Source organism: Delftia sp. SD018 (assembly GCF_017355445.1).
Classification (GTDB): Bacteria; Pseudomonadota; Gammaproteobacteria; order Burkholderiales; family Burkholderiaceae_C; genus Comamonas; species Comamonas acidovorans.
Genome location: NZ_JADDRN010000005.1, coordinates 110,457 through 165,326 on the forward strand (window position 1 = coordinate 110,457; position 54,870 = coordinate 165,326).

Genomic DNA, 54,870 nt, shown 5'->3' on the forward strand with positions numbered 1-54,870 from the left:
GGAAAAAGCGGGAGGAAAAACCGGGGAAGAAAAAGCCGGGAAAGGAGGGCAGGCCGGCCGTGGCCCTAGAAGCGCGCGCGCAGCGACACCGTGACGTTGCGCGGATCGCCGTAGTAGTTGTTGAAGTAGGTGCTGTTGGGCGAGAACTTGGCGTAGTAGCGCTTGTCCAGCAGGTTGCTCACGTTCAGCTGCAGCGAGTAGGTGTCGTCCAGGCGGTAGGCCAGCAGCGCGTCAAAAAGCGCATAGCCACCCTGGCGGGTGGTGACATCGCCCACGCTGGCGTAGGCATCGCTTTGCAGCCGCACGCCGGCGCCTGCGGTCCATCCCTGCAAGGGCCCCTTGAAGCGGTGGCTGGCAAACAGGCGCAGCGCATGGCGCGGGTCCACGGGCCGCAGCGGCTGGCCCACGTTGGCCTCGGAGGTGTCGCGCAGGTACCTGGCCTGGGTGTAGGTGTAGCCGGCCAGCACCTGCCAGCCCGGCGCGGGCTCGCCGGACAGCTCCAGCTCCCAGCCCTGGCTGAGGCTCTTGCCGCCGGCCATGAAGCAGTGGCTGGTCGGGTAGTACGGCAGGCAGGGCATGGCCGATGCCGTGTCCTGCATGGCGCTGCCCACGCGCTGGATGCGGAACACCGACACGCTGGCCTGCAGCCGGCCGTCCATGAAACTGCCCTTGAGCCCGGCCTCCAGGTCCTCGCCCCGGGCGGGCGCCAGGATGCTGCCGTCGGCGGCCTTCTTGTCCTGGGGGCTGAAGATCTCGCTGTAGCTGGCATAGGCGTCCAGCGTGTCCGACAGCGCATGCACCAGGCCCGCATAGGGCGTCAGCTCGCGGCGCACGCTGTAGCCGCTTTGGGCATTGCCGGGTTCGAGATAGCTCCACCAGCTCAGGCGCGCGCCGGCAATGGCGGTGAGCGAGTCGGTCAGCGACAGCCGGGCCCGCGCGAATCCGCCGTACTGGTGGATGTGGGACACGGGCGATGAATAGGCGTTGCCGTTGCCCTCGCTGTAGAAGGGCTCGGGGTAGCTGGTGTACGGATTCCAGCCGCGGATGTCCACATTGCGCAGCGGGCTCACGCCCCAGTAGCCCGTGGCGCCCGTGCTGCGGATGCGCTGCAGGTCGGCGCCCAGCGACAGCTCGTGCCTGCGGCCCAGGGCCTCGAAGGGGCCGCTGGCCAGCAGGCTCAGCGCGTTCTGCGTGCTGCCGTCGCCGCCATAGATGGAGGTGCTCACGTCGAACAGGTAGGGATTGCTGTCGCTGGCCTTGGAAAACGAGGTCTGCTTGAACCCGTCCGACCGAAACCGCGTGTGCGCCGCCTGGGCCTTCAGTTGCCAGCCGCTGTCCAGCCGGTGCTCCAGCTCGGCAAAGGCCTGCTGGTTGTGGCGGTCCCAGGTGTTCCAGGGCGTGCCCAGGTAGGTGCTGCGCGGCAGGCCGAGCTGGCTGCCGTCGGCGGCGGCGGGCAGGCCGCCCCAGGAGCCCGTGGCCTGCAGGTCCGTGTGCTGCAGGCCGGCCGTGAGCGTGGTGCGCGGCCCCAGGTCCGCCTCCAGCACGCCGTACAGGCCCAGGCGCTTTTCCTTGCGCGCGGTCTGGAACGATGCCTTGTCGTCCGCCAGCGCCACCAGCCGGCCGCGCAGCGTGCCGGCTGCGTTCAGAGTACCGGACAGGTCGGCCTCCATGCGCTGGCGTTCCCAGGAGCCCAGCGTCAGCGCGGCCGAGCCCTGCCATTGCGCCGTGGGCCGCTTGCGCACCATGTTCACCATGGCCGAGGGCGAGCCCGCGCCACGCAGCAGGCCCGTGGCGCCGCGCAGCACCTCCACGCGGTCCAGCATGGCCGTATCGGGCTGGATGAAGGTGGAGGCCGAGGCCACCTGGTTCACATTGAGCCCGTCCACCTGCAGCGAATCGATCTGGTAGCCGCGCGAGTAATAGGCGATGCGCTCGCTGTCGATGTACTCCACCGTCACGCCCGGCGTGTGCTGCAGCACGGAATGCAGGTCGGGCAGGGCCTGCTCGTCCAGCCACTGGCGCGTGAGCACGGTCACGGGCTGCGGGATATCGCGCACCGACTGAAGCCCCTTGTAGCCCGTGACCAGGCTGGCCGCGTAGCTGTCCGATGCCTCGGTCGTGGCACTGGCCGGCGCCGTGGCCCGGACCGTGACCGTGCCCAGCGTCTGCCCGCCCGTGCCCAAGGCCGCCGCTGGCAGCGGCCGCAGCGTATAGACGCCGCTGGACTCGCGCACGGCCTGCAGCGCCGTGCCCTGCAGCAGCCTGGCAAAACCGTCTTCCACGCCATAGCTGCCCTGCAGCCCAGGGGACTGCAGCCGGCCCAGCTGCGCGGCATCAAACGACAGCGCAACGCCAGCCTGGTTGGCGTACTGCGCGATCACATGCGTGAGAGGGCCGGCCGCAATCGAAAAGCTGCGCTGGCCGGCTTGGGCGGCCTGGGCGGACGGCGCCGCATGGGCGCAGTCCGCTGCCGTGGCAACCAGCATCGCCACCCCCAGCACCGCTGTCACCCCAGCCATCCCCATGGACGCAGGCCAGCCCCGTTCGGCTGCAAGGCCGTCCTGGGGCTGGTGGAGGTGGGTGCGGGGCATGGGGCTGGGAAAAGTGGTGTGACTCCCCGTATGCCGAACAAGCCCTGCCGATCCTGCAAGTTCGGCTGGACTTTTTTTGCGCCGCCGCTGAGATTTTCTCCGTTACTTCCCGTTGATCACCAGGTGGAGTAAGGCTGGATTGCTATGGTTTTATTTTTAAATCAATGCCTCAGGACACCACCACCGGCCTGGGCTGGCGCGTCCCCGCCAGCGCCAGGCCCGCGAACAGCATCAGCATCAGGCCGTAGGCATAGGTGACCGGCAACAGGCCGAAGCGCGCGGCGGCCATGCCCGCCGCGATGGCCGGCACGCTGAACGCCAGGTAGCTGGCGATGTAGATGGCCGAGATCAGGGCGCCGCGCTCGTGCGGCTCGGCCAGCGGGATCACGCTGCGCAGCGCGCCCTGGAAGCCCACGCCGAAGCCCGCGCCCGCCACCACCGAGGCACCCAGCACCAGGGGCAGGCTTTGCAGATGGGCGCCGACCAGCAGCAGGGCCACCCCGGCCAGCAGGCCGCTGCCGCCGAACTGCAGCATGGCGCGCGGCGCGCGGCTGCGCAGCGTCCAGATGGCGGCGGCGGCGCTCAGCGTGTTGATGCACACGGCAAAGCTGGCGGCGATCTCCGAGCCCGTGACCGAGCGGATCATCGACGGGCCCAGCGACAGGTAAAAGCCCCCCAGTGCCCACACCGTGATGCTCATGGGCAGCACGCGCATGAAGTCGGCCCGGGCCTGGCCCGGAATGCGCACGCGCGGGCGCATGGCGGCCACCGCGCCGGGGCGGCGCGCGCCCGTCTCGGGCAGCACGGCCATGGCGGCGGCCACGGCCACGAAGATCAGCGCCATGAGCCAGAACACCAGGCCCAGCTGCTGGCGCCACAGCTGCGCGAACTCGCCCGCCACGACAATGCCCGCCGCCATGCCGACCATGGGCGCCATGGTGCTCACCAGCGTGCCGCGCTCGCGGTGCAGGTCCAGCAGCGCCGCGCCCATGGCCGCACTGGCCATGCCGGTGGCAAAGCCCTGCAGCACGCGCGCCAGCACCAGGGCCTGCACGTCGCCCGCGCGGGCGAACACCGCCAGCGAGACGATCTCCAGCACCAGCGCCGCCAGGATCACGGGCTTGCGGCCCAGGTGGTCCGACAGCGCGCCCGTGGTGAGCAGGGCCAGCAGCAGGCTCAGCGCATAGACCGCGAAGACCAGGGTCAGCATGCCGGAGGAAAAGCCCCAGTCCTGCTGGTAGAGCCGGTACAGCGGCGTGGGCGCGCTGGAGGCCGCGAAGAAGCTGCCCAGGCCGAAGGCCAGGACGGCCAGGCTGCGGCCAGGCCGGGCAGCGGGAGTGGAGTTGGATGGTTGCAGTACCGACATGGTTAAGAGCCCTGCTGCACAATTAATGCAAAGTTTTTGCGTTAGCGAATTCTGCGCTTGTGCGCTGTTAACGCAAATTTTTAGCTTTAATAACCATGAGCACGCAAGTCCCATCCCTTTCCAAAACAGGCGGTCCCGCCCGTCCCGGCGGACGCAGCGCGCGCATCCAGGCCACGGTCTACCAGACCGTCAAGGGCCTGCTGGAAACCATGCCGCGCGAGGAACTGAGCTTTCCGCTCATCGCCGCCCAGGCGGGCGTGACGCCGTCCACCCTCTACCGGCGCTGGGGCGACATACAGCAGCTGCTGGCCGATGTGGCCGTGGAAATCATCCGGCCCACGGCGCCGCCGCTGGACACGGGCACGCTGGAGGGCGACCTGCTGGCCTGGGCCGAGCAGTTCCTGGAGGAATCGGCCTCGCCGCTGGGCCGCACCATGCTGCGCGACATGGCCGCCGCAGCGGGCAACGAGCACACGCCCTGCGCCTGCGTGGAAATCCTGCGCGGGCAACTGGCGCAGATCGGCGAGCGCGCAGCGCGGCGTGGCGAGGCGATGCCCGCTGCGGACACCCTGGTCGACGCGCTGGCCGCGCCCATCGTCTACCGCGTGCTGTTCGACCTGCCGCCGTCCCTGGAACACGTGCAGGCACGGGTGCGCGGCCTGCTGCAGGCTGAAACGGCCTAGCCCTTCAGCGCCCGCGCCAGCACCTCGAAGATCCGCGCATCCGAGCACTGCGCCACATTGAAGCGCAGGAAATCGCCTGCGCTCTGCGACTGGCTGAAGGCATTGCCGGGCGCCAGCACCACGCCATCTTCCAGGCAGGTGCGCGCAAGCGCCGTGGCATCCATGCCCCCGGGCAACTGGCACCACAGGAACATGCCGGCCTGCGGCACCAGCCAGGGCTTCATGCCCAGGGCCTGCAGCCGCGCGGCCGTGCGTTCCATCTCCTGGGCCAGCCGCAGCCGCACGGACTCCATGTGCCTGCGGTAGCCGCTGTCGGTCAGCGTGCGCAGCACGATGTCGGCGGCCATGCGCCCGCCGCCGAAGTTGGTGGCGATCTTCAGGTCCGCCAGGTCCTGCGTCCAGTTGGGCCGCGCCGCGATGAAGCCGCAGCGCAGCGAGGCCGACACGGTCTTGGAGAAGCTGCCGATCTGGATCACGCGCGACAGGCCGTCGAAGGCCGCCAGCCGGGGCGCCGCATGGGTCTCCAGGTCGCAGAAGATGTCGTCCTCCACGATCACCAGGTCCGAGCTGTCGGCCAGCTTCAGGATGCGGTGCGCCACCAGTGGCGACAGCGTGGCGCCCGTCGGGTTGTGGATGGCCGAATTGGTGATGTACAGGCGTGGCGAATGGGCCTGCAGCGCGTCGGCGAACCGGGCCACGTCGGGCCCCTGCGGCGTGTAGGGCACGCTCACGGCCTGCACGCGGTGCGCCTTGAGCAGCGCATGGAAATTGAAATAGCAGGGGTCGTCGATCAGTACCGTATCGCCGGGCTCCAGCAGGAAACGGCAGACCAGGTCGATGGAGTGCGTGCCAGACTCCGTCAGCAGGATCTGCTCGGGCGAAGTCTCCAGCCCCATGGCGGCCATGCGCCGCGCCAGCAGGCGGCGCAGTGCCGGGTGGCCCAGCGGCGTTGCGTACTCCGTCAGCTCCAGCGTGCCCGAGCGCGCCAGGGAGCGCAGCGCGCGGCGCACGCCTTCCTCGTACAGCCATGAAGGCGGCAGCCAGCCGCAGCCCGGCTTGAGCGCGTGGGCATCTGCCTGCAGCGACTGGCGGGCCAGCCACAGGGGGTCGACCTGCCTGTCCACGCGCGGTCCGATACCGCCCAGCGCCAGCGGCGCCACCGGCCCCGCCACATAAAAGCCCGAGCCCGGGCGCGAGGCGATCACCCCCTCGGCCGCCAGCCGCTCATAGGCCTCCACCACCGTGGACACCGACACCTGCATGGCCTGCGCCTGCGCGCGCACCGAGGGCAGGCGCGTGCCGGGCAGATAGGTGCGCGCGGCGATGCGCGACTGGATCTCTTCCATCACCGCCTGGATGCGTGTGCCGCTGCGCATGGCTGTTCTCTCTTCTGTAGTGGATTTTTGTGCATAACAGTTCTTTTGAATTGTATTGGACTGTCTATGGAAGATCCGGCCGTGCAATGGCCCACTGCCTGCTGCAAACCAAGGAGCTTTTTGATGGACAAGACAAGCAGCGGGTGGATCAACGGATTCATCGGCGTGGCGATCTTTGCGGGATCGCTGCCGGCCACCCGCGTGGCGGTCGCCGACCTGGACCCCACCTTTCTGACCTGTGCGCGCGCCAGCATCGCGGCATTGCTGGCCCTGGCCATGCTGCTGGCGCTGCGCCAGCCCCGGCCCGCGCGTGCCGACATGCCTTCGCTGGCGCTGAGCGCGCTGGGCGGCGTGGTGGGCTTTCCGCTGCTGACCGCGCTGGCGCTGCAGTACGTCACCTCGGCGCATTCCATCGTCTTCGTGGGCCTGCTGCCCCTGTCCACGGCCGTGTTCGCCGTGCTGCGCGGCGGCGAGCGCCCGCGCCCGGCCTTCTGGCTGTTCTCGCTGGCGGGCGCGGCCTTCGTGGCCGGCTATGCGGCCGTGGGCGGGGCCGGGGGCTCGCTGCGCGGCGACCTGCTCATGCTGGCCGCCATCATCGTCTGCGGCCTGGGCTATGCCGAGGGCGCGCGCCTGTCGCGCACGCTGGGCGGCTGGCAGGTCATCAGCTGGTCGCTGGTGCTGGCCCTGCCCGTCATGCTGCCGGCCGCCCTGATCAGCATGCCGGCATCGCTGGCCGATGTGGGCCGGCCCGCATGGCTGGGCCTGGCCTATGTCTCGCTGTTCAGCATGCTCATCGGCTTCGTGTTCTGGTACCGGGGCCTGGCCCAGGGCGGCATTGCGGCCGTGGGCCAGATCCAGCTGCTGCAGCCCTTCATGGGCCTGGGCCTGGCCGCCCTGCTGCTGCACGAGCAGGTGAGCTGGGGCATGGTGCTGGTCACCATGGCCGCCGTGGTCTGCGTGGCCGGGGCGAAGAAGTACGCGCGCTGAGCCCGTCCGGCGTGGTGCAGGGCGTGGTGCGGGGCGTGGTGCGGGGGGAGCGATGCAGGGCGGTCAGCGCCCGGCCTCGCGCATCACCTGCTGCGCGAACTCTGCGGCCGAACCCTCGAACGGCTGGTTGCTGGCCGCCTCCAGCCGGCTGCGGATGGCCGGCGCGCGCAGCGCCTGGGCCACCGCGGCATTGATGCGCTGGGCCAGCGCTGGCGCCATCTGCGGCGGCGCGAACAGGCCGAACAGCGAATCCAGGTTGGCCTGCGCATGGCCCAGCTGCGCCAGCGTGGGCACATCGGGCAGGGCTGCCAGCCGCTGCGGCGCGCCCACGGCCAGGGCCTTGAGGCGACCCGCGCGCAGCGCCTGCAGCTGCAGCGGCGCCACATTGGTGGACAGCAGCTCGAAATGCCCGGCCAGCGCATCGTTGAGCTGCTGGCCCCCTCCCTTGTAGGGCACATGCACGATGGGAATGCGCGTGGCCTGCTCTATGCGCTGCAGCACGGCGTGGCCCGTCGTGCCCTCGCCCGTGGTGGCCCAGCGTATGCCGCCGGGCATGCCGCGTGCCTCGGCCAGCATGCCCTCGAAATCTGCAGCCTTCAGCGCCGGTGTTCCCACCAGCAGCATGGGCGTGCGCATCACGCCGGCCACGGGCGTCACGGAGGCTGCGGCCAGGCCCACGGCGGTGGCGGCGGCAAAGACCAGGGTGCGGCCGTCGGGCGCGCTGCGCGCCAGCAGCTCCAGCGCCACGGTGCCGCTGGCGCCGGGGCGGTTGTCCACGATCACGGCCGTGCCCCATTGCTGCGCCAGTTGCTCGGCCAGGGCGCGGGCCACCATGTCGCTGACACCGCCTGCGGGGTAGGCCACCACGATCCGCACGCTGGCGCCCGGCCAGGCGGGCCGGGCCGGCAGCGCCTGGGCGGGCCAGGCCAGCGCGCAGGCGCCCGCCGCCAGCAGGGCGCGCCGGCCGGTATCGGTGTCTTGCGGTGCCTGCATGCCTCAGCCACCCGGCGCCTGGTGGCGCTGCGCCAGCTCGCGCGCCAGGGCGATGAAGGTGGCCGCGGGTCCTGCGCCGCCGGTTTGCGTGCCGGCCTCGCGGTGCACCAGGGTGAGCGGGGCGCTCAGCCGCACGGCGGGCTCGAAGGCGCGGTAGACCACGGCCTCGGGATGGGCGCCGCGCACCGAGGCCGGCACGATGGACAGGCCCACGCCCGCCGCCACCAGGTTCACATTGGTCATCATGCGTTCCACCTCGGCGGCCACCTCCACCTGTACCTTGTGCCGGGCGCACAGCGCCAGCAGGTTCGCATACAGCCCCGGCGCGCCCGTGCGCCGCACAAGGATCAGGCGCTCGCCATCGAGCTGCCTGAGCGCCACGGGCCGCGATGCATCGCGCGCCAGCTTATGGTCCACGGGAATGGCCAGCAGCGCGGGCTCCTGCAGCAGCGTCTCGAACACTAGGCCTTCGGGCCGGGCCACCGGCACGCGCAGAAAGCCGCAGTGCATGCGCCCGGCCTGCACGGCCTCGGTGATCTCGGCGGCATTGTTCTCGCTCACATCCAGCGCAATGTCGGGATGGCGGCCACGGCACAGGCGCAGCACCTCGGGCGTGAAGGCATGGGCCGCCGCCGAGCTGGTGAAGCCCACATGGATGCGCCCGCGCTCGCCGCGCGCAAAGGCCTGCATGCGGTCGCGCATGGTGGTGAAGTCGGCCAGCAGCCGCGTGGCCTCGCCCTGCAGCTCCAGGCCCGCGTCGGTCAGGTCCACGCCCTTGGGGTGGCGCCGGAACAGGGCAATGCCCAGCTCCTCCTCCAGCGCGCGGATCTGCTGCGACAGCGGCGGCTGCTGCATGCCCAGCAGCTCGGCCGCGCGCGTGATGTGGCCGGTATCGGCCACGGCCAGGAAGTAACGGAGATGGCGCAGTTCCATATATGTGAAAAGTATCCAGCCGATATCCTAAAAATCTTTGAAATATTGGACAAGCCTCTACAGAATCCCATCCAGTCACCGATGCGACCGCTTGCCGCGGCGCGGCAGGTGACTTCCAACAAGAAGCCAAGACAGGAGACAAGACATGCAAGCATCCGCGTATTTCCCCCTGCGTCCCGCCAGCGCCTCGCTGCTGGCCGCGCTCGCCCTGGCCGGCTGCGGCGGCGGCTCGGCCGTGCTGCACGGGCCGGTCACCTCCATCGAGACCGCTCCCAAGAGCACGGCCTGCCCTGCCGAGATTCCTGCGGGCATCAGCTGCTGGGCCGGGCAGGACTCCAAGGGCGCCTACTACCTGATCGCCAAGCCCGCGCAGTGGAACGGCACCCTGGTGCTGCACGCCCACGGCGGCCCGGACCTGGCCGCGCCCACCGCCGACCGTGCGGCCGAAGACCTGGTGCGCTGGTCCATCATGGTGCGCGCAGGCTACGCCTGGGCTGGCTCCACCTACCGCCAGGGCGGCGTGGAAGTGCGCGCCGCCGCCGAGGACACCGAGCGCCTGCGCGGCATCTTCCGCCAGCATGTGGCCAAGCCGCAGCGCACCATCCTGCACGGCCAGTCCTGGGGTGCGGGCGTGGCGGCCAAGGGCGCGGAAATGTTCAACGAGCAGACCGTGGGCGAGCGCCCCTACGATGGCGTGCTGCTCACCAGCGGCGTGCTGGGCGGCGGCACCCATGCCTATGACTTCCGCACCGACCTGCGCGTGGTCTACCAGTACCTGTGCGGCAACCACCCGCGCCCCAATGAGCCGCAGTACGCGCTCAACCTGGGCCTGCCCGCAGACGCCAAGATGCGCCAGGCCGACGTGGCCCTGCGCGTGAACGAATGCCTGGCGCTGGACAAGCCCGCCGCCCAGCGTACGGCCGCGCAGCAGGCGAAGATCGACACCATCACCAAGGTCATCAAGATCCCCGAAAGCGCCATCCAGTCGCACATGAACTGGGGCACCATGCACTTCCAGGACATCTCGGCCAAGCGCACGGGCGGCGCCAGCCCCTTCGGCAACGAGGGTGCGGTCTATGCCGGCTCGGCCGACGATGCCGCGCTCAATGCCGGCGTGCTGCGCTACCGCGCCGACCCTGCGGCCTACCGCAAGTTCGCCGATGACACCGACCCCGTGGGCAGGATTGGCGTGCCGGTCCTCTCGGCCAAGTGGATCAGCGACCCCACGGCCTTCGTGGAGCTGGATGCGCGGTTTCGTGCGGTGATGCAGCAGGGCGGCAGTGGGGACCGGCTGGTGCAGACCTTTACGCGGCAGGGGACGCACAGCTATATCAGCGATGCGACCTATCCCACGTTGATGACTGCGTTGATGCAGTGGGTGGAGGCGGGGGTGAAGCCGACTGCGGCGGGGATTGCTGCGGCCTGTTCTGCTAATGAGGCCAAGTTTGGGGTGGGGTGTAGTTTTGATGCGGCTTATGTGCCGGCTTCTTTGAGTACTCGGGTGCCTGAGAGGCAGCGGCCTTCTTTGCAGTGAGCGGGTTTTTGACCCTGCCGGGTGGTGTTTTTTCGAGGCCGGGTCTCGGCCCGGCGGCCGACCTACCTTTCTTTGATTCGTCACCGGTACGCCGGCCGAAGAAAGGTAGGCCAAAGAAAGACGACCCGGATGTCCGCGACCCCTTCGCTGCGCTGCGGGGCAACCTGCGTCGGGCCGCCTGCGGGGTTCGCCGCAGAACTCACTGCGCGCTGCGCGCTCCGTTCAGACAACTGCGGCGAGTCAGTTGACGAAGCAGTCCTGTCCTTCGGCAGGACTGCAACCCCGCAGGCGGCCCGACGCAGGCGCTGACATACGGGGAGTTTGCTCGGGCCTTTGCTTCGCTCGGCCTGGTGTTTTTTTAGCGGGGCATGTTGGTTCTTGTGGCGGGGGCCAGTTGCGCCGCGAACTCGCGTGCCGCTGCGCTGTAGCTGGCGCCTCGGCGCCAAAGCAGGCCGGCGGTGCGGATGAGCTGGGGGGCGACCAGGTGGATGGCCACCATGTCCGTGGCCTGCTGGGCGGCGCGCTCGGGGACGATGGTGGCCATGTCGCCCCAGCGGCACAGCGCGATCAGCGATTCCACCGAGCCCATTTCCGCGCGCAGCAAGGGCGTGACGCCTGCGGTGCGCAGCCCGTCCTCGATCAGGCTGCGCGTGTAGAACGTGCGCGGCAGCAGGGCCAGGGGCACGCCGGCCAGCGACTTGACGGACAGCGTGCGGCGCCCGGCCAGCGGATGCGAGGGGTTGACCAGCAGCATCATGCGTTCGTCGAACAGCGGCAGCGCGTCCAGCTCGGCGCGCTGGGGCGGGTGAAAGCTCACGCCCAGGTCCAGGCTGCCGTCCAGCAATCCCTGCTCCACGGGCGGGGCCAGCAGCTCGATCACCACCACGTTGACCTTGGGATAGGCGCGCATGAAAGCCGCCACGGCCGGGGCGACCAGGGTGTTGAGGAAGGTGGGAATCACGCCGATGGTCAGCGTGCCGGTCTGCAGCTCGCTGAGGTCGGCCAGCGCCATCCGCCCGGCCTCCACCTCATGCAGCGCACGCTCCGCATAGTTGCGGAACACCACGCCCGCCTGCGACAGCTTCAGCCCCCGGCCAATGCGCTCGAACAGCGCCATGCCCAGCTCCTCTTCCAGTTGGCGCAGCCCATGCGAGAGCGTGGACTGCGTGACATAGAGGTTCCTGGCCGATGTCGTCAGGTGCTCGGTCTTGGCGATATCGACAAAGTAGCGCAGCTGGCGCAGTTCCATGGGTGAAGGCAAGGGGGTGTTCGGCGGGCCAGTTTCTCACAGAGATACGGGCACGCCGCACAGTTCACTCGCCGTCGTCCTGGTCCACGAACTCCACCAGCTCCGGCAGCATCTCCAGTTGCTGGATGGCATCCTTGAGCCGCAGGCCGAAGCGTGATTCCGGCCGCCCGAAGGCGCCCTGCGCCAGCCGCAGCGCCGCCGTTGCCTTGATCCACTCCACCTCGAAGGCATAGCGGTCCGCGTGCTGCTGGACACTCATGCGCTTGATGTGCTCCAGCGCCAGCTCCACGGCGCAGTCCACATCGACTTCGCTGTCGTCCCTGTCGGGATCGTCGACCATCAGTTCGATCAACTGCTGCAGCGTGCTGTGAACCAGGCCCAGCGACGCATGCATGGCCTGCCGCCAGGTGGGAAGAAAAGGTGGTTGGGGAGGGGCCGCCTGAGCGGCGATGAGGGGGTGCATATCTTGGTTCCTGCGTGAATCAAGAGAACCACTCGCTACCCTACGACAGGCGACGGGTGGACGGGATGTTCGTAACACGCACGCAGACGTGCGGCCATCCTTGCGGGTAGGCCCATCCCGTCCAAAACCGATCGAAGCGAATGCGTGCTGACGCACCCGCCCCAGGTATCTGGACATGACAAAGCCCCCTTTAAGGTGGGGGCTGCACCTCTACGTGTTTGGTGTTACGACACACCAAGCCTTTCGGCTCGCCGCAAGTTTAACGGCTGCGTATCAAGAAACCGGGCCGAGCGCAGCGAAGGCCCGAGCAAGCTCCCCGTATGTCAGCGCCTGCGTCGTGGCGGTTGTGGGGTTGCAAGCCTGCCGAAGGACAGGCTTGCTTCGTGATCTGACTCGCCGTGATGTTTGAACGTAGCGCGCAGCGCGAAGTGAGTTTCACGGCGAACCCCGCAACCGCCACGACGCAGGTTGCCCCGCAGCGAAGCGAAGGGGTCGCGGACATCCGGGTCGCCTTTTCTTGGCCTACGTTCTTTTGGCGAAGCAAAAGAAGGTAGGTCGGCCGCCGGGCCGAAACCCGGCCTCGAAAAACAACCCCCCGGCAGGGACAAAAAACAGCACCTGACCAAGACCAGACCAGACCAGAACAGACCAGAACAGACCAGCTGTCACACCCCTGTAAACCCCCACCAACAAACTCCCCCCCTTCACCACCCCCACAAAAACCACATGCCGCTGAGCAACCTCCCCACATTGCAATCCCTGCTCCTGTCCCGCCGCCTGGCGCTGAGCGTCCTGGCCAGCGCCGCGCTGGTGGCCGCCTGCGGTGGCAGCGACAGCAACGACAGCACGACGCCCCCGGTGGCCAGCCAGCCCGCGACGGCCACGCTGGCCGTGCTGGAGACCACGGATCTGCACTTCAATGTGCGCAGCTATGACTATTTCAAGCTTGCCGAGGATGCCTCCTACGGCTTCGAGCGCACGGCCACGCTGGTGCGTGCGGCGCGCAAGGAGTTTGCCAATACGCTGCTGGTGGACAACGGCGACACCATCCAGGGCACGGCCCTGGCCGACTACGAGGCCGAGGTAGCCAAGATCCCCTGCACGCAGCAGCTGTCCATGTACAAGGCCATGGGCGCGCTGGGCTTTGATGCGGGCACGCTGGGCAACCACGAGTTCAACTACGGCCTGCCCTTCCTGAACCAGGTGCTGGGCGGCGGCCTGGACGTGGACGGCGTGGACAAGTCGGTCAAGTGCGCGGGCAATGGCTTTCCCATGGCGCTGTCGAATGTCTACAGCAGCAAGACCAAGCAGCCGCTGGTGCAGCCCTACGTGATTCTGGAACGCAAGATCGCGGCCAAGGACAAGGATGGCAAGGCGGTGGAGCTGCCCATCAAGATCGGCGTGATCGGCTTCACCACGCCGGGCATCATGAACTGGGACAAGCGCTATCTGGAGGGCAAGCTCTACACCGAAGGCGCCGTGGAGTCCGCCCAGAAGTACCTGCCCGAGATGCGCGCCAAGGGCGCCGACGTGGTGGTGGCCATGCTGCACGGCGGCCTGGACGGCGCGGCCTACTCGCCGACGATGGAGAACCCCGGCCTGCACCTGAGCAAGGTGGCCGGCATCGACGCCATGGTCATGGGCCACCAGCACAGCGTGTTCCCCGATGCGGCGGCCACGCCGGCCTTCACGCAGGCGGGCGTGGACAACAAGGCGGGCACCATCAACGGCGTGCAGTCGGTGATGGCCAGTTCCTGGGGCAAGGCGCTGGGCGTGATCCAGCTGGCGCTGAAGTGGGACGGCAAGCAGTGGAGCGTGGACAAGAGCGCGGGCAAGAGCGAGCTGCGCAATATCCAGACCGGCAAGGACGCCGCAGGCAAGGCCACCTACGTGGCCGTGGACCCGACGGTGGCGCCGCTGATCGAGAGCCAGCACCAGGCCGCCATCCAGTACGTGAAGACGCCCATCGGCAGCACGGACTTCCGCATGAGCACGCTGTTCGCCGATGTGGGCGACCCGGGCGCCATCCAGATCGTCAACCAGGCGCAGCGCGACTATGTGGCCGACTATGTGAAGGCCAGCCTGCCGCAGTACGCGCAGCTGCCCGTGCTGTCGGTGAGCGCGCCGTTCAAGTCGGGCTTCCAGGGCGGCGCCGACTACACCGACGTGGCCGTGGGCCCGCTGGCCATCTACAACGCGGCCGACCTGTACCTGTACCCCAACACCGTGTATGCGGTGAAGGTGAATGGCGCCGACATCAAGGACTGGCTGGAGGCCGCTGCCAAGCGCTTCAACCAGATCGATCCGGCCAAGACGGGTGAGCAGCAGCTGATCAGCACCTTCCCGGGCTACAACTTCGACATGTTCACCACGGCCGATGTGCAGTACGAGATCGACGTGACCCAGCCCGTGGGCAGCCGCATCAGGAACCTGCAGTACCTGGGCAAGGCCATCGACCCGGCGCAGGAGTTCGTGATCGCCACGAACAACTACCGCGCCACCAGCGGCAAGAGCTTCATCGCCAAGCTCGACGGCTCCAGCGCCATCTGGGCCTCGCCGGACGCCAACCGCGACGTGGTGATCGGCTACGTGCGCAAGAACGGCAGCATCACGCGTGCTGCCAATGGCGCGGCCAAGAGCTGGCGCTTCACCAAGGTGGCCACCTCGGCCAACGTGGTGTTCAGCTCCGGCGCCAACGCGCTGCCGGTGGCGCAGGCGGCGGGCCTGGCCAACATCTCGCTGGTGGCGGCCGATGACGGCTCGGGCAAGGGCACGTCCAAGTACCGCCTGGATCTGTCGAAGTAAGTTCCGGCAGGCAAGCAACAAAAAAGCCCCGTGCATCTGGCACGGGGCTTTTTTGCTTGTGCCGAACGGGCTTCAGCGCGCAGGAGGCATCTCGAACACCAGGCAGGTGGTCGTGGCGTGGGCGTAGAGCGTGCCATCGGGGCCGACCAGGCGCGCCTCGGCCGTGGCCAGCTGGCGGCCGCAGTGCAGCACGCGGCCTTCGGCGCGCACGCGCGGCACGCGCGGGGTCAGGGCCTTGACCAGGTTCACGCCCAGCTCGGCCGTGGTGTAGCCCCGGCCCGGCGGCATGCAGGTGTGGACGGCGCAGCCCAGCGCCGAGTCCAGCAAGGTGGCGAACCAGCCGCCGTGCACCGTGCCCATGGGGTTGAGGTGGTTGGCGCCGGGGCGGCCCTGGAAGACGGCGCTGCCTTCGCCCACAGAAATCAGCATGAAGTCCAGCGTGCGTGCAATGGGCGGGTAGGGCAGTTCGCCGCGCAGCATGGCCTGCATCAGCTCCAGCCCGCTGCGGCCTGCGACCTGGTCGGGGCGCGACACGCCTGCGCCGGGGCCGGCGTCCAGCCGGAGGGTGACCGCCTGTTCCTCGTCCAGCCAGGCTTGCAGGGCAGGGGAGATGGCGCCGGAGGTGGGGCTGGAGGTGGCGCCGGAGGTGAGGCTGTGGGCGGCCTGCTCCGGGGAGTGGGTGCGGGTGTCCATGGAATGTCTCTCTTTCATTGGGAAAAATGCGGGCGCCAGGCTGTCTGGGATGGCGGTGTGGATATTATTGTATCTACAACAGTTGTATATGCAATAATCTGCGCCATGCCAGTGAATCCAGACATCCTCGCCGTGCCCCAGGGCTGCACCAACCACCGCGTGCGCCAGCTCATGCGCAGCGTGGGCCAGGTGTATGACGCCCATCTGAACGAGACGGGGCTGCGCATCACGCAGTACTCGCTGCTCAGCCACGTGCTGGCCGCCGGTCCGGTGCGGCCCTCGGACCTGGCGCGGCGCATGCGCATGGACGCCTCGACGCTGACGCGCAACCTCAAGCCGCTGATCGACGCCGGCTGGGTGCGCATGGGCCAGGGCGAGGACCAGCGCAGCCGCCTGGTGCACATCACCGACGCGGGCCAGGCCAAGCGCGAAGAGGCCAAGCAAAGCTGGAAGACCGCACAGAACGAGCTCAACGCCCGCGTGGGCCTGGAGCGCGTGGCGGCCCTGCATGCGCTGATCGACGAATGCCTGGTGCTGCTCGATGGCGATGGCAACGCTGCAGACGGCCCGCAGGCGTAGGCCCTACCGAATTCCCAACCCCCGAAGAGACTCCCATGCTCTCCAACTCCACGGCGCGCTGGCTGCAGCGGCGCGGCATCCACTACGGCTGGCTGGTCGCGGCCATCACTTTCCTCACCATGCTGACCATGTCGGCGGCGCTGGGCCTGCCGGGCGCCATGCTGCAGCCGCTGTCGCGCGAGTTCGGCTGGAGTACGGAGCAGATTTCGAGCAGCCTGGCGCTGCGCTTTGCGCTGTTCGGCCTGCTGGGGCCGTTTGCGGCCGTGATGATGGAGCGCTTCGGCCTGCGTGCCGTGATGTGCATGGGCTTGGCCCTGGTGGGCGGCGCCATGGCAATGGTGACGCAGGCCACGCAGCTGTGGCATCTGTTTTTGCTGTGGAGCCTGCTGCTGGGCATGGGCACGGGCCTGACGGCGCTGGTGCTGGGCGCCGTGGTGGCCAACCGCTGGTTTGCGGCGCGGCGCGGCCTGGTCATCGGCGTGCTCACGGCCAGTGCGGCCACGGGGCAGCTGGCCTTCCTGCCGCTGGCTGCCTGGATGATCGAGCACTGGGGCTGGCGCTCGGCCACGGTGCCGGTGTTCGTGGCCAGTGCCCTGATCGCGGTGCTGGCCCTGCTGTTCGTGCGGGACCGGCCTTCGGACCTGGGCCTGGTGCCCTTTGGCGGCGATGCCTCGGCCCCGCCGCCGCCGGCCATGGCCATGAACTTCGGCACGCCCTTCAAGGTGCTGGCCGAGGCCGCGCGCAACCGCACCTTCTGGCTGCTGGCGGGCACCTTCTTCATCTGCGGCCTGTCCACCAACGGCCTGGTGCAGACGCACTTCATCTCGCTGTGCGGCGACAACGGCATGGGCGCGGTGCCCGCCGCGTCGGTGCTGGCCATGATGGGGGCCTTCGACTTCGTGGGCACCGTGCTGTCGGGCTGGCTGTCGGACCGCTACGACAACCGCAAGCTGCTGTTCTGGTACTACGGGCTGCGCGGCCTGTCGCTGTTCTGGCTGCCGCATTCGGAGTTCACCTTCTACGGCCTGGGCCTGTTCGCCATGTTCTACGGGCTGGACTGGATCGCCACGGTGCCGCCCACGGTCAAGCTCACCGCCCAGCATTTCGGGCCGCAGAAGGTGGGGCTGGTGTTCGGCTGGATCTTCGCGGCCCACCAGCTGGGCGCGGCCACCGCTGCCTGGGGCGCAGGCCTGACGCGCACGTTGCTGCTGACCTATACGCCCGCGCTGTATGCGGCCGGCCTGGCCTGCCTGGTGGCGGCGGTGATGGCGCTGGTGATAGGGCGGGCGCGCAAGGCGGCGGCGGTGGCCGCGGCCTGAACACCATCACCGTTCACGCCATCCACGCCCTCAGTACAGCTGGCGCTTGCCCGGCTGCAGCAGGACGACCAGGGCGCCCGCGCCACCTTCGGCCGGGCGGGCCTGCACAAAGGCCAGCACTTCCTTTTTCTGCACCAGCCAGCGCAGCACGCGGCCCTTGAGCACGGGGGTCTTGCCGGGCGAGCCCAGGCCCTTGCCGTGCACCACGCGCACGCAGCGTATGCCGGTGCGGTGGGACAGGCGGATGAACTGGCCCAGCGCCTCGCGCGCCTCGTCCACGCGCAGGCCGTGCAGGTCCAGCTGGCGCTGGATGCTCCACTGCCCGGCGCGCAGCTTGTGCGTCACGTCCAGGCCGATGCCGGGGCGCCGGAAGCTGAGCTGGTCGTCGGTGTCCAGCAGGGTGCTGACGTCGAACTCGTCGCTCATGGCCTCCTGCAGCACGCGCTGCTCGTCCAGCTCCAGCTGCAGGGGCAGCGGCTCGGGGGGCTCGGGGGCATGGAGGTGGCGGGCGTGCGCGGACTTGAGCGCATGCACCGGGCCCACGGTGTTTTCGAACAGCTTTTGCTCGGCCAGGAGGCGGCGCGCCGCCTCGGCGCGCTGCTGCTGGAGCAGGGCCTCTTGGGCGGCGGCTTCGGCCAGTGCGCGGCGCACTGGCGCGAGGTCCTGCAGGCTGGTGGCTTTCAAAGTCATGGTGACGCCGGTTGTACCGCAATTTCGGCACCCCGGCGGCCATGGCGCCCTCTCAATGCCTGGTGGCCCTAGAAGCGATAGCGGGCGCTGACCTGGACGTTGCGCGGCGCGCCGTACATGCCCGAGTACCACCAGCCGGACATGGCCGCGATGTACTTGCGGTCGAACAGGTTGTTGACGTTCAGCGTCAGCGACAGCTGGTCGCTCACGTCATAGCGCGCCATGAGCCCGGCCACGGCGTAGGAGGCCTGGCGCGCGCTGACCTGCTTGCTGACCTGCCAGGCTTCGCCGCTGTACTCGATGCCGCTGCTCCAGTTGACGCCACCGCCCAGGGTGAGGCGGCGCCATTCGCCGGGCATGCGGTAGGTGGTCCACAGGCGGGCCATCTGGCGCGGGAAGGTGGTGTTGATGCGCTGGCCCGTGGCGTCTTCGGAGGCGCTGAAGTTGTAGGAGGCGGCAATCGACCATTGGCGGTTGATGGCGCCGTTGACTTCCAGGTCCAGGCCCCGCGTCTTGGCGCCCTTGATGGCGCGCGAGGCGGTGGTGGTGGTGCCCGGGATGAACTGGCCGGGATCGGACTCGGCCAGGTTGTCCTGGCGGATGAGGTAGACGGCGGCGCTGGTGGCCAGGCGCCCGTCCAGGAATTCGCTCTTGATGCCGGCCTCGTAGGTGTTGCCTTCCTGCGGGTCCAGGAAGGAGCCGTTGCGGTCGCGCGAGGTCTGCGGGCTGTAGATGGTGGCAAAGCTGGCGTACAGCGTGTGCTGCGGGTTCAGCGTGTAGACCAGGCCTGCGTAGGGCGTGAACACGCGGCGTTCGGACGAGGGCGAGGTCTGGTGGTATCCGTCCGTGGTGTCGGTGCGGTAGTCGCTGTCGTAGTTGAACAGCTTGCCGCCCACGATGAGCTTGAGGTCGTCGGCCAGCGCGAAGCGGCCGGCGCCGTACAGGCTGGTCTGGCGGCGCGTGCTGTCGAAGACCACGAAGCGGTCGCCGAACACCGGGCTGCCGCTGCTGTCCCACTGGTAGATGTTGACGGGCTTGTTGCGCAGGCCCGTGATGTCGAAGCTGCCGTCGGTCAGGCTCTGGAAGTCGGTGTAGTCGAAGCCCAGCACCGCCTCGTGCTCGCGCCCGCCCAGGTTGAAGGGGCCGCGCAGGTTGATGTCCACGGATTTGTTGCGCAGCCGGTAGTCGCGCCGCTCGGCGTTGAGCGACAGGCCATCGCCGGTCTCCCGGTCGAACAGGCTGTTGTTGACGGCCAGGTAGACCGCGTCTTCGCGCTGGTTGGAGCGCAGGTAGTTGGCCGAGAGCTTGAGCTGCCACCGGTTGGCCAGCGCCTGCTCCAGCGTGACGAAGGCGCTGGTGGAGTCGGTGTTGAAGCGGTTGTCGCGGCTGGCCGGGTTGAAGGAGACGGGGAAGTCGGTCTGCCGCCCGTCGCTGCTGAACAGCGGAAAGCCCAGGTAGGCCATGGAGCCGCGCGAGCGGCCGCGTTGGTGGTCCAGCCCGGCGGTGAGCTTGAGCGTGGAGGTGAGGTCTGCCTCGATCACGCCATAGAGCACGTCTTTTTTCTTGCTGTAGAAGTCGATGTGGCTGTCGCCCTCCTGGTGCACGGCGACCAGGCGGCCGCGCACGCTGCCCGAGGCGTTGAGCGGCGAGGACAGGTCCAGCACGCCGCGCCGGTTGCCCCAGGAGCCCACGCTGGCCTCGGCCGAGCCCTGGAACTGCGCCGTGGGCTTCTTGCGCACCATGTTGACGATGCCGGACGGATCGCCCGCGCCCGTGGTCAGGCCCGAGGCGCCGCGCAGCACCTCGATGCGGTCGTACAGCGCCATGTCGGCAATGCTTTGCGTGGGCAGGGCGTCCAGGCCCAGGAATTCGGTGTGCGTGCTGACGCCGTCGAGCTGGTAGTTGGTGATGGGGTAGCCGCGCGCGTTGGCGTTGCTGCGCTCGGTGCCCAGCGCCGAGGTGGAGATGCCCGGCACGCGCGCCAGCACGTCGCTGATGCTGGTGAGGTTTTCGTCCTCCATGCGCTGCTGGGTCATCACGCTGACCGACTGCGGCGTGTCGCGCACGCTCAGCGCCAGGCCCGTGGCCAGGCCGCTGGGGCCGCGCGCGGTGTAGCTGCCCGTGCCTTCGGTCGTGCCTGCCCGGTCGGCCTGGGCGACCACCTTGACCTCGGCCAGCGCATGGTCCTGGGCGCGGCCCGGCGCTGCCGTGGCCGGTGGCGCCGCGGGCGCGGCGGCGGAGGCCAGCACCGTGAGCGTGCCCTGGGGCGTGCGTGCCAGCCGCAGCCCGCTGTCGCCCAGCGCCAGCTGGGCGGCCTGCTCCACGCTGTAGCTGCCCCGGATGGCGGGCGCGCGCTTGCCGGCCAGCAGGGCCGGGTCGGCGCTGATGCTGCGCTGGGCCTGGCGGGCGATGCGCGCCAGCGAGTCGTCCAGCGCGCCGGCGGGCAGGTCCCATTCCAGCGTGGCGGCTGCCTGCGATGTGCTGGCCGCCGCCGGCTGTGCCCAGGCCTGCGGCGGTGCGGACAGCGACCAGGCCAGCGCGGCGGCCACGGGCAGCAGCAGCGAGGGCGGGCTCGGCCTGCGGTGTGCGGGCGTGCTGCCAGGCTGCGGGGTACGGAGAGGGCGGCGTGCGGAGGCCATGGAGTCGGAGGTCCTTGTCGTTGCGGTGGAAATGAAGGGCTTTCATTCCGTATGTGCGACAAGGGCGGCAAAACCCCTCACGCGGCGCAAAAAAAGATTCAAGCGGACCGGTCTCGCACGTCGATCACCGTCAGCCAGTCCCCCCAGCGGCGCACGCTGACGGGATGGGTGTCCACCAGGTCCTGCAGCACCTGGTCGGGCCGGGCCAGCTGGAACACGCCGAAGATCCGCAGGCGCGCGGCCTCGGGGCTGATGCGGATCATGCCGGCCTGGTAGGGCCGCAGCGCGTCGATCACCTCGCCCAGCGGCTGGTCGCGCACGTCGATGACGCCGTCAGCCCAGGCGGCCGGCGCCAGGTGGGCGGTGTCCTGCGTGCGGATGCCGTCGGCGTCGATCCAGGCGCTGCGGCCCTCCTGCAGCCGGTGCTGCCGGCCGTTCAGGCTGGTGAGCAGCACGCTGTGCTCCAGCACATGCACCAGGGTGCTGCCTTCTGCCTGGCGCACCATGAAGCGCGTGCCCAGCGCCTGGGCCGTGCCCTGGGCGCTTTGCACGACAAACGGGCGCAGGGGCTGGCCCGGCGCGCTGGCAGCCACCTGCGCCAGCAGCGCGCCTTCGCGCAGGCGCACCAGGCGGCGGGTGTCGCTGTAGGCAATGTCGGCGGCCGAGCGGGCATCCAGTTCGATCTCGCTGCCGTCCGGCAGCCGGTGGTGGCTGCGCTGGCCGGTGCCCGTGCGCAGGTCGGCGGCCAGCGTGGTCAGCGGTGTTTGCCGGTGCACCAGCCAGGCCGTGGCGGTGCTGGCCAGCAGGGCGGCCAACCCACCGCGCAACAGGCCGCGCCTGCGCGCGGCCTTCGGGATGGGCGCCACCAGCGCCTGCAGGCCCAGGGCCGCCGTGCCCCCGCCCTGCCGGCGCAACTGCACGAGGGCGGGCTCCACCCCGGCGGACAGGCGTTGCTGCACCATGGCCCAGGCCTGGGCATGGCAGGGCGACTGGCGCAGCCAGTGGGCGAAGGCGCGGCGGTCGTCATCGCTGGCGTGGCCCGAGTCCAGGCGCACCAGCCAGTCGATGGCCTGATCGGTGGCGGCATCCATGTAGGCGATCAGCCGGGGAAAGCCTGCGGCGACAGGTACAGGTGCACCAGGGCCTGCTTCATGTAGCGCTCCACCGTGGCAATGGACACGCCCATGGCCTCGGCGATCTCGGCATGCCTGAGGCCGTCGAGCCGGCGCAGCAAGAAGGCCTGCCGCACCTTCGGGGGCAGGCCGTCCAGCCATTGGTCCAGGGCCTCGATGGCTTCGCGCACCAGGGCGTAGTCCTCGGGGGAGGGCGCCACTTCCTCGGGCAGCGTGGCCAGCGCATCGAGCCAGGCCTGCTCCAGTTCGCGCCTGCGCCAGAAGTTGTAGAGCACCCGCTGGGCCAGCGTGGTCAGGTAGGCACGCGGCTCCTGGATGGCATGGGCCTGCCGGGACGCCACCACGCGCTCGAAGGTGTCGTGCGCCAGGTCCTCGGCCTGGTGGGAATTGCCCAGCTTGCGCCGCAGCCAGCCGTGCAGCCAGTCATGGTGGGCGACGTAGAGCGTGTGCACCGGGTCGGCGGTGGACGGGGAGGGCATGGTGCAGCGGTTTTGCAAATGAGAATTTTTCTCATTTTACAGAGTCTGCCTACATCAGCCCCTCGCTGGCCATGGACAGCGAGGCACCGGGCGCCACGATCACATGGTCCAGCACCTGGATGTCCACCAGGCCCAGGGCGGCCTGAAGTCCCTGTGTGACGGCCTTGTCGGCGGCGCTGGCCTGGACCTGTCCGCTGGGATGGTTGTGGGCCAGGATGACGGCGCCCGCATGGTGGTGCAGGGCGCGCAGCACCACCTCCCGGGGGTAGACGCTGGTGCGCGTGAGCGTGCCCCGGAACATTTCTTCCAGCGCGATCAGCCGGTTCTGCCCGTCCAGGAACAGCACGGCGAACACCTCATGCTGGCGCGCCGCCAGGTGCAGCTGCAGGTAGCGCGCCACGGCCTCGGGCGAGGCCAGGGCCGGGCGCTCGCGCAGTTGCTCGGCCATGGCGCGGCGCGCCAGTTCGAGCACGGCCAGGAGTTGTGCGCACTTGGAAGGCCCCAGCCCCTTGATGGCCTTCAGGTCCGCGTGCCCGGCCTGCAGCAGCCCGGACAGGCCGGCCCGGCCGGGCAACTGCAGCAGTTCCTGGGCCAGCTGCAGCACGCCCTTGCCGGCCATGCCGGTGCGCAGCACGATGGCCAGCAGTTCGATATCGGAAAGCGCCGAGGGGCCGCGCGCCGCGAGCTTTTCGCGCGGCTGGGCCTGGGCGGGCAGGTCTTTGAGAGCCATGGTTCAGCCAGGTGGGGGCGCCGCAGGGACACCGTTGCACGGGGCGTGGGGGCATGGATGTTTTTCTACAATACGGGCCAGTTTATCGGGACTTCCATGACCTCTAGCGCTTCTTCCTCGGCCCTCCCCACGGTCCAGACCGGCTCGTTCCTCACGCTGCACTACCGCCTGTCCGGGCCTGCAGGCGATGTGATCAACACCTTCAACGACAAGCCCGCCACGCTGTCCCTGGGCGCGGGCGAGCTGTCGCCCGCCGTCGAGCAGCGCCTGCTGGGCCTGGCCGAAGGCACGCGCACAACGTTCGAGATGCCGGCCGGCGAAGCCTTTGGCGAGCGCAACGGCGACATGATGCAGTGGGTGGCGCGCAAGCTGATGAACGAGCTGGGCGACCCGCACGAGCAGTACGCGCCCGGCGACGTGGTGCAGTTCCCCACGCCCGACGGCCTGGGCAGCTACGCGGGCGCCGTGGTGCAGGTGCGCGAGGACGGCGCCGTGCTGTTCGACTTCAACCACCCGCTGGCGGGCCAGCCGGTGACGTTCGAAGTGCAGATCATCGGGGTGCTCTGAGGTGCTGGACTCGACCTCGCCCCAGGAAATCCTGCTGGCCGAGCCCCGGGGCTTCTGTGCCGGCGTGGACCGCGCCATCGAGATCGTGGAGCGTGCGCTGGCCAAGTTCGGTGCGCCCATCTACGTGCGCCACGAGATCGTGCACAACACCTTCGTGGTCAACGATCTCAAGGCCAAGGGAGCGATCTTCATCGAGGAGCTGGACGACGTGCCGCCCGGCTCCACCCTGGTGTTCAGCGCCCACGGCGTGAGCCGGGCGGTGCAGGAAGAGGCGCGGCGGCGCGGTTTCTCCATCTTCGACGCCACCTGCCCGCTGGTGACCAAGGTGCATGTGGAAGTGGCCAAGCTCGCCAAGGAAGGCTACGAGTTCCTGATGATCGGGCACAAGGGGCACCCCGAGGTCGAGGGCACCATGGGCCAGCTGTCCGAGGGCATCCACCTGGTCGAGGACGAGGCCGATGTGGCCCGTGTCACCCCCCGCCAGACCGAGAAGCTGGCCGTGGTCACGCAGACCACGCTGTCGGTGGACGATGCCGCCGGCATCACGGCGGCCATCCGAGCCCGCTTTCCGCAGGTGCGCGAGCCCAAGCAGCAGGACATCTGCTACGCCACGCAAAACCGCCAGGACGCCGTCAAGGTGCTGGCGCCGCAGGTGGATGTGCTCATCGTGGTGGGCAGCCCCACCAGCTCCAACAGCAACCGCCTGCGCGAGCTGGCCGCGCGCCTGGGAACGCCCGCCTACATGGTGGACAACGCGGGCGAGCTGTGCGAGGAATGGTTTGCCAATGCCGGGCGCGTGGGCCTGACGGCTGGGGCCTCCGCCCCCGAGGTGCTGGTGGACGAGGTCATCCAGCGCCTGCGCCAGCTGGGCGCTCTGTCGGTGCGCAAGATGGATGGCATCGAGGAGACCGTGAAGTTCCCGCTGCCCAAGGGCCTGAAGATCGACGCGGCCACGGGGCTGGAGATCTCCGTGGGCAAGCAGCCCGAGACGGGCGGCTGAGCCGCAGGCGCAGCGGGCATTGGCCAAAAAGCAAACGGGCGCCTGGCGCCCGTTTTGCATGGTGGGGCCGAAAGCCTCAACTCCACAGATCCAGCGGAGGATCGGAGGCCACGGCGCGCAGGATGTCGGTGCGGCTGATGAAGCCGGCCAGCAGGCCCTGCTCATCGGTCACGGGCAGGCCCGGCAGGCCGGTCTCCAGCAGCACGCCGGCCACGCGGCGCAGGTCGGTGGTGGTGGCCACCGTGGGAATGGGGGAGATCATGACCTCGTTCACGGGCCGGCGCGCCAGGGCAATGGCGTCCTTGATCGCACCGGGCTCGGGCAGCAGGTCCAGCGGCGCCATGTCGGCACGCAGCAGCAGCCCGACCACGCGGCCACCGGCATCCAGCACGGGCGCCTGGGCCACGCCGTGCTCGGCCAACACGCGCCAGGCGTCGTTGACACCGGCCTCGGGCGATACCGTCACGGCCTCGTGGCTCATCACGTCGGCCACGGTCTGCAGAGGCTGGCGTGGCTGGCTGGGGCCTTTTTCCGTGGAAAGGTAGGCATCGACCGCTCCGCGCAGCCGCGGCGCGGGCTCCGGCGCGCCGGCAGGCTGGCCCGCGAGGTCGGCCAGGATGGCGGGGAACGAGGCGGTGGCGTCGCCCGCCATCACATCGGCCGAGCGTGTGCGCAGGGCCTGCGGGCGTTGTACGCGGCGCACGGGCGCCACCTGGCCCAGCCGCTCGGCGGGACCGCGAAACATCTGTCCGTTGGGACCGAAGACAAAAAACATGGGTGCTCCCGGGTGCGCAAACCGCTGTGGGCGGCATATTGGAAGTATCGGCGCTGGCGCGGGATTTCTGTAGCGGCAAGACCCCCAACGCCCAGGGGCGGGCGCTGCCATGGCGATACCGCCTAAAATTGCCGGCTATGCTCGATATCCTTCTTCTTCGCAAAGACCTTGACTCGGCCGTCGCACGGCTGGAGACCCGCAAAAAGCCCCAGGCCTTCCTGAATGTGGAGGCCTTCCAGTCCCTGGAAGCAGAGCGCAAGTCCCTGCAGACGCGGACCGAGGAGCTGCAGTCCAAGCGCAACCAGCTGTCCAAGCAGATCGGCATGCTGATGGGCAAGGGCGAGAAGGACGCTGCCGAGGCCGCCAAGGCCGAAGTCGGCAGCCTCAAGACCGAGCTGGACCAGTCGGCCACGCGCCTGGAGCAGATCCAGGGCGAGCTGCAGACCATGCTGCTGGCCGTGCCCAACCTGCCGCACGACAGCGTGCCCGTCGGTGCGGACGAAAGCGGCAATGTGGAGGCGCGCCGCTGGGGCACGCCCAAGACCTTTGATTTCGAGGTCAAGGACCATGTGGACGTGGGCCAGCCGCTGGGCCTGGATTTCGACATGGGCGTCAAGCTGTCGGGCTCGCGCTTCACCGTGATGAAGGGCCCCATCGCCCGCCTGCACCGCGCCCTGGCGCAGTTCATGATCGACCTGCAGACCGACTCGCATGGCTACACCGAGTGCTATGTGCCCTACGCCGTCAATGCCGACTCGCTCAAGGGCACGGGCCAGTTGCCCAAGTTCGAGGGCGACCTGTTCGCCGCCAAGAAGGGCGGCCAGGACGGCGAACCCGTGCCCGACAACGCGGCGCTCTACCTGATTCCCACGGCCGAAGTGCCGCTGACCAACTTCGTGCGCGACGTGGTCGTGGCCGAGGACCAGCTGCCCATCAAGCTCACGGCCCACAGCCCCTGCTTCCGCTCCGAGGCCGGCAGCTACGGCCGCGACACGCGCGGCATGATCCGCCAGCACCAGTTCGACAAGGTCGAGATGGTGCAGATCGTGCATCCGGAAAAGAGCTACGAGGCGCTGGAAGAAATGACGGGCCACGCCGAGGCCGTGCTGCAGAAGCTGGGCCTGCCCTACCGCGTGATGAGCCTGTGCACGGGCGACATGGGCTTTGGCGCGGCCAAGACCTATGACCTGGAAGTCTGGCTGCCTGCGCAGAACACCTACCGCGAGATCAGCTCGGTCTCCAACTGCGAGGCCTTCCAGGCGCGCCGCCTGCAGGCACGCTTCAAGAACGCCCAGGGCAAGAACGAGCTGGTGCACACGCTCAACGGTTCCGGCCTGGCCGTGGGCCGCACGCTGGTGGCTGTGCTGGAGAACTACCAGAACGCCGACGGCTCGGTGACCATCCCCGAGGCGCTGCGTCCTTACATGGGCGGACAGACTTTGCTGAAGGCCTGAATTTTTAGGCTATAATTTCAGCTTCGACGCTGCGGAGAGGTGGCAGAGTGGTCGATTGTACCTGACTCGAAATCAGGCGTACGTGCGAACGTACCGAGGGTTCGAATCCCTCCCTCTCCGCCAGAAACATGAAACCCAGTGCTGTGAAAACGGCACTGGGTTTTTCTGTTTCTGGCGTGCCGGTGGCCGCCTGCAATGGGAAGGCCTTGCCCGGTTGCTTACTTGCAATCGCGCCTGACAAGTGCGCCATGCTCCGCTGAGGCAGCACGCCGCTTCCAAATCACCCCGTCCACCAGGTAGTGATGAAAACCAAGGGTGAAGTGCGCTATCAGCACAGTGGGCAGCCCCAGCCAGAGCAGTTGTGTGCCTGCCCAGTCGATGGCCAGGTAGAGCATTGAGCCCAGTGCCAAGCACACACCACCATACCGGGCAGCGTTCTTCCACAAGCCGGTCTCCGACGCCTTGTCGGCTTGTGTCTGTCGCTCGCGGCGGATGTTCTGCACCCAGACGAATAGCAGGTACTGCAGGTTGTGCCACAGATTGATCAGGAGCCATCCGAGCGTGATGTCGGTGATCCAGATGTAGGCCACGAAGCAGGTGAATGCATGCGAGGCCACAAAGCCATCGTGACGCCAATCGATGTTTCCCGCCAGAGCCAGGCGAGCCTGTCGCCATAGCCAGAAGGCGCTGCAAGCGATGGCCGCAACGCCCATCGCATTGGCCGCCTGGGCGGGTACGGCAGGCAGTTGGATGGGATAGCCCAGAAAGGTCTCGGGCGCCTGGGCGCAGCGGGCAAGCAACCCCCACGCGGCAACGAGGTAGATGAGGGCTTCTGCGAGCCTGTCCTGGCGAAAGGGATGCATCCCTGAGCGCCGATAGGCCCTGGCGATGCCGAAGGACTGCCTCGCCACGTGATAGCTCTGCGCGCAGAAATAGAGCGTGAACAGCCCGGCGACCTCGAATGCCAGCACGGTCGCCACCACACCGCCGAGCACGATCACGGGCAGGCCAAAGATCAGGAAGCGATGGCGTCGGATATCGGCCATGCTGGCTCCGATCCGGGTCAAGGTGGCCATGACATGAGGATTGGCGAAAAGCCAGGTATCCACCAGCACGATGGCAAGCAGCATGGCAGGCGATATCGAAGCCATGGCCGTCATGCCGAGGGCCAATGCCAGCGTGCCGGCAATGAACAGGCCGTCGAACCCTGGATGCCGTGCCAGCAGGCCGGCACGCATGGCGTTTGCGTGTGGCAGGGCAGTCATGTGACGATGGGTGGCTGGATCTGCGGCCGGGGCGACCCGAGCGGTGCGGGCTTTGGCGGGATGGTGAAAACGGTTTCCGGGCGCAAATAGTGCTCGGTGCCACTCTTGAGCTTTTCAAGCGCCTGCATGCGGGCAGCGGTAAAGCGTGACTCGAGCGTCAGCCGGCTGGACATGCCAGACAGGCCCGCTGCCGGCAGTCGCTGGTGAGGGTCATAGACCTCACTGATCTCACAGGGATAGCAGCGATTGCTTGCGTCGAGTTGGCTTGCCAGAGAAATCTTGTAGACAACGCCTTCGGTTTGATCTGGAGCGATGGGAAAAGAGAAGGTCAATTCGGAAAGGATGGAATCCTTCGTTGTATCGCCTGCAAGCTTGAAGCCGGCAACGCTGTATGCGTCGATGATCATGGTCTTCAGACTTGATGGATCAATGCCGACAAATGAGTTTTCGTATAGATTTCTTTCTCCTCGCCACTTGTTTCTATAGTTGAACCCGAAATCCGCGTCCATGGATTTTCGCCCGAGATCGTGAATGCTGGCATAGGCTTGATCGATGGCCGAAAAAACCTGGCGACTCAGATCGTACTGAAGCATCCACGAAGAAGATTGAAGGCTGGGGAGATCGGGAATCATGGTCAGCCGCAAGAAGCAGCTGGCGCATCTCTTGCTCTTGTCAAGGTTCTCGTCCACCCGCAGGACCACATCAACGCGCTGAATTTTTCCACCCGTCGCCACGGAATAGAAGAATTTGTATTGCGCCGTTCCATCCTTCGATTTTTCAATGGACGTATGGGAAAACCGGGCGCTTTCGAAAGCACTGATCACCAGTTTTCTGAAATCATCCACCTTGATGCCACGATAAATGGCGACTGGAAAAGCAGTGGGCGATGTTCTTTCATGAAGCAAGATCGGTGATTGGATGTTTTGCCCTGATGCACCATGGACCATGGTCATCCAAAAGAAAGCAATCATCACCAGTGTTTTTGATCCATCAAGCATGATGTCTTTTCGATGCAGTATGAATAGTGATCGCTGAAGCCGCGCGGTGTGGGCCGATTTGCATGAGATCGGATGTGCTGCGCAAAGGCATCTTGGCTTGCGGCGGAGACTCCTGGCAGGGGAGCGTCTTTGCCAAAGGCCCTGTGAGTTGCTCAAGGCTCTGTTGCCTTTGCAGAACAACGCAATGATGGTAGTGCAACTGCAGCCTGTGCTGACGCAGCAGGCAGTTGCAGCCATAAAAAAGGCCCGCGTTGGCGGGCCGTGCTCAGATCTCGAGGGCCTTGCGGTCCTTGCCTTCAATCCAGCGCGGCGGTTTGCCCCGGCCGGTCCAGGTGGCTCCGCTGGCGGGGTCGCGGTATTTGGCCACGCCAATGCTGGCGGACTTGGCCTTGCCGGTGCTGAAGATGTCATCCTGGGTCAGACCGAACTGCTCGACGAGTTCGCGGACCTTGGCGATGACTCCGCCTTTTTCCGCCTTCAGGGTGGCGGCGATCTTTGCCTCAAGCTCGGCCTTCTGCTGGAGGAGGGTTTTGTAATCTGCTGTCATGTATTCCTCATGGATAGTGTGCTACACAATGACGCATTCTATGGAGACAGGGCCCATGTCGCATGTGGGACATCGTTGGTGTTTGCACCTAGCCTCTGCTCCGACTGCCCACGCGCTGTGCGCGGACCGGGCCTAGGCCTCGGCAAATTCGCGCCTGGCGCTGAAGTGCAGGATTTCGGAATCCTGCGCTCCCCCCTGTCTTTGAATGACGATGGTGCCGTTGGAGTGCAGATAGATGCGGATACCCGGCAGGGTGTCCGAATCCAGATGGCAAGGGCTTTTGTCGAGGTTTTTCCAGCCATGTTCTGCGCATAGCGTGCGTTGCCGCATGCGGTTGAGCAATTCCCGGCGAGCGCCGGCGCCTTCGCAGATGCGCATCCAGAGCAGCAACAGCATGTCGTGTGCCTCCTGGCGGGATGAGCAGGGAGGCATGTGCTTCAACTGGTTCAGCAGGGTGAAGAACCGTTCCTCTGCGCTGATTTCGAGTGCCATGGTTGCCTCCTGTGTGCCTGGATATGCATCAAAGTGTAGGCAAGCCCGGTTCCGCGAAGGCGCGGCGTTTGGCGACAGCGCCGGTGGCGTTTTTTCCTGCGTGTTTGCAGGATTTCTGCCAGGGCGGCTGTCATGGCCCATGCCAGCCGTGTCAGTGCGACTGCATGCCCATGAGATTGCACGACATGGCGCATTGCTGGCAGGCTGCCGCGCAGGCCTGGCAATGGTCGTGGGAATGCTTGCTGCATTCGTCGGCGCAGGCCTGGCAGATCTGGGCGCACAGGCGGCAGATGTCCGGCGCATGCGGGCTCTGGCGCGCCATTGCGGCCACGGCCAGTTCGCAGATCTGCGCGCATTCCAGGTCCTGGGCAATGCAGGCGGCCATCATCTGGACGTCTGACTCCTTCAGGCAGGCGGCGGCGCAGGTATTGCAGGCAATGACGCAGGCCTGGCAGGCGTCCATGCAGGCCTTGTAGTCGATGGCAGGTGGGGTGGTATTCATGGCAGTTCTCCAGGAATGAGGGAGTGAAGTCGCGCAGGGCGTTCTTCCTTGGCCATTTGCTGGCAGCTATCCGCACCAAAGAAAACGCCCCGCGAACGGGGCTGTGTCAAAGACCGCAAGGGTCGGGATTTACAGGTAGGGCACGCCGTAGTAGTCGTTCACGCGGCGGCCATATTCATCGGTGTATGCCGGAGCCGTATCGCGCTCGTAGCGTGGAGCGTTGTCCAGTTGCTCACGCGTCAGCGACACCACGTAGCCATTCATGTTGGGCTCGTACTTGAGGGATTCCCAGGGCAGCGGATAGCGATCCGTGCCGATGCCCAGGAAGCCGCCGAACTCCATGACGGCGTAGCGCACCTTGCCGGACAGCTTGTCGATCATCAGCGTGTCTATGGTCCCCAGCTTGTCGCCTGCCGGGTTGTAGACATTGGTGCCGCTGACGGTTTCGGAAGAAATGACGCTCGATGCGGTGTTGGGTGTGACCATGACGTTCTCCAGTGAGTGGGTTTGTGCTGACCCGCCAGCGCGGTGCGTCTGGCGGCTGAGCGATGCGGCTTTGAATGGGGCGCGGTAGCCGGCCCGTCAAGAAAACCTGTGCATCGCCTGGCGAAGTCGAAGCCTGTGTGCTTCTGGGTTCTAGCTTAGGACGGCATCTGCGGGCACCGGGTAGTCGGGCCGCCGCGACGGGCGTAGGAGGTGCCTTGGGCGGCGGAGGCCAGTTCCTACGAGCCCCTGTAGTCAAGGTCGGCGGGGCTGCGGGCCTTGGCTGACGCGGGGCAGCAGCCTGGGCCGGCTGCGGCGCGGCAGGGCGAGGCGTACAACAAAAACGACAGGGCAATGAAGCGCAGGCAGTCCCGCATGCGTGTGGCATGCCCCGAAGGAGAGCCTCATGAATGCAAGCAACAAGCCATCCATCCAGCCCATCCAGCCGGTGTCCACGGATGCCCCCGAGGATGAAGACCTTGCCGAGCAGGCACGCCCCGGCCACGGTGTTCCTTCGCAGGACCCCGATGCGTCCGCGCAGTTCGAACTGTCGCCCGAGGATGCAGAGCGCGAGTCGCGCTCGGTATTCATCGGCGGCGGCGTGCTGGCCGGAGCCGCTGCAGGCGCTGCGGCGGGTGCTGCGATTGCCGGCCCGGTGGGCGTGGTGGTCGGCGGCACGGTAGGCAGCGTGGCCGGTGCGCTGGGCGGTGCGGCCGCTGGCGCCGTGGCACCTGCGCAGGGCGCGGAAAAACCGTCGCACCCCGGCAGCAAGTCTTCCGGGTGACAGGCAAGGGGTGGTGGCAGGCCCTGTGTAGCGCAGCGGCCATGGACGCGTGTGGGTGCATCCCGTATACAGAGGCCTGTCCACTTTCTTCTCACCCCAGATGGCCAACGTACTCATCGGCATCGTCGCCGCAATCCATGTATACATCCTCGTGCTGGAGATGTTTCTCTGGGACAAGCCGGCCGGACGCCGCGCGTTTGGCCTGACGCCCGAATTTGCCCAGCAGACCAGGACACTGGCCGCCAACCAGGGCCTGTACAACGGCTTTCTCGCCGCCGGGCTGATCTGGGGGCTGGCGCAGGGGGCCGATGGCCTGGGCTTCAAATACTTCTTCCTGATCTGCGTGCTGGTGGCCGGCGTGTATGGCGCCGCCACGGCCAGCCGCAAGATCCTCTGGGTGCAGGCCGTGCCGGCTGCTGTGTCGCTGATTGCGCTGTACCTGGGCCTTTGAGCGCGCCCGAAGCGCCCAAAGCGCCCAAAGCTCCCAAAGCTCCCAAAGCGCTCAGGGCGAGCTGGCCGTGAAGGTGACCTGCCCGGTGTAGGTGCCTGCCCTGCGGGAGGCCAGGTTGGCATAGGACAGGGTCCAGTTCGCCGTGCGCTGGGTGACCAGCCCCGCAAAGGCGGTGGCCACCACGTTGACCGCTGCGCCCGTTCCCGTATTGGGTATCAGCGGTGCGGGCAGGTTGCTGTCGCTGGTGGCGATGGTGATCTCCGACAGCGGGATGGTATTGGCCCCGCTGGCCAGCGCCGTGGTGGCGGTGGCGCGCAGCGTGACCTGGCCTGCGTTGCTGCGCACCTCCACCGGCAGCACATTGCCGCTGGGCGTGATGCTGAAGCTGGGGGCCGCGCCGCTCCAGTTCACCGAGGTGTTGCTGCCCGCCACGGGCGTGGTGGGCACGCCAGGGATGGACGGGGCGAGCACAAAGGCCACGCTGCTGGTCGTGCCGCCGGGCGTGGGCCAGGTGCCGTCGCCTATGCGAAAGAAGATGAACTTGTCGATGGCGATGGTGAAGTCCAGGTTCACCGAGGTGCTCAGCGGCACCAGCAGGCTGGGGCCTGTGGTGCTGGACGCCGCATGCACGGTGTGGCCCAGGCCGCCCAACGCCATGGACAGGACCAGCCACGCCATCATCCTGAGTGCCATCACTTCAGTTCCACATCGATCTTGAAGCTGCCTTTTTCCCAGTCCAGGCTGCCCTTTGCCTTGACCGGATACACGGGCTGCGGGGCGGGCTGGCCGTCTTCACCCTTGGGCATGAGGGCCAGCGTGCGTGTCTGGCCCGGCAGTATGGGCGTGCCTTCCGGCACCAGTTCGAAGCGGCGGCCCTTGTTGTCCACGGCGTCCAGGCTGCCTTCCAGCCGGCCATGGGCATCGCCGGTGTTGCTGACGGTGACCAGGGCGCGGCGCGTCTTGCCGTCTTCGGCCATGGAAAGCTGGCGAATGTCCAGCTGGGGCGCGGCACCTCCCAGCGTCACGTAGACGGCCACCGCGATGCGGCCCGTGACAGGCAGGCTCAGGCTGGCGCCGCCGCTGCGTATGACGGTCTGCTGCGCGGGCTCCACGCCTTCGATGGCGATCATGAAGCGGCATTCGCCGCGCGGCGCATCGGCAGGCGGCTCCACCTGGAAACGGAAGGCCTTCTTGCTGCGGCCTGCAATCGTGACGCTGCGCCGCTCCAGCAGCACCCAGGGCCGGCAACTGCCGGGCAGCAGTTCGTCGTGGTAGGTGATGTCGCCCGTGTCGGAATAGGTCCAGTCGATGGTGCGCATGGCCACCTCGGTGGGTGCCGAGGCCAGGTTGTGGATGTCCAGCGATTGGCCCGTGCGCGCACCCGGCTTGGCCGACAGCTCGAAACGCGAGGGCGCCACGGCCAGCTCGAACGGTGCGGCGGCGGCGCCGCTGCAGGCGATCAGCAGGGCCAGTGAAACGGCGATGGGAGGAGCTTTCATGGCAGGGTCTCGATCTCGAAGTAGGACTCGAAGCTCAGTGCCGAGCCCCGGGTCAGGCGCAGCTCGGCAGGGTCGATGTGCAGCGTGAGGTCGAAAACCTCGGCCATCCAGGGCGTGCGGACCACGCCGTTCCAGACCTGGACCCGGTCGCCGGGCCGGCCCGTGCCGCCTGCAAACACGCCATTGCCGCGCCACTGCACCTGCATGCCCCCAGGCGAGCGCAGGCCCGTGACCAGGGCAGGAATCACATAGAAGATGCGCGCCGTGCGGCCGACATGGGGCGCCGTGGCCAGCCGGTATTCGATGCGTCCCATGGGCAGCTCCAGCAGCCGCTCGCCGACGACCCTGGCCCGGGCGAAGTCGCTGCGCACCTGGGACCGGGGCGAAGCCGAGTCGTCCAGCCGCGCCACTTCGGCATGCGCCGCGAGGGCCGTGGCCCAGGCCAGTGCCATGCACAGGAGCGGCCACGCCAACCGCCTCATACCATCGATGCCGTGAAGCGCACGGTGCCCTTGTAGTTGCCGCCCGGGTAGACCACGTCGTTGTCGTAGGTGAACTGCAGCACGGTGCCGGTCAGTTGCCGTGACTGGACGGTCCAGCCAGCGACCGGGCACAGCGCGCCAGAACAGACGGATGCGTTCGCGTTGTAGCTGGCGATGGACTGGCCGGCGCTGGCGGTGAAGCGCCCGTTCTGTATGTCGCCGGACGCAGCATTGCCGTTGTTCGATGCCACCCAACTGATCTTGCTGAACGGAATGGTCGCGCTGCCGCAGCCACCCGACTGGCAGGAAAGTGCGGTGGATGAATCGACGACCAGGGTGACTGGCCGGGCCACGGCGGTGCCCAGCGCGGGACGTGTGGGAGACACCGAGACACTGATGCTGGGCGTGCCCGTCACGGCCACGGGCGTGAGGCCGGCGTTGGCTCCCGTCACGCTGAAGGCCACGGTGTCCACGGTTGCCCCGGTCGTGCCCACGCGCAGGGTCAGGCTGTAGTTGAGCAGGTCTGTGTCGGTCACGATGGTGAACACGGCCTGCGCGGGCGGCTGCACAACGCAGAGGGCCGCTGCGGCCAGCAGGCGAGGCAATGCCTTGTCCATCAGATGCCCTGGGCCGTATACGTGATGACGTTGGTATAGGTATTAGCAGCCCAGCTGGCCGGCGTACCTCCCAGCGCATACGCCCAGGTTCCCGTCGCAACCACGTTGGAGGGGAACGAGGTGGATGCGCAGGCACCCAGATTGGGCCCGGGGTGGGGCAGGGTGCCGGTGGTCGTGACGGTGAAGTCCGCGTTGGCGGGGCCGCCCGTGGCATTCCAGGCGCCGACCGCGCAGTTGATGGTGCCGGCGCCGGCATTGGTCCAGGCATAGACCGTGAGCGTGGCGGCAGCCGAGGCGGTGGCCACGGTGGGCGCGGCGCCGTTCCAGTCCACGTTGGTGTTGTTGACCGAGGCCAGCGGCGTGGTGGGCACGCCTGGGATGCTTAGCGTCGAGGTCCAGGTCACCGTGTCCACCGTGGTATTGGTCGAGCCCACGCGCAGCAAGATGAGCTTGGGCACGGTCACGCTGAGGTTGACCTTGGCCTGGGCCGTGATGGTTCCGGTGCCCGATCCGTACTGGCTCTCGGCCATGGCAGGCAACGTGGTCAGGGCCAGGCCGAGGCCGCCGAGCGATGCGGCCAGCAGGCGTTGGGCGATGGGTGTTCGTTTCATGGAATCTCCTTGGATGGAACGGGTTGCCTGGGAAGCCTTTGCGCCTTAATCGGTCATTCATTCACTCATTCACTCACTCGCCCACCTTGACCACGGCAATCGACGCCGAGGCCTGGCCGCGCAGCGGCACGTGCACGCTGCTGGTGTTGTCGCCGGAGGCGCCCCAGGGCAGCGGCACGCTTTCCTGGGTGAGCGACAGCCGGTGGTGGCCCGTGGGCACCACCGGGAATTCGAACTGGCCATCGCGGTCGGTCACCGTGCGGTAGCGGCCGTCAAGCACCACCTCGACGCCGGCCACGCCCACCTCGCCCGCCTGCTGTTCGCCGTCGCGGTTGGCGTCGTAGAACACGCGGCCGGACAGGCTGCCGCCGCCCACGCCTTCACCGGGTGCGCCTGCGGCCGCATAGGCCGTGCCCGCGCTGCCTTCCCAGCGCAGGTAGACATAGGCAGTCTTCTCGTCGCTGCGGTAGAGGTTGGGCAGGGAAGAGGGCGTGGGCAGCAGCGAGGACCGGGCCTGGTTGAAGTGCGCCATGAAGCCCATGCGCCAGCCCTGGCCCAGTTCCCTCTCGGCCGACAGCGAGCCCGACAGGCCCCGGCTGGTGTAGAGGCTGCCGCTTTGCGAGGTGTAGCGCAGGTTGCCGGCCAGCTGCAGCCCGCTTTCCAGCCAGTAGCGCCATTGCAGCCCGGCCGTTGGATAGTTGCGCGACATGCCGCCGCTGCGGTCGCGCGCATAGCCCAACGTGGTGGTGAGCTCGGACCGCAGCGTTGCCTGGCGTGCACCGGCCCAGTCCTGCTCCCACTGCACCTCCTGGCCCGTCGCGGAGGAGTCGCCCAGCACGATGAGCTCGTTGCGCCGGACGGTCAGCATGAAGCGGCTGCGCGGCCAGTCGAAAAAGCGGGTCTGGTAGAACGCGCTGCCATAAAGGCTGCGCGATTGGCCGCCGCCTGCGGTGCCCGCATCGTTGCGCGTCTGGTAGGCGCTGAAGCTGCCGCCCACGGCCGTGTGCCGGTCGAACTGGTATTGGGCATTGCCATTCGCTCCCAGGCGGCGGTAGCCCGACAGTTGAAAGCCTGCATCCTGCGCCGTGGTTTGCGGCGTGCGTTCGTAGTCCAGCCCCATGCCCCAGCTCAGGCGGGTGACATGGCGGTCCACGCGCCAATAGGCGCCGCGCGCCGCGCTGGACAGCGCGTAGTCGCCAAAGTGCAGCTGGGGCTGGGCTGCATGCAGGCCGAATTCATGGCGGTAGGCGCCAGCGCGCGCGCTGGCCTCGATGAACAGGCCCTGGGCGCTGCGGCCCTCCGTGCCGGCGGTGCCTGCCGCTGGAGAAAACAGGGGCGCGCTGGTACGGCTGCCCAGCAGCGTGGTGCGAAGCCTGAAGTCGCCATCGCGCAGTACGCCGCGCCCGTAGCCCAGCGAGGCGGCCCAGCTGGTCACGCGCTTGCTGCCCAGGCCCAGGGCGGAGCCGGGGTCGTATTGCGTGTCATCGCCGGGGTAGTGCCTGGGACTGTAGTAGGCAGGAATATCGTCGGCCTGGTCCAGCTGGAAGGCGGCAAACCAGGGGCCGTCCAGCCGCACGGTGGCGCCCAGCCAGCCCAGCGTGCCCTGGTTTTTCTCGAACCCGGGGTAGGGCCCTCCCGTGAGAAGGCCGCGCTGGCCGTAGCCCGCGCGCAGGTCCAGATCAGGGCGGAAGATGCGCGCCGAGGCGCCGCGCACCGTGGTCGAGCCCAGCGACAGCCGGTAGTTGCGCGCCAGGCCATCGGTCAGCTCGCTGTAGAGGTCGCCCACGGCCGTGTCGGCGAAGGTCTGCGTGGTCAGCGGAAAGCCAAGGTTGCGCAGCGTGAAGCGCTCGCTCGTGGCTTGCCGGGCATAGCCCAGGCCGCCAATACTCAGGCCGCCCATACCCAGGCCATTGCCAAAGTTGTCGCCGCTCAGGTGCCGGCCTTCGGCCTGCAGGGTGAACTCGCCGTAGTTCAGTGTCTCGCGGCGGTATTCGAGGCGCTGGCCGATTTCGGTGGCGCGCTGGCGGCCATAGCCGGTGGTGCGGGATTCGCCCAGGCCCAGGCGGCTTTCCACCACCCAGGCGCGAAAGCCCTCGGGCTGCTCGGCTTCGGGCTCGGCGGCAGCGGACTGTGCGATCTCGTCCGGATCCATGAAACGGTCCTGGTAGGCGGGGGCGGCCCCTTCGGAGAGTGCCTTGAGCCGGGCCTGCTCGGCCTGGTCGCGGTCCAGGGATTCGATGCGTGCCTCAGCCATGGAGGTACCGGCAACGGCCGCCGAAGAAGGTGTTTGCGCCTGTGCGCCGCACAGGAAGGCGGGAGCGGCTGCCAGGCTCCATCCAAGGCACGCGAGCGGCAGGCGCGACCAGACTCCAGCGGGGCCGGCAACGGTCCGCGGCAGCGTTCGAATCATCAACCAAGATCCCTGCTTTATTCATCGGATGCCAAGCCATCTGGCCAAAACAACTGATCACAAAACTGCGGAAAATGGCTGAATGCGTGCAGCCATCGATTGGGCCCTGCAAATACCGGCGCTGCACTTCAAAGACCGGCCGTTGTCAATGGTGTGCCGAATGAGAGGTATTCAGGGTGAATATCATCGTTCCCTAAATGGCATGGTTTATTCAGTAGGACGGCACGCTGCCGGATGGTAGGGGAAAGGGTGATGCCATTCGATGTTCATCTGTGGCGCTGCGGCGCCTGGCTGGCAGCGCCCAGAGGGCAGTTGGCGGGCTTTGCTTTTTGGCCATGGATGGGTTTCAGGTTTTCTATTGATAGCAATGAATCATTTGTTTTTCATGCGGCAATAGAGGCTGCTGGGCGTTATCTCCGTTTTCAGGCAATGCATCTGTTGGAAAACGAGGGTTCTCATCAGATTCCGGCTGCTGGAGAATCAAGGAATGGCGCAACTGAAGTGCGCCAGGTTCTGATTGGTTTTTGGACTGGTATCCGGCCAGGTTCATTGATGCAGGCTAAAGCACCTGCACCAATGCAGGCTGCCGCAATCATTTGCCCTGTCTTCATGAACTCTCAGGCGCATCACAGGCAAGGCCAACGCGGACCCCGGGCACCCTGGAGGGCGCTCGTGGTCATGGCGTTGGCTGTCGTTGTGACCCTGGTGGCAGGCCTGTACCCCTGGAATGCCCCGCAGCATGGCAAGGCGGCAAGCCGCATGGAAGGCTTTGCAGGCGGCGCGTCCCTCATGGCCAAGAAGCGCCAGTTCCATGTGGTCCAGCGGCTGAAGACCCACCGCCTGGCCGAAACCGAGCGGCGCCAGTTGCTGGCCCATGACACCGGCGCGCGGAATGTGCGGGAGGCGTGGCAGATAAGGGAGGTGCGAGAGTTGCGTGCGTTGTCTGAGGTGCGGGAAGTGCGGGAGGTGCGCGCGGTGGCCGGCCCGCTCTCAGTCCACCAGCGCCTGTATGGCCTGCAACTGCGCCGCCAGCCCGGGCCGCGCGGCTGGAAAAGTCTCCTCGAAGGCGGCGGTGCCTATCGTGAAACCCGCGGCACCGCTGGCAAGCACGGCCGCGATGCGTTCGCTGCGATCAATGGAGCCGGCCACGACCACGGGTTTGTCCACCGCATCGCAGACCGCCTTGATCAGGGCCGGCACGTCGCCCCGGAAACGGTAGGCCAGCAGGTCCAGGCCATGAACGCCCTCCAGCCCCGCGATGCGGCGCGCGCTGGCCACGATGTCCTCGGCCGGCCCTGAAAGCACGCTCGGATGCCCGCTGATCCTGCCGGGAAACGGATAGTAGGCAATACCGCTGCCGCGCAGCACGGGCAGCACCGCCTCGGGGCGCGTGCCGCCCATGAGAACGTCCACACCGAGCTCCACCGCCGCGCGGGCCGAAGCCACCTCGCTGGCCTCGTCCAGGCTGACGACTTCCAGATAGACCCTGGCACCGCCCGCGCGGATGTCCCGGGCCAGCTCGCGCAGCTGGGACAGGGGCAGGCCTATGTCCTTGAAGCCCACATGGCGCACGCCCTGGGCCAGCACTTCGCGCAGCCGCTCGCGCGCATCGGCAATGGTCTTGTCCTGCTGCGTGAGCATGAAGATGAAGTCCGGGCGCTGCGCCTGTCCGCTGGCGCCGGAGCGGCCCGCCTGCACCATGGCAGCCGCCTGGCGCAGCGCGCAGGCCAGGCTGGCATGGTCCGCACGGCCCGTGCCGGCGATGTCGAAGGCCGTGCCGTGGTCCACCGAGGTGCGCACGAAGGGCAGGCCCACGGTAATGTTCACACCCTGCTCGACGCCCAGGTACTTCACGGGAATCAGCCCCTGGTCATGGTATTGGGCGACCACCACGTCGAACTCGCCCCGGCGTGCCCGCATGAAGACCGTGTCGCCCGGCCAGGGGCCGTTGGCGTCTATGCCTTCGGCCCGTGCGGCCGCAATGGCGGGGATGATCACCGAGCGGTCCTCGTCCCCGAACAGCCCGTTCTCGCCGGCGTGCGGATTGAGACCCGCCACGGCCACACGGGGCCGTGCGATGCCGAACGCCCGGCAGGCCCGGTGCGCAAGGCGGATGGCACGCAATTCGTTGTCCGGCGTGACTGCGGCAATGGCCTGCTGCAGCGGCACGTGGATGGAGACCAGCAGCACCCGCAGCTCGTCATTGGCGAGCATCATGGCGAAGTCGCGCGTGCCCGAACGCTCGGCCAGCATCTCGGTATGGCCGGGGTGGGGGCAGCCCGCGGCGCGCAGCGCCTCCTTGTGGATGGGGGCGGTCACCAGGCCTGCGACTTCGCCGGCCAGGGCCAGGTCGATGCCGCGCTGTATGTAGGCATGGCAGGCGGCCCCGGCACGCGCATCGATGCGTCCCCAGGCCAGGTCCTCGGGCAGCGGGCCTCCGGTCTGGAGCACGAAGAGGGTGGCGGGTGGCACGGTGGCGGGAACCTGGGCCGGCGCATCGATGGCTTGGATGCGCGGGTGCACGCCCAGCATGTCGGCTGCCCGCTGCAGCCGCCCCGTGTCGCCGATGACGAAAAAAGGCGCACGGGGCCGGGCAGGGTCCATGGCCAGTTTGACGATGATCTCGGGGCCTATGCCCACGGGATCGCCCATGGTGATGGCCAGGGGTGCGGGGGCGATGGTAGGGGCTTCATTCATGGTCATTGCTGAAAGCTCAATCGATGGAGGTACTTTGCATGAAAATCGCACTGCAGAAAATCGATATGGATTCAGTATTCAGTTGATCAAAAGTCAATTGAAATCTCTCCCCACTCCCTTTCTTCGATGTGTCCGATGTGTCCGATGCCGCCCTCCAGTCCCATGGCCCCACCCACCCATATGCCGCCGCTGTCCGCCCTGCGTGCCTTCGAGGCCACGGTGCGCCACGGCAGCGTTTCCAAGGCCGCGCGCGAGCTGCACCTGACCGATGGCGCCGTGAGCCGCGCCGTGCGCGACATGGAAGAGGCGCTGGGCTTTGCGCTGTTCCAGCGCAGCAACCGCAGCATCATTGCCACCCCCACGGCGCGTGTGCTGGCCGAGGAGGTGGCCCTGGCGCTGGAGCGCCTGCGCGGCGCGCTGGGCCGAGCGCGGCAGGCCGCCGGGCCGGACCGGCCGCTGGTGCTGTCCTGCGAGCCGACCTTTCTGATGCGCTGGCTGATTCCCCGCCTGGGCGGTTTGCAGGAAGCGATCGGCACGCAGCGCGAGCTGCGCCTGGTGTCGGCCGGCGGCTCGGTGCCCTTTGCGCGTGAAGGCATCGATCTGGCCATACGCCGCGCGGATTTCGACATGCGCGCCGATGTGGTTGCCGAACCCTTTTTGCAGGAGCACGTGGGTCCCGTCTGCCGGCCTGCACTTGCGAAGACGCTGGCACGCTCCGGGCCGCTGGGCGGCGTGCTGCTGCACACGGCATCGCGCCCGGACGCATGGCGGCATTGGAGCGAGCTGACCGGCGTGCCGCTGCAGCCCGGGCGCGAGGCCCGCTTCGAGCATTTCTACCTGAGCCTGCAGGCCGCCGTTGCCGGGGCGGGCATTGCCATCGGGCCGCTGGCGCTGGTGGCCGACGATCTGGCCAGCGGCACCCTGTGCGCGCCGCGCGGCTTTGTGGCCGACGGCTCGCACTACGTGCTCATGTCACCCAGGCCGGCGCATGACGAGGCCCGCTTCGCCCTGGTGCTGGAGTGGCTGCGCACGCAGACATTGCCGCTGGCGCGGGCCGACGCATGACTTGCGCCTGCCCGGCTTCACTGGTCGTGCTCGGACAGCTCCCGCCAATGCGTGCGGGTGAAGGCATAGACGGTTTCCAGCGCCGGTGACAGGCTGCGCGCGCCCATGCGCGCCATGCCGTAGCGGCCGCAGCGCCGGGGATCGGCGGGCAGGGGCACTTCGGCCATGGTGCCGCTGGCGCGCTCCTGGCGCGTGATGGACAGCACGCCGAACAGCAAGGTGTCCGTGGCCAGGGTCACGCTGCGCAGCAGTTCCAGGTTGTTGCAGTGCAGGGTGAACAGCTTGTCGGGCTCCGCGCCCTCACCCCACAGCTCGGCCAGCTGCCGCGCCATGGCCGTGCTCAGCGTGGTGGTGGCCAGGGGGTAGCGGCGGATCTCGTCCATGCCGGGGTTTTGCAGCACGGGGTGGCCCGCGCGGCAGACCAGGCCGGCGGGCAACTCGCCCAGCAGCTCCATGTCCACGTCATCGGCGGCGCGCAGCACATAGGCGTCGCCGACGATGGCGTCTATCGATTCATTGCGCAGCAGCTCCAGCAGGGCGCTGGTGGCACCCATCTCGGTGCGCACCTTGATGCGCGGATGCGCCTGCGCCATGTGGATCAGAAAGGGCTTGAGCAGCAGTGCCGCCGGGGCCGGCGCCACGCCTATGGCCAGTGCGCCCTCCTGGCCGCCGCGCAGCAGCTCCAGGTCGCGCCGCAGCTGGGTTTCCTCCAGCCGCATGCGGCGTGCGCGCTCGGCCACCAGTTCGCCGAAGACCGTCAGCCGGGCACGCCGCGCGCCCCGGTCGAACAGCTGCGCCCGGAGCTCGTCTTCCAGCGCGCGGATGCTGCGGCTCAGCGCCGGCTGGGTCAGGTGCACGGCGCGCGCCGCGTCCGAAAAAGTGCCGTGCTCGACGATGGCCAGCAAGTGCCGCAGCTTCTGGGTATCCATGCGTGATCCTCATGGTTTGTTGGCAAATTTCTCATTTGAATTATAGGTAGGCACTTCCTAAGATCGCATCCATGGACATTGAAACGTCCTATAGAGCGGCCACAACCGCCAACTCTTTCATCGGAGCAAAAGGAGACAAACCATGCTCAAGCTGTTCATCGGCATAGGCATCCCGTACATCGCGGTGATCGGCCTGCTTCCCTGGGTCGCGTCCGTCGATCGCCATCTGCTCGGCGTGCCCTTCATCTACCTGTGGATCTTCATGTGGTTCGTGCTGACCTCGCTGTGCATGCTCGTGTGCTGGCTGATGTTCGACCGCCACGAAGCCGACGACGTGCAGTCGGCCTGAAGGGAGCACCGCCATGACCACCGCAGTCTTTCTGGGCTTCATCGCACTGTCCCTGTACCTGGCCATCCGCTCGCGCACGGGCAAGGGCGCGCAAAGCGTGCATGACTTCTTCGTCGCCTCGCGCCAGTTCGGCGCCTACCTGGTGTTCTTCCTCGCCGCCGGCGAGATCTACAGCATCGGCACCATGGTCGGCTTTCCGGGCGGCATCTACGCCAAGGGGCCGACCTATGGCGTCTGGTTCCTGGGCTACATCCTGCTGGCCTATCCGCTGGGCTACTTCCTCGGCCCCATGATCTGGAAGGCCGGCCTGCGCCACAACGCCATCACGCTGCCGGACCTGTTCAAGGGCCACTTCGGCAGCCGCGCGCTGGAGCTGATCGTGGCCGGCTCGGCCATCCTGTTCCTGCTGCCCTGGGGCCAGCTGCAGTTCACGGGGCTGGTGGCGGCGCTCAAGGGGCTGGGCTGGAACTTCCAGCCGCTGCACCTGCTGCTGATCTCGGCGGGCCTGGCCTTCACCTACATCGCCATCTCGGGCGTGCGTGCCTCGGCCTACATTGCCATCCTCAAGGACATCCTCATGGTGGTGGCCATCATCGCCACGGGCGTGGCCGTGGGCTGGCATGCCGGGGTGGGCGATGTGTTCGCCGCCGCCAGTGCCAAGGTCAGCAACCACATGACCGATACGCAGCTGCGCTTTTCCATGAGCACCATGCTGTTCCAGGCGCTGGGCTTCTACATGATGCCGTTCGCCGTGCAGAACTTCTTCACGGCCAAGAGTTCGCACACCATTCGCCGCACGCAGATCGCCATGCCGCTGTACATGCTGATGTACCCGTTCCTGGTGCTGGCCTCGTACTACGCCATCAGCCAGAACCTGGAACTGGCATCGCCCAACGAGGCCTTCTTCGCCGCTGCCGTGCGCCTGCTGCCCGACTGGCTGCTGGGCCTGGTCGCCGCAGGCGCCGCGCTGTCGGGCCTGCTGGTGCTGGCGGGCATCTGCCTGGCCATCGGCCCCATCGTGGCGCGCAACCTGCTGCCCGGCCTGCCCGAGGCCAAGCAAAAGCAGGGCGCCAAGGTGGTGATCGTCATCTACCTGCTGCTGTCCATCGTGATGACGCTGCTCACGCCCAACCTGATGCTGACCCTGATCAACACCACCTACTACGGCGTGACGCAGTTCTTCCCGGGAATGATGGCCATCCTGTTTGGCTGGCGCATCCGGCCCCTGGCCATTGCCCTGGGCATCGTCTGCGGGCAGGCGCTGGCCATCGTGCTGTACCTGCAGCAACCGGACTTCGGCGGCATCAACCTGGGCTTCATCAGCCTGGCGCTGAACCTGCTGGTCACGGCCATCGTCCACTGCCTGCCGCGTGCGGCACACGTCAAGACCGCCTGAGGGAAGCATCCCCATGAACCACGAAACCAGCGAGCGCGTGCGCATCTTCGCGGCGCGCACCATCCTCACCATGAACCCGGCCCAGCCACAGGCCACCCATGTGGCCGTGCGGGGCAGCACGGTGCTGGCGGTGGGCGGGGAGGCCGACATGGCCGCCTGGCCCGATGCCGAACGCATCGACCACCTGCGCGGCAAAGTGCTCATGCCCGGCCTGATCGAGGCCCACAGCCACCTGATGGAAGGCGCCATGTGGGATGCGGTCTACCTGGGCTACTTTGACCGCCGCGATCCCGACGGGCGGCTGTGGCCCGGCCTGCGCACGCTGGATGCCGTGCTGGCCCGCCTGGCCGAGGCCGAGCGTGCCCTGCCCGACGCGCAGGCCACGCTGCTGGCCTGGGGGTTCGATCCCATCCTCTTTGGCAGCAGCCGGCTGTCGGTGCGCGAGCTGGACCGTGTCTCCGCCACGCGGCCCATCGTCATCCTGCACGCCAGCGTGCACCTGATGAATGTGAACTCGGCCATGCTGGCGCTGGCCGGCATCGACGAGGACACCGATATCGACGGCATCCACAAGGACGCCGAGGGCCAGCCCACGGGCGAACTCCAGGAATTCGCCGCCATGTATCCGGTGCAGAAGGTGATCGGCAGCGCGCTGTCGCTGGCCGCTGCCGAGCAGCGCGAGGCCATCTGGAAGTTCGGCCGCGTGGCCCAGCTCGCGGGCGTGACCACGGCCACCGACCTGGTCAGCGATCTCTCGGCCCAAGGCCTGGCTGCGCTGCGCGAGGTGACGGGCGACGCAGCCTATCCGCTGCGCATCGTCCCGGCCTTTGCGCCGCAGCGCAACCCGGAAGGCGGCGCCGCGCGCGTGCACGCCGCTGCTGCATCGTCGGCCAGCGACAAGCTGCAGTTCGGCCCCATCAAGTTCATCGTGGACGGCTCCATCCAGGGCTTCACCGCGCGCCTGCGCGCTCCCGGCTACGCGGGCGGGCAGCCCAACGGCCTGTGGCTGATTCCTCCGTCGCAGCTGCCCGCGCTGTTCGAGCCCTTCCACCTGGCCGGGCTGCAACTGCATATCCACACCAACGGAGACGAGGCCACCGAGGTGGTGCTGGATGTGATCGAGGACCTGCTGGCCAGGCACCCGCGCGCCGACCATCGCCACACCCTGCAGCACTGCCAGCTGGCCAGCAGCGCCCAGCTGCAGCGCGCCGCGCGCCTGGGAATGTGCGTCAACTTCTTCTCCAACCACCTCTATTACTGGGGCGATGCGCACGCCGGGCAGACCGTGGGTATCGAGTGGGCGTCACGCATGAATGCGGCGGGCACGGCACGGCGCCTGGGCATGGACTTTTCCATGCACTCCGATGCGCCCATCACCCCCATCAACCCCTTGTTCACCGCCTGGTGCGCCGTGCAGCGCGAAACCGCTTCAGGCCGCGTGCTGGGCGAGGCCGAGCGCCTGTCGGTGGACGATGCCCTGCATGCCATCACCATGGGCGCGGCCCGTACCCTCAAGCTGGAGCAGCGCGTGGGCAGCATCGAGCCCGGCAAGCTGGCGGACTTCGCCGTGCTGGAGGAAGATCCCCGCGCGGTGGCGCCCGCCGCCCTCAAGGACGTGAAGGTCTGGGGCACCGTGCTGGGCGGGCGCATCTTCCCCGCGCCCGGCTCCCAGCCATGAGCACGCCGGCCGCAGCGGCGCAGCGGGCGCCCATTCCCATGGTCGTCGTGGGCGGCTACCTGGGCGCGGGCAAGACCACCTTGCTCAACCGGCTGCTGGAGCGCGCCGATGGCCTGCGCGTGGCCGTGCTGGTCAACGACTTCGGCGAGATCAACATCGACGCCGCCCTGATCCGCACGCGCAGCAGCGACGTACTGCAGCTGGAAAACGGCTGCATCTGCTGCTCCATCGGCGGCCGGCTGGCCGAGGCCCTGGCCGCCGTGGGCGCGCGGCCCGACCGCCCGGACCTGCTGGTCATCGAGGCCAGCGGCGTCTCCGACCCCGTGCGCATCGCCCAGGTCGGCATGCTCGACCCCGCGCTGCAGCTCAACGCCATCCTGGTGGCGGTGGATGTCCAGGACGTCGATGAGCAACTGTGCGACCCGCTGGTCGGCGACATGGTCCGCCGCCAGATCGTCGGCGCGACGGCGCTGGTGCTGACCAAGGCCGACCTGGCCAGCGCGGCGATGACCGGCAAGGCAAGGCAGCGCCTGGCCGAGATCGCCCCGCACACCATGGTGCTGACCGCACAGTGCGGCGAGATTCCCCTGGCCGTCTTCCTGGACGCTGTGCCCCTGCCACGCCAACCGCAGCACCCGCAGCGCCTGCTGGGTGCGCTTGCGGGTGAAGGTGGCGCCTGGAAGAGGGCCGTGGATGGCACGGCAGGTCTTGCCGGGATGGCAGGAATCACCAGTTTCTCGTACACCACGCACCGGCAATTCGACAAGCAGCGCCTCAGGCAGGCACTGCGCACCCTGCCGGTGCCGCTGCTGCGGGCCAAAGGCATCGTGCGGCTGCGGGGGCAGCAGCCTTTGCAAGAAATCCATGTGGTGGGAGGCCGGCTGCGCGTGGCGGATCTGGGCGCGGCGCAGGTGGCCGGGTCCGCCTTTGTCTTCATTGGCCGGTTTGACGACGGAGCTCGGCAGCTTCTGCGCACGCACTTGGACCGTGCCCTGGTTGCGCCTGAGTCACCTGAGTAGGGCCTGAGTGGTGCCTGGGCCTTTGCCGGCAGCTTTGTAAGCCCGTGACGAGTCCAGGGGCTTGTTGCAATTTCGACGCTTTTGCTGCTCCAAAAAGCATAGCTGCTGAATCAAGCCGCTGTTGGATTTTTGCGCCCAATTCAGTCAACGGACTGAAACGCAAGGCGCCAGTTGTCTCCCGATACTGGGATTGACCATGCTGGCCGGATTGCTCATCAGCGTGGTGCAGGTGGTCACGCAAATCCAGGAAATGTCGCTGACTTTCGTTCCAAAGCTGTTCGTGGCTGCCGTCGTGCTGATCGTGTGCGGCCCCTGGATGCTGAAGAAACTGGGGCAGTTCGCAACCCAGCTCTGGACGCGTATTCCCGCGGTGTTCTGAATCCCCACAAGATGGATTCCCTGTCGCATCACTGGCTGCCGGCGATCGCTGGCAATTGCTGGCCCGCCAGGATGCGGCACAGGGCCGCGCCGCCCTGCAGATCAGCCCGCGCGATGGCCGCGCCTGGTCCGCCCCTGCCATGGCCGACCTGCTGGGCGGCGACCTGCCCACGGCCCTGGCCTACTTCGACAACGCCCTGGCCACCATGCCCGGCCATATCGGCACCTGGCACGGCAAGGCCTGGGCGCAACTGCTGTCCTCCGACCTGCCGGGAGCGCAGCGCAGCTTCACCAGCGCACTGGACCTGGACCGCAACTTCGCAGAAAGCCATGGCGGCCTTGCTGTGGCCCTGGCCCTGCAGGGCCGCACGGAAGAGGCCCTGCAACACATTGAGCGCGCCCTGCGCCTGGACGCCTTCAACCTCTCTGGCCGCCATGCGCAAGCCATCTTCGGCGGAGAGATCCGGGATCTGGAATCCTTCCAGGTGCCGGCCAAGCGGCTGTTGAGGGGGACAGGATGGGTTGCTCAAGGCGGTGCTGGGCGCCTCATGGGCTGGGCGCTGAGGGCTGCCAGAACTGGCGCGGGCAGCACCGAGCGCAGGCTGCCCGTGACCCGGCTCGGGTCGTAGGGCTGGAAGGTGTCTGCGTTGTTGGCGTTCAGGGCCAGCTTGGGCATGCTCAGAGTCTGGCCGGCGTGCAGTTCGCTGCCGACCTCGGTGTAGCTGATGGCGCTGAAGTTGGACTCTTGTCTGATGGGCCCCGTGAATTGGCACATGTCCTAATTGGCCGATTGTGTTCAGTGCAGGATTTTGCTATGTGAGTAATATTTCATATGGGTTTGTAGCATTTTGGTCTTGCATGGACAGTACGCGAAGAGAGGAGTTTCCAAGCTGCTTTGGAATTTAAGCGTCATTCATCTAATTACCATAGATGGAATATTCTATTATGAAATATATCCGGCATCTCTAAGATAGTGGAAGATTAATGCGTCTATCTCCTCGTCGGGTAAATCATAGCCTCTTTCTGGATTTAACCATTTTCTTATGGCCATTGAGGCTCCAGGATCAACATTTGGATATTCCAGTGTAAGAATGTTTCCAAGTTTTCGAGAGTCAATTGTAAGGTCTGCTTGCATGATAGTTCTGAAAACTACCGAAGCAGGAACTCCATCTAGGAGATTTTTCATCATTTTGTATTCCTGGCGAAAGCTGCCAAAGATGTTTTGTCAGTTGAATTGTCGATAATGAGTGGACTCGAGCGTGTTATGAGCTTCCGGCAAAGGTAAGTGCTGGGATTGCTAAAAATGATCGATTTTTAATAGAAAACAAATAATGAAATTTAAGATTAATATATTTTATCTAAAATTTTTAACCAATAAATACAGAAATATAGCCTTTCCTGCTATTGAGTACAGATTGGAGCTCGTTTAATGCGCCGGAAATTCGGTGAGCTACAAAATTTTTCTCGCTCGCGCAAATTATCTCTTGCCTTTTTAGCCAGGCAAGTAGTTGATTAAGTTCCAAGCATACGAACGGAATATCAGCGACATCTAAATCAATGCCAATTTGAAAAAGTGGAATCCAACTGGCGTGAATTGATTCTGCACCCACCAGCCACACTCTACGAAATAGATCCTCAGTGGATAAGGGAAACGCTGAAAGCGATCCTGTTGCAGGATTTTCGTGCGGGCGAATAATTATTGATATAGACAATTTCATCCTCCAAATTTTGCGCCGAAATTCCATTTTGAATATTATTGGCGTATTTTGTTTAACTGAAAATTCACCGCAGACGAGACCTTAGAGCGTGCCGCTCTCACCATTGAACCGTAAGGCTTGTTTATCAATCATCAAATGTTGCGCGGGATCTGGAAGCCGAGAGCGGCTCGGATGATGGAGCTTAAGTCAAGGCGAGATAGTCTTGGCTTTGGCAACCGAGCGCAATAAATGATAGTAAAGGATAATTTTATTTAAGTTCCTCAATCAGTGACAAATCCCATCGATCTTTCATTATTTCGTATTGCATTAGCCAAATATATGACTGTCCGTTGATTCCATGCTCATGAAGGTTGCAATAAGAGATGGAGAACTTTTCATCTTTTATGAAGGCTTCTCTGACGTCCTCGCCGGCAGGTGGCCAGCAGCTACCTCCGAGTCCTTTGTGTATGATTGCCCAACCTTGCTGCCACCAGTTTCTTCTGAATCGAAGTGATCTCCATTTTTTACCGCCATCCGAGCTTAGAAATACATTTATCTTTGATAATTGGCAGGCTGTACCATTTCGTGGCAGTTTTTCGAAACATACCTCGTAAATATCCTGCTTCAGAAAAATGCGGATAGTTTCTCGAGAATTAAATGATCCCCTTGAAGCTTTATTGTTTGTCATTTGAATCGTTGTAATACTATTGTAGATAGCGCCTGCATCCCAAGACCCGATATTTGTTCTCGCAATTCCACCAATCACGCCACCAACGATGCCAGCCCTCAGCACTGACCATTCTATTGGGTTGCTACCTAGCGCAATTGTGGCCGCTACTCGTCCAGCCATACACCAACTGGCTCCTTGCCATCCGCCAATCCAAGAACCAGCCGCTTGTGCAATCATGCAATTTCTATTGACGTATTTGGGGATTTCCCCGGGCCGGGGCGGGTTCTCGGAGTCAGGGGCGTCGCCGTAGAGGGCAAGGACTTCGCCGTTGGCCACCAGTTGCCGTTGGTTGTGGCCGGGGTTGATGGCGTCGCCGATGAAGCCGCCGATGTAGCCACCGGGCTCGTTCTGGATGCGGCCACCCTTGTCGGCCATGGTGCCGGCGCTCAGGTTGACGTAGAACGCATCGCCGCGTGCGTCGTTGAAGAAGGCGTGGTTGTAGCGAGTGACCACTTTTTCGATGAGGCCGGAGGACAGCTTGGTCTTTTGGGTAAGCTTCTCGGTGATGCGGTTGCTTGCCAGGTCGTAGGCGTAGCTGCTGAGCTGGCCCAGGTGGTTGTCCTTGATTTCGATGAGCTGGCTGGCTTGAATTCGAATGTTTTCCGAAGGGGCGGACTACTGCTATTTCGTACGCAGGAAGCACCCCTCCTTCACGTGTTCCAGGCCTGTGCCAGATAGAGAGAGCCCAGCAGTCATCCCATGGGGAACTTGCTGCACTTCCTTGCGCATAACGTCAATCCTCTCGACCACCAAGTCAACAGAACAGCAGTTCAGACGCGGAGGGTTTGAAGTGCCGCTCATGACATCGTCACGACTGACCTTGTATTTAGTCTCGAACCGGGCACCCAGCGCGAGCGTTTCACCGTTGTTCGGAACACCAATCACCAGCGTTTTCCCCGCAGGTGTACTCAGGACATTTCTGACGTAAAACTCAACATTGTTCATCTCTGACCCATCTTATTAATTAGTTGAAGAAATTCGAAAACTTGGTCGGGAGTCATCTTCGGCGCAGCATCTAACAGCATGCTACGTGCGCTAGGACTTGCGACGGTGTGTGGTAGAGCCGGCATGTCCATTTCACCCAACACTTGACGAGCTGTATCCACAGGAACGGGGCTTGGTGCTTGCGCGGCGAAGTCTCTTGAGGTCATCAAGACCCCGACCTCGCGCTCCTGTGCTGCCATCCAGTTACCCACATCGAAAGTGCCGATGCTCGACCGTGGGCCAAACTGGATAACCGCCTGCCCTGCTTGACCACGAGCTTCCAGAAAAAATACCGTTGCGATGTATGGACCAGTGGTCGCCGACACAGCAGTGGCCTGTGCAAAGGGTGAGTCCGCCCAACCCGGTGAGGTGCCACGGAAGAGATATACGTCTCCGCTTAGCTGGACATGGCGCGCAATTTCAACGGCAGAGAGTCAAGCAAACCGCAGAGCGTCCAACTCAGTAGAACTGAAACGCGAAAAATAATCTGCAGTACCAGTCCGGTCGGTACTGCCAAATACGGCGGCGCTGCCTCCGGGCGTGATTCCTTCCAAGGAGGGGCCGATCGGCAGATCTGCCCGCAAGCCAGCCCTCATCTCAGTCTGCAGATTCGACATCAACACCGAGCGCTCACCAAATATAGCGCCCCGTACCGGAGCGGCAGCCTTGCTCAGCATTCCAATGACCTTGGCTGCCGCCAACCCTCCTGCCTCGTTGATGACAGCATCCGGCTGGCTCTGGGCCACTCGCATGCCCCACTGTTCCCCCCGCGCCGCGTCCTGGGCTGCTGCCGGTTTCAAAGACACCTTGTTAAGGTGGAAGATGAAACCGGAGGTGGTTTATGGGAACGAGACGGCAGTTCAGCCGGGAATTCAAGGTTGAAGCGGTCAAGCTTGTGACCGAGCGAGGGGTTGCAGTGGCGCAAGCGGCGCGCGGCCTGGATGTGCATGAGACGCGGCTGAGGGCATGGATGCGCGAGCTGAAGGTTGACCCGCAGCAGGCGTTTCCTGGAAAGGGCGTGAATGAAGCCCGAGCAGGCCGAAATAGAGCGGCTACGCAAGGAAGTTGCCAAGCTCAAAATGGAGCGCGACATCCTGAAAAAAGCTGCGGCCTTCTTCGCCAAGGAGTCGATGTGAAGTTCGGCTTCGTTGCGAAACACCGAGGGGCCTGGCCAGTGAATCTGATGTGCGAGGCGCTCGGTGTTTCGCGAAGTGGCTTCTACGCCTGGTTGGTGAGGCCACGCAGCCAACGCAGCCTGAGTGATGAGCGGTTAGGTGCGCAGGTGCGGCAAAGCTTCGCGGGTAGCGACCGTACATACGGAGCACGGCGCGTGTGGCATGACGTGCTGGCATTGGGGGAGCACTGCGGACTGCACCGCATTGAGTGGCTGATGCGTGAACAGGCGCTACGCGCACGGCCTCGTCGCCGAGGCTTGCCCAAGGACCTTGGCGAGCGCAGCGCCATCGCCGACAACGTGCTTGACCGCCAGTTCCAGGCAGATGCGCCGAACCGCAAGTGGGTGGCCGACTTTACCTACATCTGGACGGCTGAAGGCTGGCTGTATGTGGCGGTGGTGCTGGACCTGTACTCGCGAAGCATCGTGGGTTGGTCGATGCAGTCCAGCATGACTAGCCAACGCGTGCCTGCCGCGCTGCTGACTTGGCAGCCACTTGCGTTCATGGAAGCCACGCTGGTGCGTGAACTGGGCGACGCACTGCAGGCTGATCCGCAGTTCCCGGCCCTTGTGGATCAGGAGCTGCAGCGTATGGAAGACGATCCAGAACTGCAGGCAGCTTCTCTGGAGGCGGCAGATCATCTGCTTGAAGAGGCCGCACGCTGGAGTGATGCAGGCCCCGATGGCTCGCCGCGTTGAAAGAATCTGACGCGTTTTCTTTTTGCGACCAAAAAAACGTATTAGAATTTAGGTCTTCTAGGGGAGTCGCCAAGTTGGTAAAGGCACCGGATTTTGATTCCGGCATGCGAGGGTTCGAGTCCTTCCTCCCCTGCCAGATAGACAAAGGCCCTGACAGTTCTGCTGTCAGGGCTTTTTTGTTTTCAGGCCGTGGCCTGCTGCGGGCTGGAGTTCACAGCTGAGCCCGCGCCCGCCCTGGCGGCATCCAGCGTGGCGCGTATGCCCTGGGCGTAGGGGGTCTTGGCGATGGGGCCCAGCAGGGTGTGCAGGGCCGAGTCGTCCATGATCAGCGGATCGGTCAGCAGGTAGTGCATCTCGGCCAGTTCGCGCATCAAGGGGCTGAACAGGCCGGCTAGGCGCAGCGCGGTCTTGCCTGCAACGCGCAGTTTCAACGGCCTGCCGCTCAGGCGTTCGATCTCCGAGACGATGTCGCGCTGCGTGGTCGCCCCCGCGCCAGCCAGGTGCCAGACCCTGCCGAATGCCTGCGGCGTGTCGATGAGGCGCGCCACGACGGGGCCCACATCAGGCACATAGACAAACTCGTGCGGCCTGTCCAGCGGGCCGATCATGTCGGCCCGGCCGCCTTGGGCCGCCGCCTCGAAGGCGCCGTGCAGCAGGCTGTTGTGCACTCCGGGGCCGTAGAAGTCGGGCAGGCGCAGCACGGTGGCCTCGATGCGGCCCTGTGCATGGGCTTGCAGCAGCAGGTCCTCCTGGGCTTTGCGCATGCGGCCCTTGAAGGTATGGAGCTCGCGCGGGTGGTCTTCCGCCACGGGCAGGGTGCGGGCCTTTCCGTAGGGATAGACGGTGCCGATCAGCACGATGCGGCGCACGCCCGCGGCAATGGCGCCTTCCAGCGTCTTGCGCATCAGTTCGGGATGCAATTGAAACTGCCAGTAGTTCACGCCCACCAGGTAGACCAGCGTGTCCACGCCGTGGGCGGCAGCCTCGATGGAGCCGGCGACATCCGGGTTCCAGGTGGCGATCTCGGCCAGGGGATCGGCGCCGAAGGTCTGGCGCAGGCTGGCGGCGTTGCGGCCGACCACGCGATAGGCGCGGCCCTGTTGTCTGAGCGCGGCGGCCAGGCTCTGGCCGATGGCGCCTGCGGCGCCGAAAAGTGCAATGGATGGCATGGTGCGGGTCCTGTGGTGACCACGCCAGTGTCCGCAACACGCCGCAAAAGGAAAATTGCCTAGAATCTTCTGGTGTCCATGCATAAATGAATGGATCAGTGATGTCGGAACCCCATTGGGAGTGGTATCGCAGCTTTTTGCAGGTGCTGGAGTCCGGGTCGCTGTCAGCGGCGGGCCGGGCCATGGGCCTGGCACAGCCAACCGTGGGCCGGCACATTGACGGGCTGGAGTCGGCGCTGGGCCTGCAACTGTTCACCCGTTCGTCCGATGGCTTCGCACCCACCGAGGCGGCCTATGAATTGCAGCCCTATGCGGCCAGCATGGCCGCGACGGCTGCCGCGCTGCGCCGCGTGGCGGCCAGCCATGGCGCGGGCGTGCGCGGCACGGTGCGCCTGACGGCCAGCGAGGTCGTGGGCGTGGAGCTGCTGCCGCCCGTGCTGGCGCAATTGCGCGCTGCCCATCCTGAACTGCGCATCGAACTGGTGCTGTCCAACGCGGTCGATGACCTGCTGCGCCGCGAGGCCGATGTGGCCGTGCGCATGTTCCGGCCGCAGCAGGAGGCGCTGGTGGCCCGCCATATCGGCGCCATCGAACTGGGGCTGCATGCCCATGAGAGCTATCTGGCCAGGCATGGCGTGCCGGCTTCGCTGCAGGAGCTGGCCGGGCATTCGCTGATCGGCTTCGACCATGAGAACGCCTTCATCCGCAGGTTTCAGCAGCAGTTTCC

General features: G+C 66.4%; 55 protein-coding genes and 2 tRNA genes (1 of these 57 cut by a window edge). 22 read left to right on the top strand and 35 right to left on the bottom strand.

All coding sequences use genetic code 11. From position 1 onward, the window contains the following. Positions 1-65: 65 nt before the first annotated feature. Positions 66-2,591 carry a TonB-dependent receptor gene (locus tag INR38_RS07675; protein WP_207442763.1) on the bottom strand — a complete coding sequence of 842 codons (2,526 nt, stop codon included), beginning with the start codon at positions 2,589-2,591 and terminating at the stop codon, positions 66-68. Between the two features lie 169 nt (positions 2,592-2,760). After that, complete coding sequence (locus tag INR38_RS07680; RefSeq protein WP_207442762.1) at positions 2,761-3,957, bottom strand: MFS transporter; 1,197 nt, start codon at positions 3,955-3,957, stop codon at positions 2,761-2,763. 95 nt (positions 3,958-4,052) lie between these two features. On the opposite strand from INR38_RS07680, the gene INR38_RS07685 reads away from it, so the two are divergent. Beyond that, the gene (locus tag INR38_RS07685; protein ID WP_207442761.1) at positions 4,053-4,640 is read left to right on the top strand and encodes a TetR/AcrR family transcriptional regulator; all 588 of its coding nucleotides are present in this window, start codon (positions 4,053-4,055) and stop codon (positions 4,638-4,640) included. Here the strand turns inward: INR38_RS07685 and INR38_RS07690 are convergent. After that, positions 4,637-6,016 carry a PLP-dependent aminotransferase family protein gene (locus INR38_RS07690; RefSeq protein WP_207442760.1) on the bottom strand — a complete coding sequence of 460 codons (1,380 nt, stop codon included), beginning with the start codon at positions 6,014-6,016 and terminating at the stop codon, positions 4,637-4,639. The two genes, INR38_RS07685 and INR38_RS07690, sit on opposite strands and share 4 nt — an antisense overlap. Before the next feature lie 123 nt (positions 6,017-6,139). Here INR38_RS07690 and INR38_RS07695 point away from each other — a divergent pair, with 123 nt between their 5' ends. Further along, positions 6,140-7,003 carry a DMT family transporter gene (locus INR38_RS07695; protein ID WP_043825296.1) on the top strand — a complete coding sequence of 288 codons (864 nt, stop codon included), beginning with the start codon at positions 6,140-6,142 and terminating at the stop codon, positions 7,001-7,003. A gap of 63 nt (positions 7,004-7,066) precedes the next feature. On the opposite strand, the gene INR38_RS07700 is transcribed toward INR38_RS07695, so the two are convergent. Continuing rightward, positions 7,067-7,996 carry a tripartite tricarboxylate transporter substrate binding protein gene (locus INR38_RS07700; RefSeq protein WP_207442759.1) on the bottom strand — a complete coding sequence of 310 codons (930 nt, stop codon included), beginning with the start codon at positions 7,994-7,996 and terminating at the stop codon, positions 7,067-7,069. Positions 7,997-7,999: 3 nt separating this feature from the next. Continuing rightward, positions 8,000-8,929 (bottom strand): LysR family transcriptional regulator, encoded by a 930-nt coding sequence (locus INR38_RS07705; protein ID WP_207442758.1) that lies wholly within the window; start codon positions 8,927-8,929, stop codon positions 8,000-8,002. A gap of 145 nt (positions 8,930-9,074) precedes the next feature. Here INR38_RS07705 and INR38_RS07710 point away from each other — a divergent pair, with 145 nt between their 5' ends. Beyond that, on the top strand, positions 9,075-10,463 hold the full coding sequence (locus tag INR38_RS07710) for a hypothetical protein (RefSeq protein ID WP_207442757.1): 1,389 nt from the start codon (positions 9,075-9,077) through the stop codon (positions 10,461-10,463). 358 nt (positions 10,464-10,821) lie between these two features. Here INR38_RS07710 and INR38_RS07715 read toward each other — a convergent pair whose 3' ends face one another. Further along, the gene (locus tag INR38_RS07715; protein WP_016450106.1) at positions 10,822-11,712 is read right to left on the bottom strand and encodes a LysR substrate-binding domain-containing protein; all 891 of its coding nucleotides are present in this window, start codon (positions 11,710-11,712) and stop codon (positions 10,822-10,824) included. A gap of 64 nt (positions 11,713-11,776) precedes the next feature. After that, positions 11,777-12,175 (bottom strand): hypothetical protein, encoded by a 399-nt coding sequence (locus INR38_RS07720; protein WP_123692750.1) that lies wholly within the window; start codon positions 12,173-12,175, stop codon positions 11,777-11,779. Between the two features lie 726 nt (positions 12,176-12,901). Between INR38_RS07720 and INR38_RS07725 the strand changes: the two genes are divergently transcribed. Further along, complete coding sequence (locus INR38_RS07725) at positions 12,902-14,980, top strand: bifunctional 2',3'-cyclic-nucleotide 2'-phosphodiesterase/3'-nucleotidase (protein ID WP_207443182.1); 2,079 nt, start codon at positions 12,902-12,904, stop codon at positions 14,978-14,980. A gap of 72 nt (positions 14,981-15,052) precedes the next feature. On the opposite strand, the gene INR38_RS07730 is transcribed toward INR38_RS07725, so the two are convergent. Beyond that, positions 15,053-15,673 carry a PaaI family thioesterase gene (locus INR38_RS07730; protein WP_065346902.1) on the bottom strand — a complete coding sequence of 207 codons (621 nt, stop codon included), beginning with the start codon at positions 15,671-15,673 and terminating at the stop codon, positions 15,053-15,055. Between the two features lie 105 nt (positions 15,674-15,778). Between INR38_RS07730 and INR38_RS07735 the strand changes: the two genes are divergently transcribed. Both INR38_RS07735 and INR38_RS07740 read left to right on the top strand, forming a co-directional pair. After that, a complete protein-coding gene (locus INR38_RS07735; RefSeq protein ID WP_071954544.1) occupies positions 15,779-16,252 on the top strand; it encodes a MarR family winged helix-turn-helix transcriptional regulator in 474 nt (157 codons plus the stop codon). 35 nt (positions 16,253-16,287) lie between these two features. Further along, positions 16,288-17,571: an MFS transporter gene (locus INR38_RS07740; RefSeq protein ID WP_043824820.1), complete on the top strand. Its 1,284-nt coding sequence runs from the start codon at positions 16,288-16,290 to the stop codon at positions 17,569-17,571. A 30-nt stretch (positions 17,572-17,601) separates the two neighbouring features. On the opposite strand, the gene INR38_RS07745 is transcribed toward INR38_RS07740, so the two are convergent. The 5 genes from INR38_RS07745 to radC form a co-directional block, all read right to left on the bottom strand. Further along, complete coding sequence (locus INR38_RS07745; RefSeq protein ID WP_013803859.1) at positions 17,602-18,261, bottom strand: Smr/MutS family protein; 660 nt, start codon at positions 18,259-18,261, stop codon at positions 17,602-17,604. A 68-nt stretch (positions 18,262-18,329) separates the two neighbouring features. After that, positions 18,330-20,900: a TonB-dependent receptor gene (locus tag INR38_RS07750; protein ID WP_207443180.1), complete on the bottom strand. Its 2,571-nt coding sequence runs from the start codon at positions 20,898-20,900 to the stop codon at positions 18,330-18,332. Between the two features lie 98 nt (positions 20,901-20,998). Continuing rightward, positions 20,999-21,991, bottom strand: a complete 993-nt coding sequence (locus tag INR38_RS07755) for a FecR domain-containing protein (RefSeq protein WP_207443179.1) — start codon at positions 21,989-21,991, stop codon at positions 20,999-21,001. Positions 21,992-21,999: 8 nt separating this feature from the next. Beyond that, positions 22,000-22,512, bottom strand: a complete 513-nt coding sequence (locus INR38_RS07760; RefSeq protein ID WP_065346934.1) for a sigma-70 family RNA polymerase sigma factor — start codon at positions 22,510-22,512, stop codon at positions 22,000-22,002. Positions 22,513-22,561: 49 nt separating this feature from the next. Further along, on the bottom strand, positions 22,562-23,242 hold the full coding sequence (gene radC / locus INR38_RS07765) for a DNA repair protein RadC (RefSeq protein ID WP_199958916.1): 681 nt from the start codon (positions 23,240-23,242) through the stop codon (positions 22,562-22,564). 96 nt (positions 23,243-23,338) lie between these two features. On the opposite strand from radC, the gene INR38_RS07770 reads away from it, so the two are divergent. Together INR38_RS07770 and ispH are read left to right on the top strand one after the other, a co-directional pair. Next, the gene (locus INR38_RS07770; protein WP_012203830.1) at positions 23,339-23,809 is read left to right on the top strand and encodes an FKBP-type peptidyl-prolyl cis-trans isomerase; all 471 of its coding nucleotides are present in this window, start codon (positions 23,339-23,341) and stop codon (positions 23,807-23,809) included. Position 23,810: 1 nt separating this feature from the next. Continuing rightward, on the top strand, positions 23,811-24,809 hold the full coding sequence (ispH, locus tag INR38_RS07775) for a 4-hydroxy-3-methylbut-2-enyl diphosphate reductase (RefSeq protein ID WP_012203831.1): 999 nt from the start codon (positions 23,811-23,813) through the stop codon (positions 24,807-24,809). Between the two features lie 76 nt (positions 24,810-24,885). Here ispH and INR38_RS07780 read toward each other — a convergent pair whose 3' ends face one another. After that, positions 24,886-25,584 carry a CBS domain-containing protein gene (locus INR38_RS07780; RefSeq protein WP_096915443.1) on the bottom strand — a complete coding sequence of 233 codons (699 nt, stop codon included), beginning with the start codon at positions 25,582-25,584 and terminating at the stop codon, positions 24,886-24,888. Positions 25,585-25,721: 137 nt separating this feature from the next. Between INR38_RS07780 and serS the strand changes: the two genes are divergently transcribed. Continuing rightward, a complete protein-coding gene (gene serS, locus INR38_RS07785) occupies positions 25,722-27,038 on the top strand; it encodes a serine--tRNA ligase (RefSeq protein WP_012203833.1) in 1,317 nt (438 codons plus the stop codon). Between the two features lie 33 nt (positions 27,039-27,071). After that, a tRNA-Ser gene (locus INR38_RS07790) sits at positions 27,072-27,161 on the top strand. 95 nt (positions 27,162-27,256) lie between these two features. Here INR38_RS07790 and INR38_RS07795 read toward each other — a convergent pair. The 6 genes from INR38_RS07795 to INR38_RS07820 all read right to left on the bottom strand — a co-directional run bounded on the left by INR38_RS07795 (position 27,257) and on the right by INR38_RS07820 (position 31,328). Continuing rightward, the gene (locus tag INR38_RS07795; RefSeq protein WP_207475791.1) at positions 27,257-28,276 is read right to left on the bottom strand and encodes a hypothetical protein; all 1,020 of its coding nucleotides are present in this window, start codon (positions 28,274-28,276) and stop codon (positions 27,257-27,259) included. 23 nt (positions 28,277-28,299) lie between these two features. Beyond that, complete coding sequence (locus INR38_RS07800) at positions 28,300-29,301, bottom strand: hypothetical protein (RefSeq protein WP_207443177.1); 1,002 nt, start codon at positions 29,299-29,301, stop codon at positions 28,300-28,302. A gap of 265 nt (positions 29,302-29,566) precedes the next feature. Further along, a complete protein-coding gene (locus INR38_RS07805) occupies positions 29,567-29,848 on the bottom strand; it encodes an H-NS histone family protein (protein ID WP_012203893.1) in 282 nt (93 codons plus the stop codon). Positions 29,849-29,980: 132 nt separating this feature from the next. Continuing rightward, the gene (locus INR38_RS07810; RefSeq protein WP_012203894.1) at positions 29,981-30,340 is read right to left on the bottom strand and encodes a hypothetical protein; all 360 of its coding nucleotides are present in this window, start codon (positions 30,338-30,340) and stop codon (positions 29,981-29,983) included. Between the two features lie 151 nt (positions 30,341-30,491). Then, positions 30,492-30,842 (bottom strand): four-helix bundle copper-binding protein, encoded by a 351-nt coding sequence (locus INR38_RS07815; protein ID WP_207443176.1) that lies wholly within the window; start codon positions 30,840-30,842, stop codon positions 30,492-30,494. A 129-nt stretch (positions 30,843-30,971) separates the two neighbouring features. Next, positions 30,972-31,328 (bottom strand): PRC-barrel domain-containing protein, encoded by a 357-nt coding sequence (locus INR38_RS07820; RefSeq protein WP_013803850.1) that lies wholly within the window; start codon positions 31,326-31,328, stop codon positions 30,972-30,974. A gap of 403 nt (positions 31,329-31,731) precedes the next feature. Between INR38_RS07820 and INR38_RS07825 the strand changes: the two genes are divergently transcribed. Together INR38_RS07825 and INR38_RS07830 are read left to right on the top strand one after the other, a co-directional pair. Then, on the top strand, positions 31,732-32,109 hold the full coding sequence (locus INR38_RS07825) for a hypothetical protein (protein WP_012203897.1): 378 nt from the start codon (positions 31,732-31,734) through the stop codon (positions 32,107-32,109). A gap of 100 nt (positions 32,110-32,209) precedes the next feature. Beyond that, entirely contained in the window at positions 32,210-32,560 is a 351-nt protein-coding gene (locus INR38_RS07830; RefSeq protein WP_012203898.1) for a DUF1304 domain-containing protein, read from the top strand. A 51-nt stretch (positions 32,561-32,611) separates the two neighbouring features. Here the strand turns inward: INR38_RS07830 and INR38_RS07835 are convergent, their stop codons facing one another. The 8 genes from INR38_RS07835 to pdxA form a co-directional block, all read right to left on the bottom strand. Beyond that, positions 32,612-33,253, bottom strand: coding sequence for a hypothetical protein (locus INR38_RS07835; RefSeq protein WP_207443175.1), 642 nt, complete (start codon positions 33,251-33,253; stop codon positions 32,612-32,614). Then, entirely contained in the window at positions 33,253-34,059 is an 807-nt protein-coding gene (locus tag INR38_RS07840; RefSeq protein ID WP_207443174.1) for a hypothetical protein, read from the bottom strand. Before INR38_RS07840 ends, INR38_RS07835 begins: the two co-directional genes overlap by 1 nt. Then, entirely contained in the window at positions 34,056-34,511 is a 456-nt protein-coding gene (locus tag INR38_RS07845) for a hypothetical protein (RefSeq protein ID WP_242698992.1), read from the bottom strand. Before INR38_RS07845 ends, INR38_RS07840 begins: the two co-directional genes overlap by 4 nt. Before the next feature lie 26 nt (positions 34,512-34,537). Next, the gene (locus INR38_RS07850; protein ID WP_013803844.1) at positions 34,538-35,158 is read right to left on the bottom strand and encodes a hypothetical protein; all 621 of its coding nucleotides are present in this window, start codon (positions 35,156-35,158) and stop codon (positions 34,538-34,540) included. Further along, entirely contained in the window at positions 35,158-35,769 is a 612-nt protein-coding gene (locus INR38_RS07855) for a hypothetical protein (protein WP_207443172.1), read from the bottom strand. The genes INR38_RS07850 and INR38_RS07855 overlap by 1 nt, the downstream gene beginning before the upstream one ends. A gap of 73 nt (positions 35,770-35,842) precedes the next feature. Further along, positions 35,843-38,023, bottom strand: coding sequence for an SdrD B-like domain-containing protein (locus INR38_RS07860; protein ID WP_242698993.1), 2,181 nt, complete (start codon positions 38,021-38,023; stop codon positions 35,843-35,845). 511 nt (positions 38,024-38,534) lie between these two features. Then, positions 38,535-38,729 carry a hypothetical protein gene (locus INR38_RS07865; RefSeq protein ID WP_192367064.1) on the bottom strand — a complete coding sequence of 65 codons (195 nt, stop codon included), beginning with the start codon at positions 38,727-38,729 and terminating at the stop codon, positions 38,535-38,537. 440 nt (positions 38,730-39,169) lie between these two features. After that, the gene (gene pdxA / locus INR38_RS07870; protein WP_242698994.1) at positions 39,170-40,876 is read right to left on the bottom strand and encodes a 4-hydroxythreonine-4-phosphate dehydrogenase PdxA; all 1,707 of its coding nucleotides are present in this window, start codon (positions 40,874-40,876) and stop codon (positions 39,170-39,172) included. 162 nt (positions 40,877-41,038) lie between these two features. Between pdxA and INR38_RS07875 the strand changes: the two genes are divergently transcribed. After that, positions 41,039-41,941, top strand: coding sequence for a LysR family transcriptional regulator (locus INR38_RS07875; protein ID WP_197945156.1), 903 nt, complete (start codon positions 41,039-41,041; stop codon positions 41,939-41,941). 17 nt (positions 41,942-41,958) lie between these two features. Here INR38_RS07875 and INR38_RS07880 read toward each other — a convergent pair whose 3' ends face one another. After that, positions 41,959-42,870 (bottom strand): LysR family transcriptional regulator, encoded by a 912-nt coding sequence (locus tag INR38_RS07880; RefSeq protein ID WP_012203907.1) that lies wholly within the window; start codon positions 42,868-42,870, stop codon positions 41,959-41,961. 142 nt (positions 42,871-43,012) lie between these two features. Here INR38_RS07880 and INR38_RS07885 point away from each other — a divergent pair, with 142 nt between their 5' ends. The 6 genes from INR38_RS07885 to INR38_RS07910 all read left to right on the top strand — a co-directional run bounded on the left by INR38_RS07885 (position 43,013) and on the right by INR38_RS07910 (position 48,319). Then, positions 43,013-43,219, top strand: a complete 207-nt coding sequence (locus tag INR38_RS07885; protein WP_012203908.1) for a DUF3311 domain-containing protein — start codon at positions 43,013-43,015, stop codon at positions 43,217-43,219. Between the two features lie 13 nt (positions 43,220-43,232). Next, on the top strand, positions 43,233-44,615 hold the full coding sequence (locus tag INR38_RS07890; RefSeq protein ID WP_013803838.1) for a sodium:solute symporter family protein: 1,383 nt from the start codon (positions 43,233-43,235) through the stop codon (positions 44,613-44,615). Between the two features lie 13 nt (positions 44,616-44,628). Next, the gene (locus tag INR38_RS07895; protein ID WP_197945157.1) at positions 44,629-46,293 is read left to right on the top strand and encodes an amidohydrolase; all 1,665 of its coding nucleotides are present in this window, start codon (positions 44,629-44,631) and stop codon (positions 46,291-46,293) included. Beyond that, positions 46,290-47,312 carry a GTP-binding protein gene (locus INR38_RS07900; RefSeq protein WP_207443169.1) on the top strand — a complete coding sequence of 341 codons (1,023 nt, stop codon included), beginning with the start codon at positions 46,290-46,292 and terminating at the stop codon, positions 47,310-47,312. Before INR38_RS07895 ends, INR38_RS07900 begins: the two co-directional genes overlap by 4 nt. Positions 47,313-47,433: 121 nt before the next feature. Continuing rightward, positions 47,434-47,691: a flagellar biosynthetic protein FliQ gene (locus INR38_RS07905; protein WP_278251420.1), complete on the top strand. Its 258-nt coding sequence runs from the start codon at positions 47,434-47,436 to the stop codon at positions 47,689-47,691. A 55-nt stretch (positions 47,692-47,746) separates the two neighbouring features. Continuing rightward, positions 47,747-48,319: a tetratricopeptide repeat protein gene (locus INR38_RS07910; protein ID WP_207443167.1), complete on the top strand. Its 573-nt coding sequence runs from the start codon at positions 47,747-47,749 to the stop codon at positions 48,317-48,319. A gap of 314 nt (positions 48,320-48,633) precedes the next feature. Here the strand turns inward: INR38_RS07910 and INR38_RS07915 are convergent, their stop codons facing one another. The 5 genes from INR38_RS07915 to INR38_RS07935 form a co-directional block, all read right to left on the bottom strand. After that, on the bottom strand, positions 48,634-48,879 hold the full coding sequence (locus INR38_RS07915) for a hypothetical protein (RefSeq protein ID WP_207443166.1): 246 nt from the start codon (positions 48,877-48,879) through the stop codon (positions 48,634-48,636). A gap of 178 nt (positions 48,880-49,057) precedes the next feature. After that, positions 49,058-49,408, bottom strand: a complete 351-nt coding sequence (locus tag INR38_RS07920; protein WP_207443165.1) for a hypothetical protein — start codon at positions 49,406-49,408, stop codon at positions 49,058-49,060. A 247-nt stretch (positions 49,409-49,655) separates the two neighbouring features. Then, positions 49,656-50,570 carry a hypothetical protein gene (locus INR38_RS07925; RefSeq protein WP_207443164.1) on the bottom strand — a complete coding sequence of 305 codons (915 nt, stop codon included), beginning with the start codon at positions 50,568-50,570 and terminating at the stop codon, positions 49,656-49,658. A gap of 168 nt (positions 50,571-50,738) precedes the next feature. Beyond that, the gene (locus tag INR38_RS07930; protein ID WP_207443163.1) at positions 50,739-51,062 is read right to left on the bottom strand and encodes a hypothetical protein; all 324 of its coding nucleotides are present in this window, start codon (positions 51,060-51,062) and stop codon (positions 50,739-50,741) included. A gap of 473 nt (positions 51,063-51,535) precedes the next feature. Then, positions 51,536-51,853 (bottom strand): hypothetical protein, encoded by a 318-nt coding sequence (locus INR38_RS07935; protein ID WP_207443162.1) that lies wholly within the window; start codon positions 51,851-51,853, stop codon positions 51,536-51,538. A gap of 89 nt (positions 51,854-51,942) precedes the next feature. Between INR38_RS07935 and INR38_RS07940 the strand changes: the two genes are divergently transcribed. Together INR38_RS07940 and INR38_RS07945 are read left to right on the top strand one after the other, a co-directional pair. Then, a complete protein-coding gene (locus tag INR38_RS07940; RefSeq protein WP_207443161.1) occupies positions 51,943-52,974 on the top strand; it encodes an IS3 family transposase in 1,032 nt (343 codons plus the stop codon). Between the two features lie 59 nt (positions 52,975-53,033). Continuing rightward, positions 53,034-53,110: transfer RNA gene (locus INR38_RS07945), tRNA-Gln, on the top strand. Positions 53,111-53,156: 46 nt separating this feature from the next. On the opposite strand, the gene INR38_RS07950 is transcribed toward INR38_RS07945, so the two are convergent. Continuing rightward, positions 53,157-54,143: an NAD-dependent epimerase/dehydratase family protein gene (locus tag INR38_RS07950; protein WP_207443160.1), complete on the bottom strand. Its 987-nt coding sequence runs from the start codon at positions 54,141-54,143 to the stop codon at positions 53,157-53,159. 101 nt (positions 54,144-54,244) lie between these two features. Between INR38_RS07950 and INR38_RS07955 the strand changes: the two genes are divergently transcribed. After that, positions 54,245-54,870 carry the 5' portion of a LysR family transcriptional regulator gene (locus INR38_RS07955; protein WP_207443159.1) on the top strand. Its footprint extends 268 nt past the window's final position, so the window shows 626 of its 894 coding nt (coding positions 1-626); its start codon is at positions 54,245-54,247; the stop codon falls past the right edge of the window.

Bases quoted from the DNA above. Each gene is read 5' to 3' on its own strand.
- INR38_RS07855 (WP_207443172.1), bottom strand. From the start codon at position 35,769: ATGAAACGAACACCCATCGCCCAACGCCTGCTGGCCGCATCGCTCGGC.
- INR38_RS07735 (WP_071954544.1), top strand. From the start codon at position 15,779: ATGCCAGTGAATCCAGACATCCTCGCCGTGCCCCAGGGCTGCACCAAC.
- INR38_RS07745 (WP_013803859.1), bottom strand. From the start codon at position 18,261: ATGACTTTGAAAGCCACCAGCCTGCAGGACCTCGCGCCAGTGCGCCGC.
- INR38_RS07930 (WP_207443163.1), bottom strand. From the start codon at position 51,062: ATGAACAATGTTGAGTTTTACGTCAGAAATGTCCTGAGTACACCTGCG.
- INR38_RS07835 (WP_207443175.1), bottom strand. From the start codon at position 33,253: ATGGCACTCAGGATGATGGCGTGGCTGGTCCTGTCCATGGCGTTGGGC.
- INR38_RS07675 (WP_207442763.1), bottom strand. From the start codon at position 2,591: ATGCCCCGCACCCACCTCCACCAGCCCCAGGACGGCCTTGCAGCCGAA.
- INR38_RS07690 (WP_207442760.1), bottom strand. From the start codon at position 6,016: ATGCGCAGCGGCACACGCATCCAGGCGGTGATGGAAGAGATCCAGTCG.
- INR38_RS07755 (WP_207443179.1), bottom strand. From the start codon at position 21,991: ATGGATGCCGCCACCGATCAGGCCATCGACTGGCTGGTGCGCCTGGAC.
- INR38_RS07915 (WP_207443166.1), bottom strand. From the start codon at position 48,879: ATGATGAAAAATCTCCTAGATGGAGTTCCTGCTTCGGTAGTTTTCAGA.
- INR38_RS07950 (WP_207443160.1), bottom strand. From the start codon at position 54,143: ATGCCATCCATTGCACTTTTCGGCGCCGCAGGCGCCATCGGCCAGAGC.
- INR38_RS07750 (WP_207443180.1), bottom strand. From the start codon at position 20,900: ATGGCCTCCGCACGCCGCCCTCTCCGTACCCCGCAGCCTGGCAGCACG.
- serS (WP_012203833.1), top strand. From the start codon at position 25,722: ATGCTCGATATCCTTCTTCTTCGCAAAGACCTTGACTCGGCCGTCGCA.
- INR38_RS07760 (WP_065346934.1), bottom strand. From the start codon at position 22,512: ATGCCCTCCCCGTCCACCGCCGACCCGGTGCACACGCTCTACGTCGCC.
- INR38_RS07710 (WP_207442757.1), top strand. From the start codon at position 9,075: ATGCAAGCATCCGCGTATTTCCCCCTGCGTCCCGCCAGCGCCTCGCTG.
- radC (WP_199958916.1), bottom strand. From the start codon at position 23,242: ATGGCTCTCAAAGACCTGCCCGCCCAGGCCCAGCCGCGCGAAAAGCTC.
- INR38_RS07770 (WP_012203830.1), top strand. From the start codon at position 23,339: ATGACCTCTAGCGCTTCTTCCTCGGCCCTCCCCACGGTCCAGACCGGC.
- INR38_RS07815 (WP_207443176.1), bottom strand. From the start codon at position 30,842: ATGAATACCACCCCACCTGCCATCGACTACAAGGCCTGCATGGACGCC.
- INR38_RS07795 (WP_207475791.1), bottom strand. From the start codon at position 28,276: ATGCGTGCCGGCCTGCTGGCACGGCATCCAGGGTTCGACGGCCTGTTC.
- INR38_RS07730 (WP_065346902.1), bottom strand. From the start codon at position 15,673: ATGGACACCCGCACCCACTCCCCGGAGCAGGCCGCCCACAGCCTCACC.
- INR38_RS07865 (WP_192367064.1), bottom strand. From the start codon at position 38,729: ATGAACCTGGCCGGATACCAGTCCAAAAACCAATCAGAACCTGGCGCA.
- INR38_RS07820 (WP_013803850.1), bottom strand. From the start codon at position 31,328: ATGGTCACACCCAACACCGCATCGAGCGTCATTTCTTCCGAAACCGTC.
- INR38_RS07875 (WP_197945156.1), top strand. From the start codon at position 41,039: ATGGCCCCACCCACCCATATGCCGCCGCTGTCCGCCCTGCGTGCCTTC.
- pdxA (WP_242698994.1), bottom strand. From the start codon at position 40,876: ATGAATGAAGCCCCTACCATCGCCCCCGCACCCCTGGCCATCACCATG.
- INR38_RS07825 (WP_012203897.1), top strand. From the start codon at position 31,732: ATGAATGCAAGCAACAAGCCATCCATCCAGCCCATCCAGCCGGTGTCC.
- INR38_RS07700 (WP_207442759.1), bottom strand. From the start codon at position 7,996: ATGCAGGCACCGCAAGACACCGATACCGGCCGGCGCGCCCTGCTGGCG.
- INR38_RS07850 (WP_013803844.1), bottom strand. From the start codon at position 35,158: ATGGACAAGGCATTGCCTCGCCTGCTGGCCGCAGCGGCCCTCTGCGTT.
- INR38_RS07935 (WP_207443162.1), bottom strand. From the start codon at position 51,853: ATGCGAGTGGCCCAGAGCCAGCCGGATGCTGTCATCAACGAGGCAGGA.
- INR38_RS07810 (WP_012203894.1), bottom strand. From the start codon at position 30,340: ATGGCACTCGAAATCAGCGCAGAGGAACGGTTCTTCACCCTGCTGAAC.
- INR38_RS07800 (WP_207443177.1), bottom strand. From the start codon at position 29,301: ATGCTTGATGGATCAAAAACACTGGTGATGATTGCTTTCTTTTGGATG.
- INR38_RS07830 (WP_012203898.1), top strand. From the start codon at position 32,210: ATGGCCAACGTACTCATCGGCATCGTCGCCGCAATCCATGTATACATC.
- INR38_RS07720 (WP_123692750.1), bottom strand. From the start codon at position 12,175: ATGCACCCCCTCATCGCCGCTCAGGCGGCCCCTCCCCAACCACCTTTT.
- INR38_RS07885 (WP_012203908.1), top strand. From the start codon at position 43,013: ATGCTCAAGCTGTTCATCGGCATAGGCATCCCGTACATCGCGGTGATC.
- INR38_RS07895 (WP_197945157.1), top strand. From the start codon at position 44,629: ATGAACCACGAAACCAGCGAGCGCGTGCGCATCTTCGCGGCGCGCACC.
- INR38_RS07845 (WP_242698992.1), bottom strand. From the start codon at position 34,511: ATGGCACTGGCCTGGGCCACGGCCCTCGCGGCGCATGCCGAAGTGGCG.
- INR38_RS07740 (WP_043824820.1), top strand. From the start codon at position 16,288: ATGCTCTCCAACTCCACGGCGCGCTGGCTGCAGCGGCGCGGCATCCAC.
- INR38_RS07920 (WP_207443165.1), bottom strand. From the start codon at position 49,408: ATGAAATTGTCTATATCAATAATTATTCGCCCGCACGAAAATCCTGCA.
- INR38_RS07860 (WP_242698993.1), bottom strand. From the start codon at position 38,023: ATGGCTGAGGCACGCATCGAATCCCTGGACCGCGACCAGGCCGAGCAG.
- INR38_RS07780 (WP_096915443.1), bottom strand. From the start codon at position 25,584: ATGTTTTTTGTCTTCGGTCCCAACGGACAGATGTTTCGCGGTCCCGCC.
- INR38_RS07880 (WP_012203907.1), bottom strand. From the start codon at position 42,870: ATGGATACCCAGAAGCTGCGGCACTTGCTGGCCATCGTCGAGCACGGC.
- INR38_RS07805 (WP_012203893.1), bottom strand. From the start codon at position 29,848: ATGACAGCAGATTACAAAACCCTCCTCCAGCAGAAGGCCGAGCTTGAG.
- INR38_RS07840 (WP_207443174.1), bottom strand. From the start codon at position 34,059: ATGAAAGCTCCTCCCATCGCCGTTTCACTGGCCCTGCTGATCGCCTGC.
- INR38_RS07680 (WP_207442762.1), bottom strand. From the start codon at position 3,957: ATGTCGGTACTGCAACCATCCAACTCCACTCCCGCTGCCCGGCCTGGC.
- INR38_RS07695 (WP_043825296.1), top strand. From the start codon at position 6,140: ATGGACAAGACAAGCAGCGGGTGGATCAACGGATTCATCGGCGTGGCG.
- INR38_RS07705 (WP_207442758.1), bottom strand. From the start codon at position 8,929: ATGGAACTGCGCCATCTCCGTTACTTCCTGGCCGTGGCCGATACCGGC.
- INR38_RS07685 (WP_207442761.1), top strand. From the start codon at position 4,053: ATGAGCACGCAAGTCCCATCCCTTTCCAAAACAGGCGGTCCCGCCCGT.
- INR38_RS07900 (WP_207443169.1), top strand. From the start codon at position 46,290: ATGAGCACGCCGGCCGCAGCGGCGCAGCGGGCGCCCATTCCCATGGTC.
- INR38_RS07940 (WP_207443161.1), top strand. From the start codon at position 51,943: ATGGGAACGAGACGGCAGTTCAGCCGGGAATTCAAGGTTGAAGCGGTC.
- INR38_RS07890 (WP_013803838.1), top strand. From the start codon at position 43,233: ATGACCACCGCAGTCTTTCTGGGCTTCATCGCACTGTCCCTGTACCTG.
- INR38_RS07715 (WP_016450106.1), bottom strand. From the start codon at position 11,712: ATGGAACTGCGCCAGCTGCGCTACTTTGTCGATATCGCCAAGACCGAG.
- INR38_RS07725 (WP_207443182.1), top strand. From the start codon at position 12,902: ATGCCGCTGAGCAACCTCCCCACATTGCAATCCCTGCTCCTGTCCCGC.